At 63.4% G+C, this 56,263-nt stretch carries 52 protein-coding genes, 1 tRNA gene, 1 other RNA gene and 1 pseudogene (1 of these 55 cut by a window edge); 22 read left to right on the top strand and 33 right to left on the bottom strand.

The features are described 5' to 3' along the window. Positions 1 to 92 precede the first annotated feature (92 nt). The 13 genes from CIT25_RS25675 to CIT25_RS25735 form a co-directional block, all read right to left on the bottom strand. Positions 93 to 488 (bottom strand): RidA family protein, encoded by a 396-nt coding sequence (locus CIT25_RS25675; protein WP_095487728.1) that lies wholly within the window; start codon positions 486 to 488, stop codon positions 93 to 95. Positions 489 to 571: 83 nt separating this feature from the next. Next, on the bottom strand, positions 572 to 1,720 hold the full coding sequence (locus CIT25_RS25680) for an acyl-CoA dehydrogenase family protein (protein WP_095487730.1): 1,149 nt from the start codon (positions 1,718 to 1,720) through the stop codon (positions 572 to 574). Positions 1,721 to 1,957: 237 nt separating this feature from the next. Further along, positions 1,958 to 2,770, bottom strand: coding sequence for an enoyl-CoA hydratase family protein (locus CIT25_RS25685; protein ID WP_095487732.1), 813 nt, complete (start codon positions 2,768 to 2,770; stop codon positions 1,958 to 1,960). Beyond that, positions 2,767 to 3,237, bottom strand: a complete 471-nt coding sequence (locus CIT25_RS25690) for a MarR family winged helix-turn-helix transcriptional regulator (protein WP_095487734.1) — start codon at positions 3,235 to 3,237, stop codon at positions 2,767 to 2,769. Before CIT25_RS25690 ends, CIT25_RS25685 begins: the two co-directional genes overlap by 4 nt. Then, positions 3,231 to 4,001, bottom strand: coding sequence for an SDR family NAD(P)-dependent oxidoreductase (locus CIT25_RS25695; RefSeq protein ID WP_095487735.1), 771 nt, complete (start codon positions 3,999 to 4,001; stop codon positions 3,231 to 3,233). The genes CIT25_RS25690 and CIT25_RS25695 overlap by 7 nt, the downstream gene beginning before the upstream one ends. Next, positions 3,998 to 6,292, bottom strand: a complete 2,295-nt coding sequence (locus CIT25_RS25700) for a bifunctional salicylyl-CoA 5-hydroxylase/oxidoreductase (RefSeq protein WP_095487736.1) — start codon at positions 6,290 to 6,292, stop codon at positions 3,998 to 4,000. The genes CIT25_RS25695 and CIT25_RS25700 overlap by 4 nt, the downstream gene beginning before the upstream one ends. Before the next feature lie 145 nt (positions 6,293 to 6,437). Beyond that, complete coding sequence (locus CIT25_RS25705) at positions 6,438 to 7,037, bottom strand: VOC family protein (RefSeq protein ID WP_095487738.1); 600 nt, start codon at positions 7,035 to 7,037, stop codon at positions 6,438 to 6,440. Positions 7,038 to 7,131: 94 nt separating this feature from the next. Then, a complete protein-coding gene (locus CIT25_RS25710; protein ID WP_095487740.1) occupies positions 7,132 to 7,962 on the bottom strand; it encodes an ATP-binding cassette domain-containing protein in 831 nt (276 codons plus the stop codon). After that, a complete protein-coding gene (locus tag CIT25_RS25715; protein ID WP_095487742.1) occupies positions 7,955 to 8,836 on the bottom strand; it encodes an ABC transporter ATP-binding protein in 882 nt (293 codons plus the stop codon). Before CIT25_RS25715 ends, CIT25_RS25710 begins: the two co-directional genes overlap by 8 nt. Next, positions 8,833 to 9,681, bottom strand: coding sequence for an ABC transporter permease (locus tag CIT25_RS25720; RefSeq protein ID WP_095487744.1), 849 nt, complete (start codon positions 9,679 to 9,681; stop codon positions 8,833 to 8,835). The genes CIT25_RS25715 and CIT25_RS25720 overlap by 4 nt, the downstream gene beginning before the upstream one ends. Continuing rightward, a complete protein-coding gene (locus CIT25_RS25725; RefSeq protein ID WP_095487746.1) occupies positions 9,674 to 10,681 on the bottom strand; it encodes an ABC transporter permease in 1,008 nt (335 codons plus the stop codon). The genes CIT25_RS25720 and CIT25_RS25725 overlap by 8 nt, the downstream gene beginning before the upstream one ends. A gap of 69 nt (positions 10,682 to 10,750) precedes the next feature. Then, positions 10,751 to 12,277 carry an ABC transporter substrate-binding protein gene (locus CIT25_RS25730; protein ID WP_095487748.1) on the bottom strand — a complete coding sequence of 509 codons (1,527 nt, stop codon included), beginning with the start codon at positions 12,275 to 12,277 and terminating at the stop codon, positions 10,751 to 10,753. Between the two features lie 109 nt (positions 12,278 to 12,386). Next, the gene (locus CIT25_RS25735) at positions 12,387 to 13,961 is read right to left on the bottom strand and encodes a phytoene desaturase family protein (protein WP_095487750.1); all 1,575 of its coding nucleotides are present in this window, start codon (positions 13,959 to 13,961) and stop codon (positions 12,387 to 12,389) included. Positions 13,962 to 14,083: 122 nt separating this feature from the next. Here CIT25_RS25735 and CIT25_RS25740 point away from each other — a divergent pair, with 122 nt between their 5' ends. From CIT25_RS25740 to CIT25_RS25765, 5 genes are all read left to right on the top strand, one after another. Beyond that, entirely contained in the window at positions 14,084 to 14,875 is a 792-nt protein-coding gene (locus CIT25_RS25740; RefSeq protein ID WP_095487752.1) for a cyclase family protein, read from the top strand. Positions 14,876 to 15,182: 307 nt separating this feature from the next. Then, entirely contained in the window at positions 15,183 to 16,754 is a 1,572-nt protein-coding gene (locus tag CIT25_RS25750; RefSeq protein ID WP_095487754.1) for a phytoene desaturase family protein, read from the top strand. After that, entirely contained in the window at positions 16,754 to 17,233 is a 480-nt protein-coding gene (locus CIT25_RS25755; protein ID WP_095487756.1) for a MarR family winged helix-turn-helix transcriptional regulator, read from the top strand. The genes CIT25_RS25750 and CIT25_RS25755 overlap by 1 nt, the downstream gene beginning before the upstream one ends. 44 nt (positions 17,234 to 17,277) lie before the next feature. Beyond that, the gene (locus tag CIT25_RS25760) at positions 17,278 to 19,431 is read left to right on the top strand and encodes a thiamine pyrophosphate-dependent enzyme (protein ID WP_095487758.1); all 2,154 of its coding nucleotides are present in this window, start codon (positions 17,278 to 17,280) and stop codon (positions 19,429 to 19,431) included. Beyond that, complete coding sequence (locus tag CIT25_RS25765) at positions 19,424 to 20,989, top strand: indolepyruvate oxidoreductase subunit beta family protein (RefSeq protein WP_095487760.1); 1,566 nt, start codon at positions 19,424 to 19,426, stop codon at positions 20,987 to 20,989. Before CIT25_RS25760 ends, CIT25_RS25765 begins: the two co-directional genes overlap by 8 nt. A gap of 2 nt (positions 20,990 to 20,991) precedes the next feature. Here the strand turns inward: CIT25_RS25765 and CIT25_RS25770 are convergent, their stop codons facing one another. Together CIT25_RS25770 and CIT25_RS25775 are read right to left on the bottom strand one after the other, a co-directional pair. Then, the gene (locus tag CIT25_RS25770; protein ID WP_095487762.1) at positions 20,992 to 21,930 is read right to left on the bottom strand and encodes a carbon-nitrogen hydrolase family protein; all 939 of its coding nucleotides are present in this window, start codon (positions 21,928 to 21,930) and stop codon (positions 20,992 to 20,994) included. 39 nt (positions 21,931 to 21,969) lie between these two features. Beyond that, on the bottom strand, positions 21,970 to 22,701 hold the full coding sequence (locus CIT25_RS25775; protein ID WP_206072993.1) for a class I SAM-dependent methyltransferase: 732 nt from the start codon (positions 22,699 to 22,701) through the stop codon (positions 21,970 to 21,972). A gap of 299 nt (positions 22,702 to 23,000) precedes the next feature. Between CIT25_RS25775 and CIT25_RS25780 the strand changes: the two genes are divergently transcribed. After that, on the top strand, positions 23,001 to 23,900 hold the full coding sequence (locus tag CIT25_RS25780; protein ID WP_206072994.1) for a LysR family transcriptional regulator: 900 nt from the start codon (positions 23,001 to 23,003) through the stop codon (positions 23,898 to 23,900). Between the two features lie 189 nt (positions 23,901 to 24,089). Here the strand turns inward: CIT25_RS25780 and CIT25_RS25790 are convergent, their stop codons facing one another. From CIT25_RS25790 to CIT25_RS25805, 4 genes are all read right to left on the bottom strand, one after another. After that, complete coding sequence (locus tag CIT25_RS25790; protein WP_158302650.1) at positions 24,090 to 24,623, bottom strand: DUF2380 domain-containing protein; 534 nt, start codon at positions 24,621 to 24,623, stop codon at positions 24,090 to 24,092. 126 nt (positions 24,624 to 24,749) lie between these two features. Then, positions 24,750 to 25,076, bottom strand: coding sequence for a hypothetical protein (locus CIT25_RS25795; RefSeq protein ID WP_095487766.1), 327 nt, complete (start codon positions 25,074 to 25,076; stop codon positions 24,750 to 24,752). 65 nt (positions 25,077 to 25,141) lie between these two features. Then, complete coding sequence (locus CIT25_RS25800) at positions 25,142 to 25,567, bottom strand: globin family protein (RefSeq protein WP_095487768.1); 426 nt, start codon at positions 25,565 to 25,567, stop codon at positions 25,142 to 25,144. A gap of 310 nt (positions 25,568 to 25,877) precedes the next feature. Then, positions 25,878 to 25,953, bottom strand: a tRNA-Thr gene (locus CIT25_RS25805). 346 nt (positions 25,954 to 26,299) lie between these two features. Here CIT25_RS25805 and CIT25_RS25810 point away from each other — a divergent pair. Beyond that, entirely contained in the window at positions 26,300 to 27,502 is a 1,203-nt protein-coding gene (locus CIT25_RS25810; protein ID WP_164897524.1) for a hypothetical protein, read from the top strand. A gap of 61 nt (positions 27,503 to 27,563) precedes the next feature. On the opposite strand, the gene CIT25_RS25815 is transcribed toward CIT25_RS25810, so the two are convergent. Together CIT25_RS25815 and CIT25_RS25825 are read right to left on the bottom strand one after the other, a co-directional pair. Further along, positions 27,564 to 29,165 carry a cisplatin damage response ATP-dependent DNA ligase gene (locus CIT25_RS25815; RefSeq protein WP_095487774.1) on the bottom strand — a complete coding sequence of 534 codons (1,602 nt, stop codon included), beginning with the start codon at positions 29,163 to 29,165 and terminating at the stop codon, positions 27,564 to 27,566. A gap of 235 nt (positions 29,166 to 29,400) precedes the next feature. Further along, positions 29,401 to 30,411: a ligase-associated DNA damage response exonuclease gene (locus tag CIT25_RS25825; RefSeq protein WP_095487776.1), complete on the bottom strand. Its 1,011-nt coding sequence runs from the start codon at positions 30,409 to 30,411 to the stop codon at positions 29,401 to 29,403. A gap of 206 nt (positions 30,412 to 30,617) precedes the next feature. Here CIT25_RS25825 and CIT25_RS25830 point away from each other — a divergent pair, with 206 nt between their 5' ends. Further along, positions 30,618 to 30,977 (top strand): hypothetical protein, encoded by a 360-nt coding sequence (locus tag CIT25_RS25830; protein ID WP_095487778.1) that lies wholly within the window; start codon positions 30,618 to 30,620, stop codon positions 30,975 to 30,977. On the opposite strand, the gene CIT25_RS25835 is transcribed toward CIT25_RS25830, so the two are convergent. The 7 genes from CIT25_RS25835 to CIT25_RS25865 all read right to left on the bottom strand — a co-directional run bounded on the left by CIT25_RS25835 (position 30,974) and on the right by CIT25_RS25865 (position 40,394). Beyond that, a complete protein-coding gene (locus tag CIT25_RS25835; RefSeq protein WP_095487780.1) occupies positions 30,974 to 31,915 on the bottom strand; it encodes a 2-hydroxyacid dehydrogenase in 942 nt (313 codons plus the stop codon). The genes CIT25_RS25830 and CIT25_RS25835 overlap by 4 nt on opposite strands. 32 nt (positions 31,916 to 31,947) lie before the next feature. Then, positions 31,948 to 33,579, bottom strand: a complete 1,632-nt coding sequence (locus CIT25_RS25840; RefSeq protein ID WP_095487782.1) for an ABC transporter ATP-binding protein — start codon at positions 33,577 to 33,579, stop codon at positions 31,948 to 31,950. Next, the gene (locus CIT25_RS25845) at positions 33,576 to 34,715 is read right to left on the bottom strand and encodes an ABC transporter permease (protein WP_095487784.1); all 1,140 of its coding nucleotides are present in this window, start codon (positions 34,713 to 34,715) and stop codon (positions 33,576 to 33,578) included. The genes CIT25_RS25840 and CIT25_RS25845 overlap by 4 nt, the downstream gene beginning before the upstream one ends. Continuing rightward, positions 34,715 to 35,809: a microcin C ABC transporter permease YejB gene (locus CIT25_RS25850; protein ID WP_095487786.1), complete on the bottom strand. Its 1,095-nt coding sequence runs from the start codon at positions 35,807 to 35,809 to the stop codon at positions 34,715 to 34,717. Before CIT25_RS25850 ends, CIT25_RS25845 begins: the two co-directional genes overlap by 1 nt. A gap of 30 nt (positions 35,810 to 35,839) precedes the next feature. Further along, positions 35,840 to 37,726 (bottom strand): extracellular solute-binding protein, encoded by a 1,887-nt coding sequence (locus CIT25_RS25855; protein WP_095487788.1) that lies wholly within the window; start codon positions 37,724 to 37,726, stop codon positions 35,840 to 35,842. Then, positions 37,726 to 39,603, bottom strand: a complete 1,878-nt coding sequence (locus CIT25_RS25860) for an extracellular solute-binding protein (RefSeq protein ID WP_095487790.1) — start codon at positions 39,601 to 39,603, stop codon at positions 37,726 to 37,728. The genes CIT25_RS25855 and CIT25_RS25860 overlap by 1 nt, the downstream gene beginning before the upstream one ends. A 158-nt stretch (positions 39,604 to 39,761) precedes the next feature. Continuing rightward, positions 39,762 to 40,394 (bottom strand): c-type cytochrome, encoded by a 633-nt coding sequence (locus CIT25_RS25865; RefSeq protein ID WP_095487792.1) that lies wholly within the window; start codon positions 40,392 to 40,394, stop codon positions 39,762 to 39,764. Positions 40,395 to 40,587: 193 nt separating this feature from the next. Between CIT25_RS25865 and CIT25_RS25870 the strand changes: the two genes are divergently transcribed. The 3 genes from CIT25_RS25870 to CIT25_RS25880 all read left to right on the top strand — a co-directional run bounded on the left by CIT25_RS25870 (position 40,588) and on the right by CIT25_RS25880 (position 43,083). Beyond that, a complete protein-coding gene (locus CIT25_RS25870; protein ID WP_095487794.1) occupies positions 40,588 to 41,316 on the top strand; it encodes a 3-deoxy-manno-octulosonate cytidylyltransferase in 729 nt (242 codons plus the stop codon). A 28-nt stretch (positions 41,317 to 41,344) separates the two neighbouring features. Further along, positions 41,345 to 42,208: a prephenate dehydratase gene (locus tag CIT25_RS25875; RefSeq protein ID WP_095487796.1), complete on the top strand. Its 864-nt coding sequence runs from the start codon at positions 41,345 to 41,347 to the stop codon at positions 42,206 to 42,208. Between the two features lie 77 nt (positions 42,209 to 42,285). After that, positions 42,286 to 43,083, top strand: coding sequence for an alpha/beta hydrolase (locus CIT25_RS25880; RefSeq protein ID WP_095487798.1), 798 nt, complete (start codon positions 42,286 to 42,288; stop codon positions 43,081 to 43,083). Positions 43,084 to 43,146: 63 nt separating this feature from the next. Here CIT25_RS25880 and CIT25_RS25885 read toward each other — a convergent pair whose 3' ends face one another. Beyond that, a complete protein-coding gene (locus CIT25_RS25885; RefSeq protein ID WP_095487800.1) occupies positions 43,147 to 43,620 on the bottom strand; it encodes a VOC family protein in 474 nt (157 codons plus the stop codon). Between the two features lie 445 nt (positions 43,621 to 44,065). Between CIT25_RS25885 and CIT25_RS25890 the strand changes: the two genes are divergently transcribed. Together CIT25_RS25890 and CIT25_RS25895 are read left to right on the top strand one after the other, a co-directional pair. Beyond that, positions 44,066 to 44,563: a VOC family protein gene (locus CIT25_RS25890; protein WP_280953384.1), complete on the top strand. Its 498-nt coding sequence runs from the start codon at positions 44,066 to 44,068 to the stop codon at positions 44,561 to 44,563. Between the two features lie 368 nt (positions 44,564 to 44,931). Beyond that, positions 44,932 to 45,615, top strand: coding sequence for a hypothetical protein (locus CIT25_RS25895; protein ID WP_206072995.1), 684 nt, complete (start codon positions 44,932 to 44,934; stop codon positions 45,613 to 45,615). A 97-nt stretch (positions 45,616 to 45,712) separates the two neighbouring features. Here the strand turns inward: CIT25_RS25895 and CIT25_RS25900 are convergent, their stop codons facing one another. Continuing rightward, positions 45,713 to 46,006 carry a Dabb family protein gene (locus CIT25_RS25900; protein WP_095487804.1) on the bottom strand — a complete coding sequence of 98 codons (294 nt, stop codon included), beginning with the start codon at positions 46,004 to 46,006 and terminating at the stop codon, positions 45,713 to 45,715. A gap of 8 nt (positions 46,007 to 46,014) precedes the next feature. Further along, positions 46,015 to 46,149, bottom strand: a pseudogene (locus CIT25_RS38550) (NADH pyrophosphatase zinc ribbon domain-containing protein); the annotation flags it as partial. A 165-nt stretch (positions 46,150 to 46,314) separates the two neighbouring features. On the opposite strand from CIT25_RS38550, the gene CIT25_RS25910 reads away from it, so the two are divergent. Then, positions 46,315 to 46,953: a hypothetical protein gene (locus tag CIT25_RS25910; protein ID WP_126103775.1), complete on the top strand. Its 639-nt coding sequence runs from the start codon at positions 46,315 to 46,317 to the stop codon at positions 46,951 to 46,953. Positions 46,954 to 47,130: 177 nt separating this feature from the next. On the opposite strand, the gene nudC is transcribed toward CIT25_RS25910, so the two are convergent. Further along, positions 47,131 to 48,072 carry an NAD(+) diphosphatase gene (gene nudC / locus CIT25_RS25915; protein WP_095487810.1) on the bottom strand — a complete coding sequence of 314 codons (942 nt, stop codon included), beginning with the start codon at positions 48,070 to 48,072 and terminating at the stop codon, positions 47,131 to 47,133. Between the two features lie 37 nt (positions 48,073 to 48,109). Then, complete coding sequence (locus CIT25_RS25920) at positions 48,110 to 48,529, bottom strand: HIT family protein (RefSeq protein ID WP_095487812.1); 420 nt, start codon at positions 48,527 to 48,529, stop codon at positions 48,110 to 48,112. A 252-nt stretch (positions 48,530 to 48,781) separates the two neighbouring features. Here CIT25_RS25920 and ffs point away from each other — a divergent pair. The 8 genes from ffs to CIT25_RS25965 form a co-directional block, all read left to right on the top strand. Continuing rightward, an RNA gene (gene ffs / locus CIT25_RS25925) (signal recognition particle sRNA small type) lies at positions 48,782 to 48,878 on the top strand. Between the two features lie 105 nt (positions 48,879 to 48,983). Continuing rightward, the gene (locus tag CIT25_RS25930; protein WP_095487814.1) at positions 48,984 to 50,831 is read left to right on the top strand and encodes a DNA polymerase III subunit gamma/tau; all 1,848 of its coding nucleotides are present in this window, start codon (positions 48,984 to 48,986) and stop codon (positions 50,829 to 50,831) included. A gap of 26 nt (positions 50,832 to 50,857) precedes the next feature. Then, positions 50,858 to 51,181, top strand: coding sequence for a YbaB/EbfC family nucleoid-associated protein (locus tag CIT25_RS25935; protein ID WP_023802083.1), 324 nt, complete (start codon positions 50,858 to 50,860; stop codon positions 51,179 to 51,181). A gap of 27 nt (positions 51,182 to 51,208) precedes the next feature. Next, a complete protein-coding gene (locus CIT25_RS25940; protein WP_095487816.1) occupies positions 51,209 to 51,613 on the top strand; it encodes a hypothetical protein in 405 nt (134 codons plus the stop codon). A gap of 152 nt (positions 51,614 to 51,765) precedes the next feature. Further along, the gene (locus CIT25_RS25945; RefSeq protein WP_164759195.1) at positions 51,766 to 52,650 is read left to right on the top strand and encodes a cell wall hydrolase; all 885 of its coding nucleotides are present in this window, start codon (positions 51,766 to 51,768) and stop codon (positions 52,648 to 52,650) included. Positions 52,651 to 52,938: 288 nt separating this feature from the next. Beyond that, complete coding sequence (recR, locus tag CIT25_RS25955) at positions 52,939 to 53,544, top strand: recombination mediator RecR (RefSeq protein ID WP_095487818.1); 606 nt, start codon at positions 52,939 to 52,941, stop codon at positions 53,542 to 53,544. A gap of 177 nt (positions 53,545 to 53,721) precedes the next feature. Further along, positions 53,722 to 54,993, top strand: a complete 1,272-nt coding sequence (locus CIT25_RS25960) for a lytic murein transglycosylase (protein ID WP_095488063.1) — start codon at positions 53,722 to 53,724, stop codon at positions 54,991 to 54,993. A gap of 320 nt (positions 54,994 to 55,313) precedes the next feature. Further along, positions 55,314 to 56,263 carry the 5' portion of an ABC transporter substrate-binding protein gene (locus tag CIT25_RS25965; RefSeq protein ID WP_095487819.1) on the top strand. It continues 694 nt past the right edge of the window, so 950 of the gene's 1,644 nt are visible here — the first part of the coding sequence; its start codon is at positions 55,314 to 55,316; the stop codon falls past the right edge of the window.

A 56,263-nucleotide genomic window follows, 5' to 3' on the forward strand; every position in this document is an offset into this window, starting at 1 on the left:
AACGCCTCATTCCTTCCAACACCCCTCAACCGTCTCGGCGCTGCGCGCCGATCCACCTTCTCCCACAAGGGGAGAAGGGAAGCACGCCGGCGTCAGTCCGGGATCACCGCTGTCGCCTGGATTTCCACCTTGGCGCGATCCTCGACCAGCGCCATGACTTGCATGGCGGCCATGGCCGGAAAATGCCGGCCGATGACCTCGCGATAGGCCTCACCGATCCCTTTGAGGTTGGCCAGATACTCGGCCTTATCGGTAAAGTACCAGGTCATCGAGGTGATATGCTCAGGCATGGCGCCAGCCTCGGCGAGCACGGCGACGATGTTGGCAAGCGTCTGGCGCACCTGGCCGACAAAATCATCGGTTTCGAATTGGCCTTGCCCGGTCCAGCCGACCTGGCCGCCGATGAAGATCATCTGCCCGCGCGCGGCGACGCCATTGGCGTACCCAACAGGTTTCGCCCAGCCTTCCGGCTGCAGGATGGTGTGCATATCAAGCCTCCCGATACTCAAATCCGGTCGCAATGTTCAAAATCGAACCAGTCTAATTCGCAATTATCCGTCCCAGTTCGGCCTCAGGCCGCTCCCATCACTTGCCTGGCTATGACCACCTTCTGCACGTCGGACGCGCCCTCATAGATGCGCAGCGCGCGGATCTCGCGATACAGGCTTTCGATGATGTGGCCCTTGCGGACGCCATCGCCGCCATGCAGCTGCACGGCCTTGTCGATCACCTCTTGCGCCTTGTCGGTGGCGAACAGCTTGGCCATCGCCGCTTCGCGGGTGACACGGGCGGCGCCCATGTCCTTGGTCCAGGCGGCGCGGTAGACCAGCAAGGCGGCGGCATCGACATCCAGCGCCATGTCGGCGATGTGACCCTGCACCATTTGCAGCTCGACCATCGCAGCGCCGAACAGTTTGCGCTCGGCCACTCTTTTGATGCTTTCGTCCAGCGCGCGCCGGGCAAAGCCGAGTGCCGCCGCGCCGACCGTCGAGCGGAACACGTCGAGCACCGACATGGCGATGCGGAAACCGTCGCCTGGCTTGCCGATCAATGCCGAGGCCGGAACGCGGACATTGTCGAAGGACAATCGTGCCAGCGGATGCGGCGCGATCACCTCCAGCCGTTCGGCGATGGTTAGGCCCTTGATGTCTGCAGGCACGATGAACGCCGAAAGGCCCTTGGCGCCGGGCGCCTCGCCGGTGCGGGCAAAAACGACGTAGAGATCGGCAATGCCACCATTGGAGATCCAGGTCTTTTCACCCGACAGCACATAGTCGTCGCCGTCGTGCGTGGCCGTCATCTCCATATTGGCGACATCAGATCCGGAGCGCGGTTCCGATAGCGCAAAGGCGGAAATTGTTTTGCCAGCACGTGTCTTCGCCAGCCAGCGCTGCTGCTCGGGCGTGCCGAACAGGCTGAGCGCGCCGGTGCCGAGCCCTTGCATGGCGAAGGCAAAGTCGGCCAGCCCGTCATGCCGGGCCAGCGTCTCGCGTGTGATGCACAGCGCGCGAACGTCGAGCGGTCCGGGATTGTCCGTGTCGAGCGCCGTCGGCTCCAGCCAGCCGTCGTTGCCGAGCTTCGCCACCAGCTCGCGGCAGGCGGCGTCGACATCGTCATGCGCGACCGGCAGGTTTTTTCCGCACCAGGCATCCAGCCGCTCGGCCAGCTCGCGGTGTCGGTTCTCGAAGAACGGCCAATTGAGGAAGGACCGGTCAGGCATTTCTGCCTCCACTGTGCTTCGGGCCTTGCACTCCACGGCGCCCCCCTCTGTCCTGCCGGACATCTCCCCCACGAGGGGGGAGATTGGACGTCACCACTGCTTTCGCCAATCGCCGGCATTGCAGGAGAAGCGCTGCAGGTGGAGCTGCCAATCTCCCCCCAAGTGGGGGAGATGGCCGGCAGGCCAGAGGGGGGCGCTGTCCCGCCAACGTGTCCATTTTGATTAAAGAAAACATCCTCAATTGCCCTCGAACACCGGCTTCTGCTTGCCAACAAAAGCCTCGTACGCCCGCTTGAAATCGCCGGTCTGCATGCAGATCGCCTGCGCCTGCGCTTCCGTTTCGATCGCCTGGTCGAGACCCATCGACCACTCCTGGTTCAACTGCGTCTTGGTAATGCCGTGGGCGAAGGTCGGGCCGGAGGCGATGCGCGCGGCCATGTCGAGTGCTTCGGCCTCAAGCGCTGCGGCATCGACCAGCCGATTGAAGAAACCCCAGCGCTCGCCTTCCTCAGCACTCATCGTGCGGCCGGTGTAGAGCAGCTCGGCGGCGCGGCCCTGGCCGATGATGCGCGGCAGGATCGCGCAGGCGCCCATGTCGCAGCCGGCAAGACCGACGCGGGTGAACAGGAACGCCGTCTTGGCTTCCGGCGTGGCGATGCGGATATCGGACGCCATGGCGATGATGGCGCCGGCGCCCACCGCCACGCCGTCGACCGCCGCAATGATCGGTTTGCCGCAATTCAGCATCGCCTTGACGAAATCGCCGGTCATTCGGGTGAAGGCGAGCAACTCCTTCATGTCCATCTTGACCAGCGGGCCGATGATGTCGTGAACATCGCCGCCGGAGCAGAAATTGCCGCCATTGGGCAGGAACACCACCGCATCGACATCGTCGGCATAGACGAGGTCGCGAAAGATATCGCGCAGCTCGGCATAGCTTTCGAAGGTCAGCGGGTTCTTGCGCTCCGGCCGGTCGAGCCGGATCTTTGCGATCTTGCCTTCGACCTGCCAGAGGAAATGCTTCGGCTTGCGGCCGGCCATTTTTGTCATTCCCGTCCCTCCCAATTGCTGCGGAAGGAATTCAGCATGCCGGTTAGCCGGCGCGCCTCGTCCTCGCTCACATTGCCCAGCAGCTCGCCGATCCAGCTCTCATGTGCGGCGGCGATCACGGCGAAAGCCTTCGATCCTTCCTCCGTCAGCCGCACCATCGAGGTGCGGCGGTCGCCATTGCGTCGGGCGCGGGCGACCAGCCCTTCCGAAACCAGACGGTCGACGATGCCAGTCACATTGCCGTTGGACACCAGCAGGAAGCGCGACAGGTCGCTCATCAGCATGCCTTCCGGCACGCGGTAGAGTGCGGCCATCACGTCGAAGCGCGGCAGCGTCGTGTTGAACTCCTGCCGCAGGCGCTCGCGCAGCTCGGCCTCGATGCTGCGTGAGGCGCGCAGCAGCCGCACCCACAGGCGCAGGCGGTCCTTGCCGGGTCCGGACGGCGCGGGCAGGGGACCGGCTACCATGTCTCGCCTCCCGAGATCGAGATCGTCTGGCCGGTGATCGATTGGGCCGCATCGCCGCACAGCCACAGCACCGCGGCTGCAACCTCTTCCGGCTGGATGAAGCGGCCTTGCGGGTTTGTCGAGGCAAGGCTCGTCCTTGCTTCTTCGGCCGAGCGGCCGGTCTTTTCGACGATGCGCTGGATGGATTCCTCGAGCATCTCGGTTTCGATGAAGCCCGGGCAGACGGCGTTGACCGTCACGCCGGATTTGACGGTCTCGACCGCCAGCGCCCGCATCAGGCCGACGACACCATGCTTGGCGGCAACGTAAGCGGCGACATACGGATAGCCCTTTAGCCCGGCCGTCGACGCGACGAATATGACACGGCCTGATTTCCGCGCGGCCATGCCGGCCAGCGCCGGTTTCACCGTCAGGAACGCGCCGGTCAGGTTGACATCGAGCGTGCGCTGCCAGTCCGCGAGCGAGGTCCGCTGTGCCGGGGCGCTGCCGGACATGCCGGCATTGGCGACGACGATATCGATCGGCCCGCGCGCCGCCTCGGCCTGACTGTAGAGCGACGCCATTGCCGCCTCATTGGTGACATCGGCAGCGATGCCGAAGATGCGATCGCTTTGCCTGGCGACCTCGGCAAGTGCCGCCTCGCGGCGGCCGCAGATGGTCACGTCGATGCCGGCGCCGGCCAGCGCCAGCGCGATGGCTCGGCCGACGCCGGACCCGCCGCCGGTGACCAGCGCGTGCCGCGTTGTCATCGTCGCGGCGCTCATACTTTCAGCCCCGCGGCCGCGTCGCGTTCGGCCAGCCGGTAGATCTGGTCGCGGCCCGGCAGATAGGGATCCGGCCATTTGACGCCGCGGTCGCCGAGCGTGACGGCCGCATGCAACGTCCAGTAGGGGTCGGCGAGATGCGGCCTTGCCATCGCGACGAGATCGGCGCGGCCGGCCATCAGGATCGAATTGACGTGGTCCGGCTCGTAGATGTTGCCGACCGCCATGGTCGCCATGCCGACCTCATTGCGGATGCGGTCGGAGAACGGCGTCTGGAACATGCGGCCATACACCGGTCTTGCATCGGCCGAGGTCTGGCCGGCCGACACGTCGCAGATGTCGACGCCGGCCTCATGCAGCAGCCGTGCGATCTCGACTGCATCGGCCGGCGTCACGCCTTCGATGCCGACCCAGTCATTGGCCGAGATGCGCATTGAAACAGGTTTTTCGGCGGGCCACGCGGCCCGCACCGCATGGAAGACTTGGAGCGGATAGCGCATGCGGTTTTCGAGCGAGCCGCCATAGGCGTCCGTGCGCCGGTTGGTCAGCGGCGTGATGAAGGAGGACAGGAGATAGCCGTGCGCAGCATGGATTTCGAGCATATCGAAGCCGCAGCGCGCCGCCATTTCTGCCGAGGCGACGAACTGGTCTCGCACCAGATCCATGTCGGCGCGGTCCATCGCTTTCGGCAGCTGATTCTCAGGCGACCACGCCACCGCCGATGCCGCCATCACAGGCCAGTTGCCTGATGTCAGTGGCACGTCGGTTCCTTGCCAGCCGAGCCGGGTCGAGCCCTTGGCGCCGGAATGGCCGATCTGCGCGCAGATTTTGGCCTCGGTCTCGGTATGGACGAAATCGACCAGCCGTTTCCAGGCGACCTCATGATCGGGTGCGTAGAACCCGGGGCAGCCAGGCGTGATGCGGCCTTCCGGGCTGACGCAGGTCATCTCGATATAGACGAGGCCGGCGCCGCCCTTCGCCCGTTCGGCATAATGGGCGAAGTGCCAGTCGGTCGGGCAGCCGTCGACGGCCTTGTACTGCGCCATCGGCGAGACGACGATGCGGTTGTGCAGCGTCATGTCGCGCAGCCGGAACGGCGCGAACATCGGCGCGCGACGAAGACTGTTGCCGCCGGCGCCCGCCTGGCGCTGGAACCATTCCTCGGCGCCGGCCAGCCATTCGGCATCGCGCAGCCGCAAATTCTCGTGGCTGATGCGCTGCGAGCGGGTCAGCAGCGAATAGTTGAACTGGACCGGGTCGAGGCCGAGATAGCGCTCGACCTCCTCGAACCATTCGAGCGAATTGCGTGCCGCCGACTGCAGCTTCAGCACTTCGGTGCGGCGGGCATCTTCATATTTGCGGAACGCCGCTTCGAGGTCGGGCTCGGAATCGACGTAGTCGGCCAGCGCCGCAGCACTTTCCAGCGCCAGCTTGGTGCCGGAGCCGATCGAGAAATGCGCTGATGCCGCCGCGTCGCCCATCAGCGCCAGATTCTTGTAGGACCAGCGTTCGCACAGCACGCGCGGGAAATTGATCCAGGCCGAACCTCTGATGTGGTTGGCATTGGTCATCAGCGCGTGGCCGCCGAGATGCCTGGCGAATATCCGTTCGCAGACGGCGATCGATTCTTGCTGTGACATCGCGCCAAAGCCGAAGCGCTCCCAGGTCTGCTCGTTGCATTCGACGATGAAGGTCGCGGTTTCACTGTCGAACTGGTAGGCATGCGCCCATACCCAGCCATGCTCCGTCTTCTCGAAGACGAAGGTGAAGGCGTCGTCGAACTTCTGCTGCGTGCCGAGCCAGACGAACTTGCATTTGCGGGTGTCGATATCTGGCTTGAACACGTCGACGAAAGCGCCCCGTGCCTTCGAATTCAGGCCGTCGGCGGCGACAACCAGATCGTGGCTCTCCATATACGGCTTAGGGTCGGCGATATCGGTCTCGAAGACCAGCTTCACGCCGAGCTCGCGCGCTCGCCGCTGCAGCAGGGTAAGCAGCCGCTTGCGGCCGATGCCGCAGAAGCCGTGGCCGGTTGAGACCGTGCGCACGCCGTCATGGATGACGGCAATGTCGTCCCAATAGGCGAAATGTTTTTTGATCCAGACGGCGCTGACCGGATCGTTCCTGGTCAGATTGTCGAGCGTTTCGGCCGACAGCACGACGCCCCAGCCGAATGTGTCGTCGGCGCGGTTGCGCTCGAATACCGTCACCTCGTGCGCGGCGTCCCTGAGCTTCATCGAAATGGCAAAGTAGAGGCCGGCTGGTCCGCCGCCGAGAACCGCAACCTTCATGTGTGCGATCTCCTCTTCGCTTTTCTGCGCCTAGTATCGCGCTTGAGGCAAATTATTTCAAGCTTGAAGTTTCATAATTGAAACGACTCGCCTCGGATGCCTATGGCGTGCCTGCGGGCAGACCCGCGAGCACGCGCTCGCCGGGTCATTTTTCCGGCGTCTTCGGGCTCCACAGCACCGTCTCCGCGTCCTTTTCATAGGCCATGCCGTTGGGATAGCTGATCGCTTCCAGCTGCAGGCCCCAGGGCGCCTGGAAATAGAGGATACTCTGGCCGGCAGCCGGACCTTCGGTAACCGGCAGCGGGCCCATCCGCGTCTTGACGCCCTTTTCATCGAGATAGGCTTTTGCGGCGGCGATGTCGTCGACGTAGAAGGCGATATGAAAGCCGCCAATGTCGCTGTTGCGGGCCTGCAGGTCTCTCTGATCCGGCGCGGTGTATTTGAACAGCTCGATATTCGATCCGTAGCCGCAACGGACCAGAGTGATCTCCTCGATCACCGCCTTGGGATCGACGCCCAGCAGATCCTGCATGAACGTGCCTTTGTCGTCGGCGAACGGGCCGAAGGACATCGCCTTCTTGCAGCCGACGATCTCGGTGAAGAAGTCGACGGCCTGCTTCATGTCGGGCACCGTAACCCCGGTGTGATCGTGCCCCCGCATGCCGGGAATGGAGCCGGCGGAAGCGGTGCCGATGCTGGCCAGGACGGCGGTGGCAAGCGTAGCGTTTCGGATTGCATTCCTCATGTCAGTCATCCTTCTCGCGGGACGTGGGTGACTTGCCGGGCGCACGCCCGAGGCCCGCTCTTCGGCGTGCGAATGATTTGCTGCGAATGATGCTTCATGCCGGCACCTTAGCGGCGGGCAGCAGCCAGCCTTCATCGATCTCGGGCAGTGGGATGGCTGATATCAGGTCGCGTGTGTAGGCCTGCTGCGGCTTCTCGAACAAAGCGTCCGTCGCGCTGGCTTCGACGATCGCGCCTTCGCGCATGACGATCACTTGCCGGCACAGCCGCCGGATCACCGACAGATCGTGGCTGATGAAGGCGACCGTCAGGCCCATTTCGGCGGCCAGCTTTTCCAGCAACGTCAGGATCTGTGCCTGGGTCGACACGTCGAGGCCGGAGACGATCTCGTCGGCCAGCACGAATTTCGGCGACAGCGCGAGCGCCCGGGCAATGCCGACGCGCTGGCGCTGGCCGCCCGACAGTTCGTGACGGTAGCGGCTGGCGAAGCTTTGCGGCAGGCCGACGCGCTGCAATGCCTCCGCGACACGCCCCTTGAGATTGTCGCCAAACCCGTTTTGCCTGAGGGGGGCGGCGATGATGCTGGCAATGGTGCGGCGCGGGTTGAGCGACGACATCGGATCCTGGAAGATCATCTGCAGATTGCGGCGCAGCGGCCTGAGCTCGGCCTCCGGCAGATGCGTGATGTCGCGGCCGTCGAAGGTGATGCTGCCGGCGCTCGGCTCCAGCAGGCGCACCAAGGCGCGGCCGAGCGTCGATTTGCCCGATCCGGATTCGCCGACGATGCCGGTCACCGATCCTCTGGGCAGGTCGAAATCCAGGCCTTTCAGGATCTCCACCATCGGCGCCCGGCCGATCAGCGGCTTACGGGTCATATCAGGCAGCGCGACCTTCAGGCCGCGGACGGAAAACAGCGGCTCAGCCATGCGGGCGCCTCCAGGCCTGGTCGGCAGCGGCGATCTCCGCGGCCAGCCCGGCCAATACCGCGTCGTCCACCGGTTTCAGCGAGGCGAACGGGTCGGTGTAGCGCGGTGTCGCCGCCATCAGCGCTCGCGTGTAGGGGTGCTGCGGAGCCGCGAACAGCGCCGCCGTCTCGGCCTCCTCCACGACCTTGCCGGCATAGAGCACCGAGACTTTCTGGCTGATCTTGGCGACGACGCCGAGATCATGGGTGACGAACAGGATCGCCGTGCCGTGCTCGCGCTGCAATTGCGCGATCAGGCGCAGGATCTGTTTCTGCACGGTCACGTCGAGCGCCGTGGTCGGCTCGTCGGCGACGATCAGCCGGGGCTCGGCGGCGAAGGCGGCGGCAATCAGCACGCGCTGGCGCATGCCGCCGGAAAGCTCGTGCGGATAGCATTTGAGGACACGGTCCGGGTCGCGGATCTGCACCTCGTCGAGCAATTGGCGGATGCGGGCGTCGGCTCCCTGCCCGCTCCAGCCGAGGATGCGCACCAGCCGGTCGGTCATCTGCGGACCGATGCGGCGCGACGGGTTTAGCGCGGTCAGCGGATCCTGCGGGATCAGCGCGGTGCGGGCACCGATCAATGTGCGCCTTGCCTTCGGCTGAAGCCGGCCGAGGTCCTCGCCCTCGAGCAGCATATCGCCTTCGACGATGCGCACGCTGGGCGGCAGCACGCCGAGCACCGCCTTGCCGATCATCGTCTTGCCGGCGCCGCTCTCGCCGACCAGCGCGCGAACCTCGCCGGGTTGGACCGAGAGCGAGACCGAGCGCAGCACGCGGGCGCCATTCGGCAGCACGGCGCTGAGATTGGCGATGTTGAGGCAGCTCGCGTTCATCGCAGCACCGGATCGAAGCGTGCCTTCAGGCCTTCGCCGAACTGGCTGAACGACAGCACCGTCAGGATCAGCGTGACCAGCGGGAACACCAGCACCCACCACGCCTGATGGATCGACAGGCGGCCCTCGGCGATGATGCCGCCCCAGGTCGGGTCGTCGGTCGAGATCGACAGATTGACGAAGGACAGGATCGCCTCGACGATGACGGCGATGCCCATTTCCAGTGACAGGAGCGCGACGATCGACGGCACCACATTGGGCAGCACTTCGCGCAGCATGATGCCGATGCGGCCGTAGCCGGCGATGCGGGCGTTCTCGACATAATCCATGCGCGCCTGGCCCATGGTCTCGGCGCGGATCACCCGGCAGAAGCGCGTCCAGTCGATGACCGCGATGGCGATGATGACCGAGCTCAGGCCGGTGCCGAGCACGGCGACCAGCAGGATGGCGAACAGCACCGGCGGAAACGCCATCCAGACGTCGACGATGCGCGAGATGATGCGGTCGGCCCAGCCGCCGAAATAGCCGGCGACAAGCCCGAGCGTCGAGCCGACCAGACAGGCGGCCAAGGCTGCCGCGAAGGCGACGATGAAGGCGATGCGGGCGCCGAAGATCAGCCGCGACAGGAGATCGCGGCCGAGGCTGTCGGTGCCGAGCCAGAAGCCGGGCTCCGCGCCGCTCATCCAGAACGGCGGCAGGCGCTCGAACATCAGGTCCTGCGCCAGCGGGTCCTGCGGCGCGACCAGCGGCGCGAAGATCGCCGCCAGCAGCGCGAGCAGCAGCCAGCCGCCGGCCAGCCACAGCCTTGCGCCCGAGCCATGTCTGGAGATGCGGCCGTCATCCATGGCGCAGCCTCGGATTGAGCAGTGCGTACATCATGTCGACAGTGAGGTTGATCAGCACGAACAGCAGGGCGAAGACCAGCACGATGCCTTGGATCAGTGGCAGGTCGCGGTTGATTACGGCGTCGATCGCCATATTACCGAGACCCTCATAGGAAAACAGCCGTTCGACGATGACCGTGCCGCCGATCAGAAAAGTGAACTGCACGCCGACCAGGGTGAGCGTCGGCAGCGCGGCGTTCTTCAGCGCCTCGCGCAGGATGACCTGCGTTTCGGAAAAACCCTTGACGCGCGCCAGCACGACGTAGTCGAGATCGAGCACTTCCTTCAGCGACTGTTTCAATAGCTGCGAGATGATCGCGGCCAGCGGCAACGCCAGGGCCACGGCCGGCATCAGCATGTGCCCGAGCAGGTCCTTGGTCAGGTCGAAGCGCAGCCGCGCAATGCTTTCGAACAGATAGAACTGGGTGACGAAGGGAAGGTCGAGCTGCGGCGAAACCCGGCCGGAAATGTCGAAGATAGGCACCAGCACCCCGAACAAAAGGATCAGCACCAGGCCCCACAAAAAATCGGGAATGGAAAGGGCTGCACCGCTGGCGATGTCGATGCCGGCCTCGACTGCGGTGCCGCGTTCCCGCGCGCCAAGGATCGCCGTCGTGCCGCCGATCGCCAGCGCCATCAAAAGAGCGACGATAGCGAGCTCCAGTGTCGCCGGCAGCCGGTTGAAGACCAGCCCCAGCACGTCTTGCCTAAGCGAGATCGAGGTGCCGAAATCGCCTCTGACAACGCCGGACAGCCAGATGAAGAACTGCTCGACGATGGTCTTGTCGAGCCCATAGAGCGCACGCAACCGGGCGATGTCGGTATCGGTGGCGCCGGGCGGCAGCATCATCGCGATCGGGTCGCCGGGCGCGACGCGAATGACGACGAAAACCACGACGGCGACGCCGAACAGCGTGATCGCCATCGTCAGAAGACGGATCAGGAATCTTTGCAGCAGCATGGTCGCCCGTATGCCTGCGGAAAGGGCGCGCCATCGACGGCGATGGCGCGCTTGGACGCTATGCCGATCTCACGCCGGGGTCATCAGCGCCGGCAGCAGCGCGCCGGATATATGCTGCACGACATTGACGCCCTTGGCATGCACGATCGGCTGCGCATACTGGATCAGCGGCAGCACATAGGCCTGCTCGGCGATGTACTTGTCGACAGCCTTCCAGCCGCCGATGCGCTTGGCCTCGTCTTTCTCTCCCCATAGCGGGTTGATCATGTCGATCAGATCCTGGCTGTCCCACACCGAATGCGGGCTCGGGCCATAGGTGGCAAAGCCGGTCGACGTCGTCGGATCGCCGATCGCGTTGCCCCAATTGTAGAAGGCCGCCGGCGTCAGCTTGTCGGCGGCGCGCAGCTCGTAGTGCTTGGCGATCTCGTAGACCTCGATCGTCGCCTCGATGCCGACCTTGCGCCACATGCCGACGATCGCCTGGATCATCTCGTAGTCCTTGGGCTTGAAGCCCTTGGTCGTCTGTATCGTGAACTTGACCGGCTTTTCCGGCGAATAGCCGGAGGCGGCCAGCAATTCCTTGGCTTTTTCCGGATTGTGCTCGACCTTGATCGACGCATCGTAGGCGGCGTATTCCGGTGTTTCCAGCGTGTCGATCGGCTGGCCGTAGCCGCGCAGCAGGCGGTCAACCAGCAGCTTCTTGTCGACCGCCATGACGGCGGCCTGGCGGACGTTCTTGTCCAGCATCACGTCGATGTCGTTGAAGAAGATCATGCCGATGTCGGAAACATTCTTGCACGAGCCGGCAAGCCCGTCCTTGGCGATCAGGCGGTCATATTCCTCATAGGGGATTTCGAGCGTCACCTGCGAGGAACCGGACTCGATTTCGGCAACGCGGCTCGCCGCATCGGTGACGAACTTGATCGTCACATTCTCAAAGGCCGGCTTGCCGCCCCAATAGTTCGGATTGGCCTTCAGCCGCAGGAAGGCGTTGCGCTCGAATTTGTCGACCATGTACGGGCCGGTGCCGATCGGAGCCTTCTCGAAGCCTTCGGCGCCGACCTTCTCGTAATAGGCCTTCGGCATGATGTAGCCGGTCAGGAACGACATCCATTTGAAATACACCGGGTCGAACTGCACGACGTCTCCGGTGATCTTGTTGCCGTCGATCTTGAAGTTGTTGACGTTCTTCCAGACGAATTGGATCGGGTTGCCGGTCTTCTCGTTGCCCGCCCGTTGCAGCGACCAGACCACGTCCTCGGCCGTGAACGGCGAGCCGTCATGCCAGGTGACGCCGTCGCGCACCGTCATCATGATCTTGGTGCGGTCGTCGTTCCAGCCCCATTCGGTAAGCAGGCCCGGCGCGAAGGACAGGTCCGGCTTCTGCGGAATGAACTGGTCGAACACCGACTGGTAGAGGCCCTGGATCGTCGGGTTGACCGCCGAAGGCCCGGTGGTCGGGTCCCAGGACGGCAGGTTGACATTGTAGGCGATGGTCAGTTCACCGGCTGCGTTTGCTATCTGCGGCAGGCCGATGACGGTGGCGCCAAGTGCTGCTGCGCCATATCCGAGCAATTCTCGTCTGTTGATTGTCATGGTCGTTCCCCTGTTGGTTTTCTGTGCGCGTCGTCGTTGTCGTTCAGTGGGTTCAGGCTCCTTGGGCAACCGCGCATTGCCTCTCCTTCACCCGCAAGTGTTTTGGATTCTACCTCCCGCCAAGCTGTTGAGCGAGCATATAGCCCGAGGCTGCACCGGTGCCGGCCCCCGGCCATGTCGCAGCCCCTGTGAGATGCAAATTCCCGACCGGCGTGTTCCACCCGGCATAACCGCGCGCCGGGCGAAACAGGAAATTCTGCGCCAGATGGTGGCTGCCGCAGATCTGGTCGCCGCCGACGAGGTTGGGGTTCTCGCGTTCGAGGTCGAGCGGCGAGAAAACGGCGCGGCCGCGGATCTTCCGGCGAAGGCCGGGCGCATAGATCTCGATGATGTCGAGAACGCGCTCGGCATAGCGCTCCTTGACGTTGTCCCAGTGGGCCGGCGCGATTTTGCCCGCCGCATCGCCTGACATTTCGGCGGGCAGCATGCGCACCTGCACCCACAGCACATGCTTGCCTTCCGGCGCCCGCGACGGATCGACCGCAGTCGGCTGGCCGACGACCAGAACCGGCTCGTCCGGCAGCATGCCGGACATTGCCTGCTGATAGGTGCGCGACATGGCGTCGAGCGAGGGCGACAGATGCACATACGCGAACTGCCGAAGCTCGGCGCCGGCGCGCCAGTCCGGCAGATCGTCTAGCGCCAGATGGATCATCATCGTGCCCGGCGCATGACGGAATTTTTTCATCGCCGCGTCGAAACTGGCGTCGCCGGAACCATCAGGCAGCAGTCTGCCGGGCAACGCCCCTGGTGCAACCCCGGCGACGACCGCCTTGGTGGCAGTGTGGGTCTCGCCGGAGGCAAGCCGCACGCCGGTCGCCTTGCCGGCGGAAACCGTGATTTCGGCCACCTCAGCCCCGGTGACAATCTGGCCGCCGGCAGCGGTGACCATGCCCGACAGGGCGCGGATGATGGTGTCGGCGCCGCCCTTGCCGAGCACCATGCCGAAGCACTGGCTGGCCATCGATTCCAGATATGGGAACACCGCGCCGCCGGCGATGTCGGGGGCGAAGTCGAGATGCATGCCCCAGGCGGCGAGCGTCGCTCTGACATGCGGGGTCTCGAAATTCTCCTCGAGCCACGCGCGCGGCGACGACAGCAGCAGGCGACCGGTGTCGAGCGTGCCGGCAAAGCCCTTCCTGCGCCACAGGTTCCATGCAGTGCCGGCCAGCGCCCGCCCGCTCATCGGCGCTCCTAGCAGCCGGAACAGATGCTCGGCCTCCGCCGGGAAGGCGTCAACCAGCCGGCGCCAGGTGGCGGCGTCGGCTTGCGAAAATCCGGCGAGGCGCGACGCGGTCTTCTCCAGGTCGTGGCTGACACCGAACCAGCGTCCGTCGGGAAAGGCGCTGGCAAAGCAGTCGGCGACCGGCGCAAATTCCAGCCCGTGTTTTTTCAATTCATTTGCATATTTCTTGTGAAAGGCCGAGCCGGCGAACAGGCTCAGATTCATCGCGCCGAAATCGTGCCGGAAGCCGGGAAGCGTGAATTCGCGGGTCTGGACGGCGCCGCCGATTGTTGCGCTGCGCTCGAAAATCGCGGTTTTCCAACCTTTCAACGCCAGATGCGCGGCGCATGCCAGACTGTTGTGGCCCGCCCCGACGAAAATGGCGTCAAACTCGCTCACACCCCACCCAACCCATTTCCTTTATGCTTAAAGATAATTGCAGATGCATATGTTTTCGTCTAGTAGGATATTAAGGGCCGCAACGAGCCTTCAGAGCCATCCAAGAAGAGGGAACAGAGACCATGGACACGCAAAAACTCCTCGGCGAGGTCGCCGGCCAGCTTCTTTCAGGCGCCATCCAGGTGGTCGACTTGACGGCCCCGCTTGGGCCGAACACGCCGCTGATCAAGCTGCCGCCGGAACTCGCCGTCGATACGCCGAAGGTCGAGATCCACGCCATCTCCGCCTATGACAAGAACGGACCATGGTGGGCGTGGAACTGGCTCAAGCTCGGCGAACATTCGGGCACGCATTTCGACGCGCCGCAGCACTGGATCACCGGCAAGGATTATCCGGACGGCGCCACCGACACCATTCCGGCGCAGAACTTCGTCGGGCCGGTCAATGTCATAGACTGCTCGAAGCAAGCCGCTGCCGATCACGATTTCCTGCTCACCGTCGACCACATCAAGGCCTGGGAAGCCGAGCACGGCACGATCAATGCCGGCGAATGGGTGGTGATGCGCACCGACTGGTACAAGCGCAACGGCTCGGAAGCCGAATTCCTCAACGCCGACGAGACCGGACCGCACACGCCCGGACCGACGGCCGAGGCCATCCAGTTTCTGATCAGCAAGGACATCAAGGGCTGGGGCAGCGAGACGATCGGCACGGATGCTGGCAAAGCAGGGGGAATGGAGCCGCCATTCCCGGCGCACAGCCTGATGCACAAGGCCAACCGCTACGGCCTCGCCAGCCTCTGCAACCTCGACCGGCTGCCGCCGAAAGGCGCGATCCTGATCGCGGCACCGCTCAAGATCGAGCACGGCACCGGCAGCCCGATCCGCGCGCTGGCGCTGGTGCCAAGGCATTAGGACGAGGTGGCGGTCTTCGGGAGAAGATCATGGTCGCAGGTAACGCTGTAGTGACGATTTGGGAGCGGCAGCCTTGTAACGCTGCGGCTCTACGGCGCCCCCCTCTGTCCTGCCGGACATCTCCCCCTCCAGGGGGGAGATCGGCAGTTCCGACGCCCAGCTCATTCCTACAGCCTTGGAGATTTTCGAAGGCCGCAGTGACGGCCGATCTCCCCCCAAGAGGGGGAGATGTCCGGCAGGACAGAGGGGGGCGCCGTAGAGCGCCAATCTCCCCAATTGAACTCCTGCCGGCGGGGAGCAATCGTCGATGAACGCGCCCGATCACATCATCGTCGGCAGCGGCATCAACGCGCTGGTCTGCGCGGCGATGCTTGGCGGCAAGGGGGCGAAAGTGCTGGTGCTCGAGCGCAACGACCGCATCGGCGGTTGCATGCGCACCGAGGAGATCACCGCGCCTGGTTTCATCCATGACGTGATGGCGACGACCTTCGTCCTGTTCATCACCTCGCCGGCCTATGCGGCGCTGGGCAAGGATCTGGCGCGGCACGGCCTGGAATTCTGCAACACCGGCACGCCGACCGGCGTGCTGCGCCCGGACGGCAGCCATGCCATCCTGCGCACCGACCGCCCCGCCAATGTCGCGGGGATGAATACGATGACGGCAGGTGACGGCGACCGGCACGGCAGCGATGTCGGTGAGATCGAGCGCAATGCCGGCCTGCTGTTCGGCCTGCTTGGCGGCAGCCTGTGGTCGTACCCCACGGCAAAGCTGCTGGCGGGCGAAGCCTGGCGCCGCGGCCCGCGTGAGCTTGCCGCCTTTCTTGGCGCAGCGCTGGTGCCGGCGCGCGGCTGGCTGGAGAGCACCTACCAATCCGAAACCACCCGCGCGCTGTGGGCGCCCTGGGTGCTGCATGCCGGTCTCGGGCCAGAAGACGCGTTTTCCGGCCAGATCGCCAGGGTAATCGCCTTCGCGCTCGAAGCGGCCGGGGCGCCGATCGTCAAGGGCGGCGCGAAGAACCTGCTGTCCGCGTTCGAAGCGCTGATCAAGGAGCGCGGCGGCGTGATCCGGACTGAAGGGGACGTCGCCTCGATCGTCCAGAGCGGAGGCCGAGCCACCGGCGTGCGGCTGGCTTCGGGCGAAACGGTCACCGCGAAGAAGAGCGTCATCTGTTCGGTCACGCCGACCCAGCTCTACGAGCGGCTGCTCGGCGACGCAGCGCCGAAAGCCGACGTCGAAGCGACGCAAAAATACCGCTACGGCAAGGGCAATTTCCAGATCCACTATGCCTTGGACAAACCACCCGCATGGCGCGGCGACGGCTTGGACAAGGTCGCGCTGCTGCATCTGACCCCCGGGCTCGACGGTGTATCGAAAGCCTGCAACGAGGCCACGCGCGGCATGCTGCCGGAGGTTCCGACCATCTGCGTCGGCCAACCGCATGCGCTCGATCCTTCGCGCTGTCCGGACGGAAAGGCGATCCTGTGGCTGCAACTGCCCGAGGCCCCACGCCATATCAAGGGCGATGCCGCCGGCAAGCTGCCGACGCCGGCCGACGGCCGCTGGACCGAGGCATTGCGCGAAGCCTACGCGGACCGTGCCGAAGCGATCCTCGCCAGCCATATCGCCGGGCTCAAGGACAGCGTCATTGCACGCCGCGCCTATTCGCCGGCCGATCTGGAAGCGATGAACATCAATCTGGTCGGCGGCGATCCCTATGGTGGCTCCTCGACCATCGACCAGTCGTTCCTGTGGCGGCCGTTCAAGACGAGCCGTAATCACGCCACCGGGATCAAGGGCCTCTACCATATCGGCGCCTCCACCCATCCCGGCGCCGGGCTTGGCGGCGGCTCCGGCTTCCTGCTGGCGGGGAGGCTGTGATGGAACAGAAGGTTGAAAAGCGCCAGCGCATCTCGACTTTGGGCCAGATCGGCCTGCAGCAATTCGCGCCCTATCTGATGAACCGCATCATGGGTCGCTACAACGCCACCTTGCGCGACGATTTCCGCAAGCAGGGCCTGACCATTCCGCAGGTCCGGACGCTGGCCGTGCTGTCGGTCGCCGACGGCGTCACCGTCAACGATCTCTCGGTCTATACGGTCATCGAGCAGTCGACGTTGAGCCGGACACTCGACACGCTGGAAGGACAAGGGTTTGTGCGGCGGGAGCAGGGGGTAACCGACAGCCGCATCCGCCATGTGTTCCTGACCGACGAGGGTCGCGCCGAGTTCACCCGCGCCTGGCCGGCCATGCATGACGCGTTCGAGGCGATGTTCGACGACGTCGACGATGCCGAATATTCGGCGCTGATCGCGACGCTGCAGAAGATGCTGAAGAACATTCGCAAGCACGACATTTGATCTTACGCGCTGCCGGATGCCGGCGGTAACGGAAGGAGCCAAAAATGGCCGAACGGTCTTTTGCCAAGGAAGTCGAAAAGCTCAGGCTCGGCGCTGGCGAGGAGTTTTCCGGCGAGGGCATTCTCGCCATCACCAAGGCGCTGCTGCAATGCGGGGTCGGTTATGTCGGCGGCTATCAGGGCGCGCCGATCAGCCATCTGATGGACGTGCTGGCCGACGCGCAGGATATTCTGGGTGAGCTCGGCGTGCATTTCGAGGCGAGCGCCTCAGAAGCGACCGCCACCGCCATGCTGGCGGCATCGGTGCATTATCCGATCCGTGGCGCGGCGACTTTCAAGTCGACGGTCGGCACCAATGTTGCGTCGGATGCGCTCGCCAATCTCGCCTCGGGCGGAGTCACCGGCGGCGCGCTGATCATCGTCGGCGAGGACTATGGCGAGGGCTCCTCGATCATGCAGGAACGCAGCCACGCCTTCGCCATGAAGAGCCAGGTCTGGCTGCTCGATCCGCGGCCCAACCTGCCGTCGATCGTCAAGGCGGTGGAGGACGGCTTCGAGTTGTCGGAGATTTCCAACACGCCTGTCATGCTGCAGGTCCGCATCCGCTGCTGTCATGTCCATGGCCATTTCATCGCCAAGGACAACAAGCGCCCGGCGATGACGGTGGCCGATGCGCTCGACGCGCCGCGCCGCGACACCGGCCGCATCGTGCTGCCGCCCGCTTCCTTCCTGCACGAGAAGGAGAAGGTGCAAAAACGCTGGCCGGCGGCGGTGGATTTCATCCGCGAGAACAAGATCAACGAGTTCTTCGGTCCCGAGCACGGCTCGGTCGGCATCGTCATGCAGGGCGGCATGTACAATTCGGTCATCCGGGCGCTGCAGCGCCTCGGCCTTGCCGATACTTATGGCGAGACAGACGTGCCGCTCTACGTGCTGAATGCCGTCTATCCCTTGGTCGATGACGAGTTCCTGTCCTTCTGCGAGGGCAAGGACGCCGTGCTCGTCGTCGAGGAAGGCCAGCCCAATTATATCGAGCAGGCCTTTGCCGCGATGCTGCACAAAGCCGGGCGCGGCACAAAGCTCGTCGGCAAGGAACATCTGCCGATGGCCGGCGAATATACCGGCCAGGTCATGCTCGACGGCATCGGATCGTTCCTGCGCGCCACCATTCCCCATTTGCTGCCGGGCGAGGTCCGCGCGCCGAACAAGATCGGCGACGGGCTCGATACCGCCGACCTGGTCAATGTCGTCCCGGGCCGTCCGCCCGGCTTCTGCGTCGGCTGTCCGGAGCGGCCGATCTTTGCCGCCACCAAGCTGGTCGAGCAGGAGTTGGGCAAGCACCACATCGCCTCTGACATCGGCTGCCATCTGTTTTCGATCATGCCGCCTTTCGAGCTTGGCGCCACCACAATGGGCTACGGGCTGGGGCCGGCCTCGGCTTCGGCGTTCAATTCGCCCGACGCCAAGCGCCGCTCGATCTCCTTCGTCGGCGACGGCGGCTTCTGGCACAACGGCCTGACCTCGTCGATCGGCAATGCGGTGTTCAACAAGAATGACGGCGTCATCGTCATCGTCGACAATTTCTATTCGGCGGCGACGGGAGGGCAGGATATTCTTTCATCCCGAGCCGGTAACAAGACGAAATCGACCAAGCACCCGATCACCGAGGCGGTGAAAGGCATGGGCGTCAAATGGCTGCGCCACATCGACCGCACCTATGACGTGACCAAGATGCAGGACACATTGCGCGAGGCGCTGACGACGGACGAGAAGGGCCCGAAAGTCATCGTCGCCTCGTCCGAATGCATGCTCAACCGGCAGCGCCGCGAGAAGCCGCTGGTCGACAAGGCGATCAAGGGCGGGACAAGGATCGTCAAGCCGAAATTCGGCGTCGACGAGGACATCTGCACCGGCGACCACGCCTGCATGCGGCTGTCCGGCTGCCCGTCGCTGTCGGTGAAGTCGCTGGACGACCCGCTGCGCGACGATCCGGTGGCGCATATCGACCAGAGCTGCGTCGGCTGCGGCAATTGCGGCGAGGTCGCCGATGCGGCGGTGCTGTGCCCGTCCTTCTACCGCGCCGACGTGGTGCACAATCCGAGCCGCTGGGACCGTTTCCTGGAAGCCGCTCGTCGCGCCACCATCAGCCTCTTGCAGCGGCGCCGTGAAAGCCGGCGCCTGACATTCGCCGATGCTTGACGCCGTCCCGCGCTCGAAAGCCGGCGCTCCCGAAGACGAGCGCGTCATCAAGCTTGCCGTGCTGGCGGTCGGCGGGCAGGGCGGCGGCGTGCTCGCCGACTGGATCACCGACGTCGCCGAGCGCAATGGCTATGTCGCGCAATCGACCTCTGTCGCCGGCGTCGCCCAGCGCACCGGCGCCACCATCTACTATGTCGAGATGTGCCGCGACACCGGCCGATTGCCGGTCTTCGCGCTGTCGCCTTCGCAGGGCGATGTCGACATCTTGATCGCGGCCGAACTGATGGAAGCCGGCCGTGCCATCATCCGCGGCTTCGTCACGCCCGAGCGCACGACGCTGATCGCCTCGTCGCATCGCATCGCCGCGGTGTCGGAAAAGATCGAGCCCGGCGACGGCCGGGCCTCGTCGCCAAAGGTGCATGCGACAGCGGAAGCCGCGGCCAAGCGCTTCATCGCCTTCGACATGGAGAAGATCGCCGCCGACAACGGCTCGATGATCTCGGCCAGCCTGCTCGGCGCATTGGCGGGGTCCGATGCCTTGCCGTTCACCCGCGAAAGCTATGAGCAGGCGGTCAGTGCCGGCGGCCGCGGCGTGAAGGCCAGTCTCGCCGCCTTCGGCGCCTCTTTTGATCGCGCCCGCGGGATCGCGAATGCGCCGGCTCCGGGCGAAAAAGCCGCGGAGCCGAAAGCTGCCGAAACCGGCTCGGCGGCAAAGGTGAGCGGCCCGGAAAGCCTGTTGAAGGGCTGGCAGGCGCTAGCCGCCCGGGTCGCTGCGCTGCCGGCCCCCGTGCGCGACATGGCGCTTCGCGGCCTCAGGAAAGTGGTCGACTATCAGGACATCGCCTATGGCGGCGAGTATCTCGACCGACTAGACCGGGCGGTCGTCTTGGACAATGCCGGCCACGACTACGCGCTGTCGATCGCTGCGGCAAAGCATCTGGCTAATGCCATGTGCTACGACGACATGATCCGCGTCGCCGACCTGAAGACGCGCTCGACGCGCGACAAGCGGGTGCGCCGCGAGGTCGGCGTCAAGCATGGCTCGATCCTGCAGGTGACCGAATATTTCCATCCGCGCATCGAGGAATTCTGCGGCACGCTGCCGGCCGGCCTCGGCAGCTACATCGAGGCGCGGCCCAAGCTTGCCGCCTTCCTCGACCGCCGTATCAACCATGGACGGCGCATCCGCACCGACAGCTTTGCCGGTTTCGCCGCGCTGTGGTTCATTGGCGGCCTGCGCCGCTGGCGCCGCCGCCTGCTGCGCCACAAGGTCGAGACCGCGCATCTCGAGCGCTGGTACGCGCTGGCGCTCGGCCATGTCAGGGAAGACTATGCGCTTGCCACGGAAATCCTCAACTGTCGCCGCCTGATCAAGGGCTACAGCGACACTCATGTCCGCGCGCAATCCAAGTTCGATCGCGTGCTGTCGGCGCTCGACCTGCTCAAGGGCCGCGCGGATGCCGCCGACTGGATCCGGCGCCTGCGCGAAGCGGCGCTCAAGGATGAGAAGGGCGAGATGCTCGACGGCGCGCTGAAGACGGTGGCGACGCTGCGGTAGAGCTAATAGCTGAATTCCGCCGGCCTTTGCGATTTTGCGTTGACCTGCAAGGTGAAAATATCCGGCCGGCTGTAGTGCCCGGCGACGTCGAGACTGCGGCGAGCGGCAATTGCCGCCTTGAGATCGATGTCGGCATGCAGAATGCCTGTTTCCTTGCGCAAAGGGCCGGCAACGATTTTTCCCCCTGGCGCGATGACCACGGAGTCGCCCTGATTGATCCACTCGTCCGCGTCCGGATAGAGGCGGTCACGGTCGGGAAAGTCGCGCGGCAAGTCTTTTACGCGCAAGACATTGCCGGCGCCGATGACCCAGCAGCCGCCCTCGCGGGCGATATGCTGCAATGTGCCGATCCAGCCGTCGCCACTGTCGTAGGTTGGGGCGACGTGGATATCGATGCCTTGAGCGTAGAGCGCGTACCGGGCAAGCGGCATGTAGTTCTCCCAGCAAACCAGCGAGCCAACCCGTCCTGAAGGCGTGTCGACGACCTTGAGCCCACTGGCGTCACCAAATCCCCAGACCATCCGCTCGGGGTTGGTGGGCATGAGCTTGCGGTGCCTGTTTAGAAGCGAACCGTCCGGGCCAATCACGATGACGCTGTTGTAGATAGTGGCGCGGCTCCACTGGCTGTCGCGTTCGTTGATGCCGCACAGGATGGTCACTTTGAGCGTCCTGGCGGCGTCGAACAGCGGACGCAGTTGATCCGACGAGAGGTCGACGGCATTGTCGACCAGGCGCCCGTGCAATTGGCCTGCCAGGCCGCCGTCGGCCCCCGGCTTCAGGCGCCAGATCCAGGCGGGGTATCCGGGGATGAACGCCTCGGAGAAGACCACAAGCTCGGCGCCGCCATTCGCGGCCTCGGCAACCAGCCGCACTGCCTTGGCGATCGTCCCTTCGCGATCCAGAAAAGCCGGCGGTTCCTGGACAATGGCAATTCTCGTCATGAGGTTCCTCCTCGCTTCGGCACAGAGGCCGGCGTGTCCCTATCTTGTGGCGGCCGCGACTAGCATTTCGCATGGTCCCGCGAATTGTCCGTCCCGCTCGAACTGGCCAAGCGCCTCTTCGATTTCCGCCCACGCGTCGTCCTGTTCCCGGGCGGACAGGCCGGCGAGCATCTGATGCAGCGCGCCAAACGATTCCTGCTCGAACTGCAGACATTCCAGGGCCGAGTGCAGCCGCACCGGCGCATCGATCCTTTCGATCCGGACGTTACGGAATCCGGCATCGATCAGACGTTTTGCTAGAACCGTGGGATCGCCCAGGCTGAATGGGCCTGGCTGGCCGGGCAGCGGTGCGGGCAGCGCGGCGCGGCGGCGAATGATGCCGACAGGGATCGAAAAGAACGGGTTCTTGTCTGCCGTGGAATAGACGATTGCACCGACCCTTCCCCCCGGTTTGAGGTGGTCGCGCATTCCGCCCAGCGCCTTATTCTGATCCGGAAAGTAGATCAGGCCGACGCGCGAAATGACGGCGTCGAAGGGGGCAGCGGATATGGCGCCCAGCATTTCGCCGTCGGCGACGATGGTGTCGATGTTGCCATGGCCCGCCAGTTTCGCGTTGCTGGCGGCGAAATCGAGAATCCCGGCCGAAATGTCGGTGGCGAGCACATAACCCTCGGGGCCAACGCGCCGCGCCGCGGTCAATGTCTGTTCCCCGGCACCGGCGGCGACATCGAGGACGCGACTGCCGCGCTTTACATCGGTCATGTCCAGCATCAGTTCCGTCGCCGGTCCAAGCCACCGGGACAGGAGCGGACCCCAGCGGTTCCATGCCTCGGCCGCGCTGTCCCATTGCTTGCGGGTCGTTTCCTTGAATTTGACGGGATCGAAAGTCGGTTGCTGCTGATCCATGGTCGCCTCCTGGCGCATAACCTCGGAAACCGGACGGCATCCGGAAGACAGTATTGTCTTGCAGGAAACGATATTGGGCGCGTAGTTTCGGCTCAATTCTCGAAATCTAGACGCCCATTTTGCAAAATTGCACAGATCGGGGCTCCATGATGCAATGGGATGATTTGCGGATTTTCCTGGCGGTCGCGCGCGACGGCTCGATCAGCGGCGCCGCCAAACGCATGAACGTTCAGCATTCCACCGTGTCGCGCCGGATCAGGGTGCTGGAGACGCAGCTTGGCACGCGCCTGATCGAGCGCAAGAAGTCCGGATACGAACTGACCGCGGCCGGCGAGGAATTGAAAATGGCGGCCGGTAAGATGGAGATGGAGGTCCTCGAAGTCGAGGGCGCCCTCGGCGGTCAGGAAAATCGGATTGCCGGCGAGTTGAGGGTGTCGGCGATCAACAATATGGCATCATCCGTGCTGATGCCCATATTTGCCAGTTTCAACGAAAGCTATCCGGACATCGAGCTGCATGTGCAGGTTTCCAACAAGTATGTCAGCCTCGCCGAGCGGCACGCGGATATCGCCATTCGCCTGACCAACACGCCACTTGACACTCTGGTCGGTACCCGGCTCGCCAACGTTGCATCAGCCGTCTACGGGGAAAGAAACTACCTCAAGGCTTTGCGCGCCGGCAGCGCCAAACCAAGGTGGCTGGGGGTGGAATGCTGCGCTTTCCATCAATCCTGGACCAACGAGGCCTGCCCGGATCATCGTCACAGCTTTTTTGTCGACGACACGTTGCTTACGCTCGCAGCCATGAAACACGGACTTGGGCTGGCCTACCTGCCATGCTTCATGGGCGACGGGGACGACCGGTTGGAGCGCTTCCGCGCGCCTGACCCGATACACGATCTGGGGCTATGGCTGCTCTATCATCCAGACTTGCGGCGCACCAAACGGGTGAGGGTCTTTCGCGAACATATGATTGCGCGGATCGGCGACCAGAGTGCCCTGTTCGAAGGGCGACGACCGAGGCACGGCGACGACACGCTGCTTAACCGAGAAGCGTTGGGATAAGTTTGGCCGGAGTCACAATGGCTTGGATCGGCGGCCTTTCGATGGCCGATTTGTTCGGGAAAGTTTTTGGTGCCGCTTGCATGGACTCGAACACGCGACCCCGCATTACGAATGCGGTGTTCTACCAACTGAGCTAGAGCGGCCCGAGAAGCCAAGGCACTCCAAGATGCGCTGGTGATAGAGACGCACCTACGGAATGCAGTGCTTCTCGATATCACGCGCCGTGAACTCTGCTGCTCGTCGCCACGCTTCGTCGGTATCTCCCCGGTAAGTCAGGTATCGATCGCAGACAGGCTTGTTGTTGTTCAAATCCAGCACTGCGAACTTCACCCAGCCAACCAGCGTGCTCATCTTGTGCATCTGACCGATCAGGAGATAGTTCGCGTTGGCTGTTCTTGCCTGCTTCGAGAGATCGACAAGGCCGGGGTCCCTGATGGTGCACTGCTCTGCCTGACAGGGTAATGCGACGAGGTCGATCTTCTCCGAAAGACCATCCCGCAATGCAACGCCAAACGCCTTCAGTCGCGTTTCGTGTTCAGCGGTCTGGTCCCTGACTTCGCCTGACGTATCCCTGAACTCGAAATCCGCGACGGCGAGGGTCGGGGGCTCGGCGGCATCGGCAAAGGCGGCCGACGCAAGTGCACCGGCGCCTAGCAGGATCAGGAGGAATCGTCCGCACTCAAAAAGCCGAAATCGAACTTCTGCACGTTGCACCTTGAGCATCTCGTTCTCCGAGGTTGGGACGATAGCCATCCCAATGACGGTGCCGACTGTCTCTTCGCGTTGTTGTAGGCGCGGAAAGCAGGCGCAAGACTACCCGGTTGCGTCGCAACGTCAACTTTCCGCCCGTTACTGGGTGGACTCGACCTTCGCGACGACGAGCTTGCCTTTGGCGCGCGAGATTTCGAGTGTCTGGCCGGGTTTTGCCAACTCGCCCGGGACCGAGATCACCATCGCCTGGCCTTCGGTGAGGGTCGCGACGAAGCGCACGGGCAGGTTTTCTTCGCCCGCCGCCATCGTGGTGACCACCCGATAGCCGTCATCGGCCTCGGTGTAGTAGACGACGCCGTGAAAGTTGCCGAGATCGACGGTCCCACCCTGACGGGCCGTGAGTTCGCCGGCAGAAGCGGAACTTGCCACAACGCAAAGCGCTGCAAGAGCTGTGTATCTGAACATAGTTTTTCTCTCCATTTAGCATTGTTGTTTGGGTGGATGGTCGCCTTCGGCTGCATCCCAATAAATCACGCTGCGAGCTGATCCTCGCGGGCAGCCGCGATCATCACACTTGCGAGCAACCCGTAGGCTGCCTCCCAAGCGTCGCGCACGGCCGGCGTAAAAGCCGTGCCGAGGCCGGCCGCCAGCGTCTCGATGAGCGCTTGCCCGACGATCGGGTAATGATGTTCCTTGACGCCGTAGGTCACGTGACGCCTGGCGAGCACGCGCACCGTCGGGAGAATGGTGTCGGCACGGTCCAATCCGTGCACGACGAAGCCCAGGCTCGCCATCAGCTTGGCGCCTTGCTTGGCCATGTCTGTCACCGGAAACAGCGTGCGAAGATCCGCGTCGATCGCGAACAGGCGTTCATAGAACAGCGCGGCGGCGGCCACGCGTATCGCGACGACCTCGCGAAAACTGTCCTGGACAAGTCTGATCTGGTCGGGTGTCATCGGCGACGTTCCTGCGTTGCTGGCCTGGTGAGGCTCGGAACATCCTGCCAAAACGTTTCGCGTGCATGTCGCCCGCGCGTAGATGTGTTTCAGTTGTGTCTCAATTGGTTTTCATTTGCGCTCATTTGTCTTCAGATCCCGACGGATCGTGCGCTGGGTCGCTCGCATCCTGATGATGGTGCATTTGAAATTGAGGAAGACGGAGGCGAGCCTGTAGATGAGGCAAGGGGCGAAAAGGCGCCGCTGAAGACAGCGTGCTACCACGCAGTTTCTGCCATAACCTCAGAACCCGCGAAGCCTTGAGAAATAGTGGTGCCGCTTAGGTGACTCGAACACCTGACCCCATCATTACGAATGATGTGCTCTACCAACTGAGCTAAAGCGGCCCCGGGAAGCCAGGGCCTCCAAGATGCGCTGGGTGATAAACGCAACCCGTCACAAATTCAAGATGGGACTTTGGCATTTCGCGTTGGGGCTCATCCCAGGCCTGTCAGGGGCCGCCGCGCCGATCCGCCATGCGGTCGCGTCATGCCGCACCGGCAGGTCGCGCGACCGCCACGTTGGCGCCGTGGCGGGAAAATCGGTGAAAAATGTTGATTCCTTTACCGAAAATCGCCGAAATCGGCCTTGGATGCGTCGCCAAGGCAGAATGCGGCCGCTGGCCCGTTGATTGATTGGTCGCCTACGGCTAACGATCATGACAATGTGACCGTACGTGCAGAGGGATCCCGCTTGGACGCGATCGAAAAAGCGATCCGGAACGCCTTCGAAAAAGGCAATGCCGACGACCGGGCGTTTCGCGAGCGGGTCTACCGATCGGCCTTCGCCGCACTGGACCGCGCCCTGCAGGCCAACCCGAGCGTGACGGTGGAAGTCGCCATCAAGCGCCGCAAGGCGGTGCAGGCCAAGATCACGCAAATCGAATCCGAGTTCCTGCCGGCGGTTCCCGATGTCGCCCTACCGACCGATGATGACGCCGCAGCACCGGCGGCGGAGCAGCCGGCCGACAGCGAAGTCGAGGCCGATGCCGAAGCTGAAGCCGATGCCGAACCGGATGTCGAAGCCGATGCTGGCCCCGCGCCGTCGCCTGACGTCGTTGTCGACGGTCCGGTAGGGTCTCGTGCATCCGATATGCCCCGGTCGCGCATCTTGCCGGTCGTTCCCGATATCATGCCCGAGGCGGTTTCTGCCGATGTGCCGGAGATCGACATGTCGTCCCCTGCATCGACCGGAGACGACGACGCAGAGGTGATGCCCGACCGCGACGAGAGGCGGGTGAGAGGCCCCCGCCTGCCTCTCACCGCGATCTTCCTCGGCGTCACGTTGCTCGCGGCCGCCGGCATCGGCCTCTATTTCGCTGCGCAGACCGGCGTCTTCAAGTCGGCGGCCCAACTCGACACGGCCCCTCCGCAAGCGCCTCCGACAGTGGAGGACGATGATTTCACGCCGCCAAGCGACACGGCCTCGCCGCTGACCCCCGGTGAGGCGGATGAGGATCGCGACTGGATCAATGTGTTTTCGCCGAGCGACCCGGCGCTTGTCAGTGCGCCTTCGGATGCCAAGGCCGAAGTCATGCAGGACGACAGCGGCTCCTTCCTGCGCATCCGGTCGGGCGCCTCCGGCTCTGCCATCAGCTTTGACGTCGGGCAAGGCGTGCTGGAAAAACTCGCCGGCAAGCACGCCGTGTTCGACATCATCGCCCGCTCCGAGGAGGGCAAGGAGACGCAGATCTCCGTCGATTGCAATTTCGGCGAACTCGGCGACTGCGGCCGCAAGCGCTACGCGGTCGGCCATGAGAACAACGAATATCTGTTCGACGTGCGCTTTCCCGACAAGCGTCCGGGCGCTGCCGGCACCATCGCCATCAATTCCGACTTCGACAAGCAGGGCAAGTCGGTCGACATCTACGAGATCCGCGTCTCGATCGTTCCTTGAGCTTCAACGCATCCAAAAGTGTTAGAGCGTACTTTGTGCGTCCAATTGGACGCACGTCGCTCTAACGGTCGAGCAGGGCCTGCAGCGTCTCGATGCGGTCGGCTTCGGCCGCCGGCTTGTCCCAGCGAAGCCGTGAAATGCGCGGAAAGCGCATGGCGACGCCAGATTTGTGCCGTGTCGAGCGGTTGAGTCCTTCGAACGCCACCTCCAGCACGAGGCCTTGTCTGCGGTCGGCTCGCACCGAGCGGACCGGGCCGAAACGCTCGATCGTGTTGTCGCGGACATATTTGTCGATCTGCCTCAGTTCTTCGTCGGTGAAACCGAAATAGGCCTTGCCCACCGGCACCAGTTCCTCCGACCCTTCCGGCCCGGACCAGACGCCGAACGTGTAATCGGAATAAAAGCTCGAACGTTTGCCGTGGCCGCGCTGGGCATACATCAGCACGGCGTCGACCGTGTGCGGATCGCGCTTCCATTTGAACCATGGGCCTTTCGGCCGACCGGCGACATAGGGCGAATCCCAGCGTTTCAACATTACGCCTTCGATGACCGGATGCAGCGGCTTGCGGCGCAATTGCTCCAGCGCCTGCCAGTCGGTGAACTCGACCAGCGGCGAAAGATCGAAGCGGCTCGGATCGAGGCTCCTGACGAAGGCTTCGAGGCGGCTGCGCCGCTCGTGGAAGGAGAGCGGCCGCAAGTCCTCGTCGCCGATCTGAAGCACGTCGTAGCAGCGCATGAAGGCCGGGTATTGCTGCTGGATCTTCAGCGTCACGCTCTTACGGTTCAGCCGCTGCTGCAGGTCTGAGAAAGTGCCGGTCGCCTGCAAGGGATCGCCGACCAGAAGCTCGCCGTCGAGGGTGGCGGAAAAGTCCATTGCGTCGGCGAGATCCGGAAAGGCACCGGAGACGTCGTCGCCGGTGCGCGAATAGAGCCGGCGCACACCGCCTTCGCAAACCGCCTGGACGCGGATGCCGTCCCATTTCCATTCGGCGGCGTAGTCGGTCGGATCGAGCTTTTCGAGATCGCCGTCGCCGACCGGCGTCGACAGCATCACCGGCCGGAACAGCGCCAGCGCCGTTTTCTTGGGTTTCTCGGCCTTGCCTTCCAGCCAGGCGAACAGCTCGGCATATGGTGGCGTCAGCCCATGCCACAGCTCCTCGATCTCGGCGATGTCGACCTTGCCGAGATCGGCCAGCGCCTGCTTGGCCAGCCGCGCCGAGACGCCGATGCGCAGGCCGCCGGTCACCAGCTTTATGATGGCGAAGCGCGCCGAGATGCTGGCGCTGTCGAGCAATCCGGCCAGCACCTTCGGTCCATCGGAACGGCTCGCCGCCTGCAGCTTTGCGACGACCTCGGCGAGCGTCGGCTCATGGTTCGCGATGTCTGCGGGCGATTGCGGCCAGACCAGCGACACCGTCTCCGCCAAGTCGCCGACATAGTCGTAGGAATAGCCGAACAGCACCGGGTCCATGCGCTCCATGACCAGCGTGCGCAGCATCGCCGGCTTGACCGCTGCGATGGTGAGATCGCCGGTGATGGCGGCTAGCGCCAGGCCGCGATCCGGATCCTCGACGCTGCGAAAGTAGTCGGTCAGCAGCGTCAGCTTGCCATTGCGCGACGGCGTCAGGACGAGGCGATCGAGGAGTTCGGCGAAGCGGTTCATGGCGGTGAGAACCATGGGCAAGCGTCGCGTTCTGTCGCGCCCCCCTCTGGCCTGCCGGCCATCTCCCCCACTTGGGGGGAGATTGGATGGCGTCGCCAGTTTCGCCAACCATCAACGTTGCAGAACGAGCGCCGGCGAAGAAGCTGCCGATCTCCCCCCTTGAGGGGGAGATGTCCGGCAGGACAGAGGGGGGCGCCGTAGAGCTCTGCGCAGGTGACTACCGAACCTCCCGCCATCAATCGCCCTCGTCCTCATAGCCGACGAGATGCAGCGGCCGCGCGGCAATGCCTTCGAGCTCGCACCAGCGCACCAGGGCCTCCTCGCGGCCATGCGTCACCCAGATTTCCTCGGCGCCGGTCTCCTTGATCGTCGCGGTCAGTTCGTCCCAGTCGGAATGGTCGGAAATGATCAGCGGCAGCTCGACGCCGCCCTGTTTGGCGCGCTGGCGGATGCGCATCCAGCCGGACGCAAAGCACGAGATCGGATCGGGAAAGCGCCGCGCCCAGCGGTCGGCGAAGGCCGAAGGCGGGCCGACGATGACGGCCCCAATGAAATCGCCCTTGCCACCGCTTTCGACGGTCGCCGGCTCCAGTGTCCCGAGGTCGATGCCCTGGCCCTGGTAGTAGTCGCTGAGCTTGGCCAGCGCGCCGTGGATGTAGATCGGCCTGTCGTAACCGGCATCGCGCAGCAAGCGCATGACCCGCTGCGCCTTGCCGAGCGCATAGGCGCCGACCAGATGCGCGCGTTCGGGAAACTGCGCCGTCGATTTCAGCAGGCGGGCGATCTCTTCGGTATCGTGCGGATGGCGGAACACCGGCAGGCCGAAGGTCGCCTCGGTTATGAATACGTCGCATTTGACCGGTTCAAACGGCTCGCAGGTCGCGTCCCTCTGGCGCTTGTAGTCGCCCGACGCGACGATGCATGTGCCCTGATGCACGACCTCGATCTGCGCCGAGCCGAGCACATGGCCGGCCGGATGGAAGGTTACGGTGACGTCGTTCAGCGCAATCGTCTCGCCAAGTGCGGCCGCTTGCGTCGTCCCGGCAAAGCCTTCGCCGTAGCGAAGCCCCATAATGTCCAGCGTCTGTTGTGTGGCCAGCACCGAGCGGTGGCCGGAACGGGCATGGTCGGAATGGCCGTGCGTGATCAGCGCCCGGTCGACCGGCCGCACCGGATCGATGAAAAAATCGCCGGGTGGGCAATAGAGGCCCTCAGGCCGGGGATGAAGCAGGTCGCTGGCGCGCATGGCTTAGAGATAGTTGCTAATTTCGGCGCGGGAAGCCTGTTGCAAGTGACTGCTGACTCGGCCTACAGGCAACGGCCGGCGGGACCTCCGTTTTTGGACCTCGTCCGGCGCCCTTTTTCGTTCACCTGCGCCACGTGTGGCGCAGGCTGCGAAAAAGCCCGATTCGCATGCCCGAAAGGGCGGGACATCGATACGGAGGACATTCCATGCGCTGGAACTTGGTGGTCTTGGCATCTTGCCTGGCGATGGCCGGCTGCGCCGGCGCCTCGATGGCCGAACGACAGGATGAGAATGTCCAGTCCTCGCTGCAATATGATAGCGTGCCTTGCGATCAATTGCTGGCGCAACGAAACGAGCTGGCGCAGCGATATCGCCTTTCGCAGGATGCCAAGCCGTCCTTCTCCGATCCGGGGGTGGGCCTCGGCCCATTCACGCCGGACGTCCGTTCCAAGACCCAGCGTGACGTCGAACAGGCAAGCGGCCGGATCGACGCCATGAACCGGTCGATCGCCCGCCGCGAATGTGGCAAACCAGCCAAGCAGACCAAGCTTGGCTTGCCTAGCTAATACCCCGCGTCGCGATCCACCAGGTTCTTGAGCTTCTCGCCGCGCTCGAAGGCGGCCATCTGGCGCAGCATGATCGGCGCCAGATGGACGGGGTCGGAGGTCGCCGCCGCATGCGGCGTCACGAACACTTTCGGGTGGCTCCACAGCGGACTGGTCTTCGGCAGCGGCTCGACCTCGAACACGTCGAGGCTCGCTTCCTTCAGCGTGCCGTCCTCCAGCGCGCGCGCGATATCGGCATCCTTCTGCAGGCGGCCGCGCCCGGCGTTGATCAACACCGAGCCGCCGAGGCCGTTGCGTTTCCTCAGCTCCTTCAGCACGCCGTAATTGACGATACCTTGCGTGTGCGGCGTGAGCGGCAAAAGCACCACCAGAATGTCGGTGGCGTTGAGGAAGGGGATCAATCCGGCCTCGCCCGCATAGGTCGAAACGCCCTTCATCGGCCGCTCGCTGCGCGACCAGCCATTGACTGCAAAGCCGAGCGACAAAAGCACCGACGCCGCCGCGCGGCCAAGCGTGCCGAGCCCCATGATGCCGACAGAGATGTCGCCGGCCGGGCGCTGCGGCGGCTCGTGCCAGATCTTCCTTTTCTGCTGCGTTCGGTAGAGCATGCCCTGGCGGTGATGATCGAGCACCCGCCAGACGACATATTCGGTCATGTACTGGGTCAGGTTGTCGGCGACGACCTTCACGATCGGCACGTCGGGCACAGTGGGATCGGCCAAGATGTGGTCGACGCCGGCGCCGATCGAAAAGATGGCGCGCAGATTGGGCAGAGACGACAGAAGGTTCGGCCGCTGCTTCCAAACCACCGCATAGGTGATCGAGGGATCGCTGGCGCCGTCCGGCTCGAGCACCACCTCGCGTTCCGCCGACAAGAGTTCGCGCCAGCGTTGCGGATGAAAGCCGGTGACGGCAAGCAGGATACGGCCTTTTTCCATTTCGGATTCTTTTTCCTATTTACGCGACCCTGTCACTCGCTGACGATGCCGACCGGCGCCGTCTCGATCCTGAACGCGGCCGAGATCAGCGCCTTGGTATAGTCGGTCTGCGGCCGTTCGAAAATCTGTTCGGAGGGGCCGGCCTCGACGATCCTGCCATTGCGCATGACGATGACGTCGTTGGCAAGCGCGCGGATGACCTTCAGATCGTGGCTGATGAACAGATAGGCGAGGTCGTGCTTCGCCTGCAGGCTGCGCAGAAGGTCGACCACCTGTGCTTGCACGCTCATATCGAGCGCCGAGGTCGGCTCGTCCAGCATGACGAAGCGCGGGTTGAGCACCATGGCGCGGGCGATGGCGATGCGCTGGCGCTGGCCGCCGGAAAACTCATGCGGATAGCGATTGCGCGTGGCGGGATCGAGCCCGACTTCTCCGAGCACATCGACGATGCGCTTATCACGTTCATCGGGCGACAGTTTCGGCTCGTGGATCTTCAGCCCTTCCTCGATGATCTCGGAGACCGACATGCGCGGGCTCAAGGACCCGAACGGATCCTGGAAGACGATCTGCAACTCGCGCCGCAGCGGCCGCATGGCGTTGAAAGTCAGCTCGTTGATGTCGCGCCCGTTGAACCGAATGGTCCCGGTCGAAGAGATCATCCTGGCCAGCGCCAGGCCGAGCGTCGTCTTGCCCGAGCCGGATTCGCCGACGACGCCGAGCGTCTGGCCGGCGCGCACGGTGACGTCGATGCCGTCGACCGCCTTCACATTGTCGACGGTGCGCCGAAAAAAGCCTTTCTTGATCGGAAACCAGACTTTTATGTCCTGGCCCGTCATCACAGGCTTGGCGGCAGCGTTGGCCGCCGGCGGCTTGCCCTTCGGTTCGGCGGCAAGCAGATGCCGCGTGTAGCTATGCTGCGGATTGGCGAAGATATCTTTCGTCGGTCCGGTCTCGACGATCTTGCCTTTTGTCATCACGCAGACCCGGTCGGCGATCTTTCTGACGATGCCGAGATCGTGGGTGATGAACAGCATCGACATGCCCTTGCGGCTTTTCAGCTCCGCAAGCAGTTCGAGGATCTGCGCCTGCACGGTGACGTCGAGCGCGGTTGTCGGCTCGTCGGCGATCAGCAGCTCCGGCTCGTTGGCCAGCGCCATGGCGATCATGACACGCTGGCGCTGGCCGCCGGAAAGCTGGTGCGGATAGGCGTCGAGCCGCTTCTCCGGCTCGCGGATGCCGACCTCGTTGAGCAGCTCCAGGGTGCGCGCCTTGGCTTGCCGGTCGCCAAGACCTTGGTGCAGCGTCAGCACCTCGACGATCTGTTGCTCGATTGTGTGCAGCGGGTTGAGCGAGGTCATCGGCTCCTGGAAGATCATGGTGATCTTGTTGCCGCGCACGCGGCGCAATGCCTTCTCGTCGGTGGCGAGCAGGTCGGCGCCCTGGAACAGGATCTTTCCCGACGGATGGCTGGCGGCCGGATAGGGCAGCAGCTTCAGCACCGACAGGGCCGTGACTGATTTGCCGGACCCGGATTCACCGACCAGCGCCACCGTCTCGCCCTTGGCGATGTCGAAGGAGATGTGGTCGACAGCCATCGACTGGCGGCTTTCTTGCACGAAGGCGACGCTGAGATCGCGGACGGAGAGGAGAGGGGCTTCGCTCATCTGAACGTCTTGCGCGGATCGAAGGCGTCGCGGGTCGCCTCGCCGACGAAGACCAGCAGCGACAGCATCAGCGAGATGACGACGAAGCCGGAAATGCCCAGCCATGGGGCGTTGAGGTTGCGCTGCGCCTGCTTCAGCAGCTCGCCCAGCGAGGCCGAGCCGGGCGGCAGGCCGAAGCCAAGGTAGTCGAGCGAGGTCAGCGTCGAGATCGAGCCGCTGAGCAGGAAGGGCAGGAAGGTCAGCGTCGCCACCATGGCATTGGGCAACAGATGCCGGAACATGATGGTGCCGTTGGGCACGCCGAGCGCGCGGGCCGCATTGACATATTCGAAGTTGCGGGCGCGCAGGAACTCGGCCCGCACGACACCGACCAGCGCCACCCACGAGAACAGCAGCATCAGCCCGAGCAGGATGAAGAAGCCGGGCGGCAGAATGGCGGCGACGATCAGCAAGAGATAGAGCACCGGGATCGCCGACCAGATTTCTATGAAGCGCTGAAATAGAAGGTCGGTCCAGCCGCCGAAATAACCCTGCAATGCGCCGGCCGTCACGCCGATCAGCGCTGATCCGGCGGTGAGGATAAGGCCGAACAACACCGAGACCCTGAACCCGTAGATGACTCGCGCCAGCACATCGCGTGCCTGATCGTCGGTGCCCAGCCAGTTCCAGTTGCCGACGACGCAATTGGGGTCGGCGGCACCTTGCGGATACTGGTTGCAACGTGTCTTGGCATCATAGAGCCAGGACGGCTTGGTGGGCGCTGCCTCGGGAATGGCGTTGTTGACGGTCCGGTAGGAGTAGCGGACCGGCGGCCAGATCATCCAGCCATGGGCATTGATCTCGTCCTGGATGACCGGGTCGCGATAGTCGGTGACCGCATAAAAGCCGCCGAACTTCTCCTCGGGATAAGCGACCACGACCGGAAACAGGATCTCTCCCTTGTAGGCAACGAGAACCGGTTTGTCGTTGGCGATCCATTCGGAAAACAGCGACAGCACGAAAAGCACGAGGAAGATCCATAACGACCAATAGCCGCGCCGGTTGGCCCTGAAATTCTGCAGGCGCCGCTGGTTGAGCGGCGACAGCCAGGGTCGGGCAATCCGGTCCGGCGTCGTTTCGACTGCGGCCCCGGCCATCAGACGTCTCTCCGCTCGAAGTCGATGCGCGGGTCGACCCAAGTGTAGATCAGGTCGGACAAGAGCCCGACAATCAGGCCGAGAAGCGAGAAGATGTAGAGATTGGCGAAGACCACCGGGTAGTCGCGCTCGACCACCGACCTGAAACCGAGCAGGCCGAGCCCATCGAGCGAAAAGATGTTCTCGATCAGCAGCGAGCCGGTGAAGAAGGCCGAGATGAAGGCGCCCGGAAAGCCGGCGACGACGATCAGCATGGCGTTGCGGAACACGTGTCCGTAGAGCACCTGCCGTTCCGACAGGCCCTTGGCGCGCGCGGTCACCACATATTGCTTTCGGATTTCCTCGAGGAACGAATTCTTGGTCAGAAGCGTCGTGGTGGCGAAGGCCGACAGCACCAGCGCCGTCAGCGGCAAGGTCATGTGCCAGAAATAGTCGACGATCCGCGCCGGCCAGGACAGCTGGTCCCAATTGTCGGAGGTGATGCCGCGCAGCGGAAACCAGTCGTAGAACGATCCGCCGGCAAACAGCACCATCAGCAAGATGCCGAACAGGAAGCCCGGAATGGCGTAGCCGACAATGACGACGCCGCTGGTCCATATGTCGAATGTCGAGCCGTCCTTGACTGCCTTGCGGATGCCGAGCGGGATCGAGATCAGGTACGACAGAAGCGTGATCCACAGCCCGATCGAGATCGACACCGGCATCTTCTCCAGGATCAGATCGATCACTGAAATGTCGCGGAAATAGCTGTCGCCGAAATCAAACCGGATGTAGTTCCACAGCATCATGCCGAAGCGCTCGAGCGGTGGCTTGTCGAAGCCGAACTGCTTTTCCAGCTTGGCGATGAATTCGGGGTCGAGCCCTTGCGCGCCGCGATATTTCGAACCGACGTCGCCGGCCACGTCGACATTGCTGCCGCCCGCGTCGCCACCGCCGCCGCCAAGGCGGTCGCTGCCGCCCTGGTTGGTCAGCCTGGCAATGACCTGCTCGACCGGCCCGCCCGGCGCGAACTGGATGACGGCGAAGGAGATAGCCATGATGCCGAACAGGGTCGGGATCATCAGCAGGATGCGGCGCAGGATATAGGCGCCCATCAGGCTCTCTGTCTTGCTTGAGCGAAAATCTCAGGCTTTGCCAATCGTTGCCGCCTTATCCTTGTCGAACCACCACAGCGCCTCGACCGGAAAGCCGAAATCGGGCTTCTGCTCGGGAAAGCCGAACATGTCCCAATAGGCGACTCGGTGATTCGCGAGATGATATGTTGGAATCCAGTCTAGCCGCGCGCGCAAGACCCGATCGAGTGCTTTGAGCGCTGTGACCAGCTCGATCCGGCTCTGCGCCTTGCCGGCTGCCTCGATCAGCGCGTCGACGGCTTTGCTTTCTGTACCGGGATAGTTGCGCATCCCCGGCATTTTCGCCATCCGGGAGTCATAGAGGATTTCCAGGCCGTCGGCAGTCGGCGTCGCCCCGATCGACCATCTGAACAGGTTGAAATCGAAATCGAAATTGCTCTGCCGCGCTTCGTATTGCGTCGAATCGACCTGCCGGATCGAAGCGTCGATCCCGATCGCCTTCATATTCTCGGCCCACGGGGAGAAAAGGCGGACGATGCCATCGTCCTCGGCCAGCATTTCCACCCGCAGTCGCTCGCCCTTATCATTGACGACGAAATTGCCCGCTCGCTTCCAGCCGGCTTCGGCAAGCAGTCTCGAAGCCTCACGCAGCAGCTTACGGTCGTGACCCGAACCGTCGGAGACAGGCTGCATCACCGGTTCGCTGAAGGTTTCCGGCGGCAACTCGGCTCGGAACGGCTCCAGCAGGGCCAATTCCCCGGGCGTGGGCAGGCCCTCGGCCTTGTAATCCGACTGTTCGAAGTTCGAGTGCGAACGCTCGTAGGCGCCGTAAAACAGAACCCGCTTGGTCCATTCGAAATCGAAGCAACTGGCGATCGCCCGTCTCACGCGCACATCACGGAATTGCGGACGACGCTGGTTCAGCGCGACAGCCTGCATGTCCGGCGTTTTCTCGCCGGGAAATTCACGTTTGATGACCCTGCCGTCCTTCAGCGACGGAAAGTCGTAGCCGGTCGCCCATACCCGTGCGGTAAATTCCTCGCGAAAATGCGTGTCGCCCTTTTTCAAGGCTTCAAACGCTGCCTGGCGATTGATGTAAAAATCGATACGGATGCGGTCGAAGTTGTAGACGCCGCGGTTCACGGCCAGATCGCGGCCCCAATAGTCGGCGACACGTTCATATTCGATGGTCTGTCCGGCCGCTACGCGCCCCACCTTGTATGGTCCGGAACTGAGCGGCGGTTTCAGCGTTGAGGCATCGAATTCGTTGACCGTATAAAAGGCTTTGGACACGACCGGCATTGCGACGATCGCAAGGATATTCTGCGCCGACTGTTTGCCGTTGAAGGTGAGGTTGACGGTAACCGGATCGACCGCGACGGCTTCAGTCATATGCCGCAACGCTTGGGAAAGGTTCGGATGGCCTTTGTCTTTGTAAAGTTTCAATGCGAAGGCGACGTCCCCAGCGGTCAGTGGCGAGCCGTCGTGGAAGCGCGCTTGCGGTCGCAGGCTGAAGCGGAAGCCATTGCGGTCCGGCGATAAGGTAACGGATTCGGCAAGCAGGCCATAGACCGCATCAGGCTCATCGAGTGCGCTTGCCATCAGCGAATCGAAACAGAGTTCGGTGCGCGGCGGCGAATCCCCCCTCAACACCAGGGAATTCAACGTGTTGAACGTCAGAAAGCTCTGGTTGAAGGTGGAGTTCGGCGGTGCGAAATTCATCTGGCCGCCCTTGGGGGCGTCCGGATTGACATAGTCGAAATGCGTGAAGTCCGCGGGATATTTAAGGTCGCCGAAGGCCGACAGGCCGTGCAGCTTTACGCCGGTCGGGATGGCGGCGAAGGCCCGGCCTGGCAGCAGCGCTGCCGCCGTGGCCGCGGCGCCCAGAGCCAGAAAGTCGCGGCGGGCCAGAGAGTCGCGCCGGGGGAGCGCCGCCATCAATTGCCACTCTTGTATTTTGCCGCCAGCGCCTTTTCCTTGTCCGCGTCGATCCACCAGGAATTCTGATCGACGCCGCTATAGGCCGGTTGCTTTTCCGGGATGCCGAACTTGTTCCAATAGGCCATCCAGACCACCGACCGATGGTGTTGCGGCACGACATAGTAATTCCACAGCAGCACCCGGTCGAGCGCATGGGTGGCAGCAACCAGATCGTCGCGATCGGTGGCGAAGATGACGCGGTCGACCAGCGCATCGACGACCGGGTTCTTGATGCCGGCATAGTTGCGGGATCCAGGCGTGTCGGCGGCCTTCGAGCTCCAGAAGTCACGCTGCTCGTTGCCTGGCGAATCCGACTGTCCCAGCTGCGATATGGTGACATCGAAATCGAAGTTGTTGACGCGGTTGACGTACTGGGTCTGGTCGATCAGCCGCAGCGTGGCGTCGACACCGATCTTGCGCAGATTGGCGATGTAGGGACTGGAAAGGACCTGGTCGGTGTCGTTCCAGCCGAGGATTTCGAACTTGAACGGCTCGCCCGTCTTGGCATTCACCATTTTGCCGCCCTTGATCACCCAACCGGCCTTGGCGAACAGATCGACCGCAGTCTTCAGATACTTACGCTCCGCCTGTGGCGAATCGTAGACCGGCAGCTTGAATTCCTGGGTGAAGATTTCGGGCGGCAGCTTGTCGCGATATTGCTCAAGGATCTCCAGTTCCTTGCCCTGCGGCAGTCCGCTCGATGCCAGTTCGGTGCCTTGGAAATAGCTTGATGTACGGGTATTGGAACCGAAGAACAGCGTGCGGTTCATCGACTCGAAGTCGAGCGGGTAAGTCAGCGCGGCGCGCACCAGGCGATCCCTGAACAACGGACGTCTCGTGTTGAGCATGAACGCCTGCATCGGTTCGGGTGAGGCGGTCTTGAATTCCTTCTTGATGACGTCGCCAGCCTGGACTGCCGGGAAATTATAGGCCGTGTTCCAGCGCCTCGAACTGTTTTCCGGCTTAATGTCATCCAGCCCGCCTTTGGTGAAGGCCTGCCACGCCGCATTATCGTCGAGAAAGTAGCTGAAACGCTGGGTGTCGAAGTTCTCCCGGCCGATCTTCACCGGCAGCTTGGCTGCCCAATAGTCGGGCACGCGCTGCCAGATGATTTCCGAGCCCGGCTTGAAGCTGGCGATCTTGTAGGCGGCGGACCCCAGCGGCGGCTCCAGCGTCGGCCTGGTGACGTCGCGCTTCTTTCCATTGGCGTCGGTACCTTCCCACCAGTGCTTCGGCAGCACGACGAGATCGCCGATGATTTTCGGCAACTCCCGATTGCCCTTCTGGCTGAAATGGAATTCGACTTCGCGATCCGAGATCGCGACGGCATCGGTGACATTCTCGAAATAGCGACTGTACATCGGGCTGTTGGCCTTCAGCACCTGAAACGACCAGATGACGTCGTCGGTGGTGATCGGCTGGCCGTCGTGCCACCTGGCCCGTGGATCCAGGCGGTAGGTCGCCGAGGAATAGTCGTCCGGATGTTTGTAGGCGTCGGCGATCAGCGGATGGCTGACGCTGCCCTCGTCGGTCGCCTGCTCCATCAGCGTGTCATAAAGCAGCCCGCCGCCGAACTGTGTGAAGCCGGCTGCCGGCGAACCCTGGACGATATAGGGATTGAAGCTGTCGAACGTGCCGAGCACCACCAAATTCAGCGTGCCGCCCTTCGGCGCATCGGGATTGACGTAGTCGTAGCGCTGGAAGTTGTTGCCATATTTGGATTCGCCGATCAGCGACGAGGTGGTGCGCCATTCGTCCGCGAAGGCTGCCTGCAGGCCGCCGGCAAAAGCCGCCATAACCAGCACCGATCTGAGAAACGTTCGGCCAACCGTCATGCCTTCTCCTCTTTGCGATAGCTATCAGCAGACAATCTAGATCATTTGACGCCTATGAAAACCGAGACAGGCCGGCTTTGTCGCCGCAGATGCGCTTTTCCCATTAAAAAAGCCGGGCTGAGCCCGGCTTTCCCAAAGATATGTCCATGACAATTGCGTTATTGCGCCGGTGCTGGTGCTGCACCCTCTGCAGGCTTTGCCGGCGCTGCACCCTCGGCGGGCGCGGCCGCTGAAGCGCCAGGCGTCGGCAGTGGCTTCGGATTGTCCGACAGCGTGCGCAGATAGGCGATGACGTTGGCGCGGTCCTCATCCTTCGGCAGGCCGGCAAAACCCATAGCCGTGCCCTTCACGTCCTTCTTGGGCGACAGGAGGAAGTGGTCGAGGTTCTCGTAGGTCCACTTCTCCGCGCCGGCCTTCGAATATTCCTTCATGCCAGCCGAATAGGCAAAGCCCTCGTGAGAGGCCACTGGACGATCGACGACGTCCCACAGATCGGGGCCGACCTTGTTAGGCCCTCCCTTTTCGCCGGAGTGGCAGGCCTGGCACTTCTTGAACACGGCGGCACCCGCCTCGACATTGGCGTTGGCCAGGAGGTCGGCGATCGGCTTGGCTTCTGCCGCCGGGGCTGCCGGGCCGCCCTCGGCAGGCTCCTCGGTCGCCTCGATGGCGAAGCCGGGTTTTTCCGATGCGGGGGAGGCGAACAGCGCATCGGACACGATGCCGACGGAGAACACGACGAACACGGTTCCGAGCAGCCCGCCGATCAGCTTGTTGATTTCGAAAGAGTCCATACGCCCCAGGCTCCCTTTTCCGGCGGACCAATCCGTCCACTCCGTCCGTCGGTAATCGTGAACCACCCCGCGAGGCGGTCAAATCGGGCGGAAACTAGGTCTTTTGCTCTGGCGTTGCAACACCTATAAGGGCGCTTCCAGTGAGACCTTTTGCCACTTTTCCCATCCTCTTTTTCGAACGCTTCGTCACCCGATGTCCACGCTCATCCTCATCCCGGCCCGCATGGCCTCGACCCGCCTGCCGGGCAAGCCGCTGGCCGACATCGCCGGCGCTCCGATGATCGTCCACGTCGCCCGCCGCGCCGCCGAGGCCGGGCTTGGCCGGGTGGTGGTCGCCACCGATACGCAAAGCGTGGCGGAAGCGGTGCGTGCGCACGGGTTCGAGGCGGTGATGACGCGGGCGGATCACGAATCGGGCTCCGACCGCATCTTCGAGGCGCTGGCCACGCTGGATCCAGGGCGCAAGGTCGAAACGATCGTCAATGTGCAAGGCGACCTGCCGACCATCGATCCCGAGATCATCAATGCCGCGCTGAGGCCTTTCGAGGATGCGACGGTCGACATCGCCACGCTCGGCATCGAGATCGTCCGCGACGAGGAAAAGACCAATCCGAATGTCGTCAAGATCGTTGGCTCGCCGCTGTCGGAGACACGGCTGCGGGCGCTCTATTTCACCCGCGCCACGGCACCTTGGGGCGAGGGGCCGCTCTATCATCACATCGGCCTCTATGCCTATCGCCGCTCAGCGCTCGAACGCTTCGTCGCGCTGAAGCCGTCGCCGCTGGAACGGCGCGAGAAGCTCGAGCAGTTGCGGGCGCTGGAGGCCGGCATGCGCATCGACGCCGAGATCGTGCAGTCCGCGCCGTTCGGCGTCGACACGCCGGACGACCTCGAACGCGCCAGAACCATCCTTTCAACCTGAGACATTTGGTCAACCCGAGACATTTGGCATGCCTGAAAAAACCAACAGAATATCCTTCCAGGGCGAGCCGGGCGCCAATTCAGACACCGCCTGCCGCAACATGTTCCCTGATATGGAGCGGTTGCCGTGCCCGACCTTCGAGGATGCCTTCAACGCGGTCGAGACCGGCAAGGCCGACCTCGCCATGATCCCGATCGAGAACACGATCGCCGGCCGCGTTGCCGACATCCACCATCTCCTGCCGGAATCGAAGCTGCACATCGTCGGCGAATATTTCCTGCCGATCCATTTCCAGCTGATGGTCTTGCCGGGCGTCAGGCGCGACGAGATCAAGACCGTGCACAGCCATATCCATGCGCTCGGCCAGTGCCGCAAATACATCCGCAAGAACGGCTGGAAGCCGGTGGTCGCCGGCGACACGGCGGGTTCGGCCAAGCTGGTCGGCGAGGTGAAGGATCGCACTATGGCGGCGCTTGCCCCGGCGCTGGCCGCGACGCTCTATGGGCTCGACATCATCGAGGAGAATGTCGAGGACACCGACAGCAACGTCACCCGCTTCGTCGTGCTGACGAAGAACAGGCAATGGGCGGAACGCCCATCCGACGCCGCCAAGATGATGACGACGTTCATCTTCCGCGTCCGCAACGTGCCGGCCGCGCTCTACAAGGCGATGGGCGGCTTTGCCACCAACGGCATCAACATGACCAAGCTGGAGAGCTACCAGCTCGGCGCCTTCACGGCGACGCTGTTCTATGCCGATATCGAGGGCCATCCCGACGATCCGCTGGTGAAGCTGGCGCTCGACGAGTTGCGCTTCTTCTCGCGCGAAATGCGGATCCTGGGTGTCTATCCCGCCAGCGAATCGCGCGAGCAATGGAAGGTGGCGGATTAGCTAGCATTCATCGAGAGCTCTGCGGCGTCCTGACCTGGCGCCTTGCCAGATGACGAGTGCCGGGCGACATTCCTCGCATGTGGCTCCTGAAACTGGCGCTCGCAGCCGCTGGATTGTATGCGGCGGTTGTCGCCGTCGCGTATGTGCTTCAGTCCTGGCTGATCTTTCCGGCCGGCTTTGCGGCTTTCGGACCCGATCTGCCGGCCGGGGCCCGCCATGTCGAGTTGGCGACGCAGGATGGCGAGCGCTTCGTTCTGGTGCGCCTGCCGGCAAGACAGGCCGAGCCACGCCCGCTCCTGCTGGGGTTCGCCGGCAATGCCTGGAATGCCGACGCGCTTGCCCTCATGCTGCACCAGCTATTCCCCGAACATGAGGTCGCGGCGCTGCACTACCGCGGATATGCGCCGAGCAGCGGAAGCCCGTCAGCCTCCGCCCTGTTCGAGGACGCCCGACGCGCCCATGACCACCTGGCCACCGACGCCAAAGCCGGCATCGTCGCCATCGGCCTTAGCCTCGGCGCTGCGGTTGCGGTCGATCTGGCGACCGTCCGGCCCTTGCGCGGCATTGTCATGGTGACGCCCTTCGACTCGCTGAAGGAACTCGCCGCCCACCACTATCCCTGGCTGCCGGTGCGCCTCTTGCTGCGGCACCGCATGGAGGCGGCAGAAACTCTGCGCGACCTCGATGTGCCCACGGCCGTCATCGTCGCCGAGAACGACACCATCGTTCCAGCGGCACGCTCGGCACCTCTGCGCGAGGCCGCCCGTGATTTGCGCAGCCACATCGCCATAGCGGCTGGCCACAACGACCTCTATGGCCATCCCGACTTCGCCGGCGCGCTACGCGCCTCCGTTGCGGCGGTCACGCACGATTGACGAGCACTGGGTGGCGAGCGGGCAAGCTCTGGCAGCGATTTGGCCGCAAATCGCGATGGGCCGTCAACCGCGCCGCGCCGCCTCGATCGCGGCGACGTCGATTTTCCTCATGGTCATCATGGCATCAAACGCGCGCTTTGCTTCGTCGCCGCCAGCCGCCAGCGCTTCAGTCAGGACGCGCGGCGTGATTTGCCAGGAAACGCCCCACTTGTCCTTGCACCAGCCGCACGCGCTCTCCTGGCCGCCATTGCCGACGATGGCATTCCAGTAGGGGTCGGTCTCCTCCTGATCGTCGGTGGCGATCTGGAACGAGAAGGCTTCGTTGTGCTTGAAAGCGGGACCACCGTTGAGGCCGAGACAAGGAATGCCCGCAACTGTGAAGTCGACCGTCAACACGTCGCCCTCCTTGCCGGCTGGGTAGTCACTGGGTGCATGGTGCACGGCACTCACCACGCTGTCAGGAAAGGTCGCGGAGTAGAAGCGGGCGGCAGCCTCGGCGTCCTTATCGTACCAGAGGCAGATCGTATTCTTCGCCATTGCGGGTTCCTTTCGCCTTGAAGCCAAGATTTCGGCCTTCCCCATCCGCTCCCTTCCGAAATAGGTAGCCAATCGCTTTTCTCCACCCCGGAAGCGTCCGGCCCGCCCCGGCGATCGCAAAGGGCAGCTTACCCTAGCGTCGCGGTCCGCTTTGGGCGGACAGACATTCTCGTTGTTTCCCAAAGCGGACGTTCGCGCGATGACTGGTGTTGGCCCTTTTGCACACCATCACGAGCCGACCGGCCATGTACATGACGGCGGGTCGCGGAAGGTGTTTCAATTGAAAGCAGACTCCTGCCCTCCTGAAATCAGAATGTAACGCCCTCCGCGAATTTTTGGCCCCCGCCGTCGTTCGCATCGGATCGACCGAGCGGACGGAATTTGAGTCAACACGGAGTTTGTCACCCTGACTACGAAGAAAACAGGCAGGCCGACCGCGCCACGGATCGTTGGTCTTCGCCACGTCGGCATGGTCGCCGAAAACCCGGCTGCGCTTGCGCGATTTTATGAGGATGTCCTCGGCCTTCAGGTGGTCGGCGGCAGTGGCGAAGAAAACCCGTTCGGCGCCACCGCCTTCCTGAGCAGCGATCCGGCCGAAGAGTCCCATCAGATCGCTATCTTCACCAATCCTGCCTTGCGCCACATCGCATTCAAGGTCGGCACATTGGCCGATCTGCGCGCCGCCTACACGCGCATCGTCGACATGGGGCTGCCGATTAAGATGGCCTTCAATCACGGTGTATCGCTTGCGTTCTATTTCGAAGACCCTGAGGGAAATCTTGTCGAAGTCTACTGGCCGACCGGCATGGCCTTCGACCAGCCCTACGGGGATCCGCTCGATTTGACGCTGCCGGAAGAGGCATTGCGGCAGAGGGTCGAGCAACTGGTGCGGCAGGCGAGTGAACAGGTTCCGGTATCTCTGCCGTCTGCATCCGCGTCATAGCGCGGAGCGGTCGCTCCTTCACCCCTCCTACCATTCAATTCTCACTCCTGACGAGGAAATGACGACACCTCTACCGCGGACGCGTACTGCTGGCTTGCGCAGATCGGATTGATCGATAAGGCGGCTCTGCCGATCCTCGGCGCGACGCAATCGCGCGCGCTGATGCCGTCCGCCACAGGGAATTATCAACTCAACAAGTTGATGTATTTCAAATGAAACAGTCAAGACATACGGCGAAAACATTGTGGTGGTAGCCAAGCTGCCTCGGGACGTGGAAGCGAGTAAATATTTCCATCGCAGACTCACTTTCTACGTCAGCCAAAGCCGAGATATTTCGTGGAAGCCCAGGAATACAGGAGAGCATCCAGATGAGCTCAAGATCAGCAACCTTTGTCGCGTCTGCAATCGCGATCATAACTACCACCGCCGCCGCTCCGACCGCTCCGCTGACACCGGCGGAGGCAGCGCGGATCGACGCATCGTCGTTCCCCGCGCCCGGCGAGCCGAGCCTTGCCGAAATCCGCCATGCAACGGAGCGATTCCGCAACGTCAACGTCGCGCTCGCGGAGGGCTACATCCGCGATCCTGCCAACATGTGCGAGACCGCCGAAATGACGGGACAGCCGCAGAAATTAGGGGCTATGGGCCTCCACTACTTTCGCCCCGATATGCTCGGCATCACCGCTCCGCCCAATCCGCGCGTCGACGGCACCGGCACGCACACGGACTTCGGCAAGCCCGCGGTCCTCGTCTACGAGCCGCAGGCCGACGGATCGCTCGAGCTGATCGCGGTGGAGAATCTCGTCTTCGCGAAAGCGTGGAAGGAAGCCGGCCACGACGCCCCGCCTTCCTTCTACGGCGTTCCCTGGGACACCATGATCGACGACCCGACGACGCCCGCGGATGAGGCGCATAATTTCGAGCCGCATCACGACCGGCACGTCTGGCTCTATCGAGAAAACCCGAACGGCATCTTCGCCCAGTTCAACCCGCGGGTGACCTGTGAGCACCACAACTCCGGTGCGTCCCACCAGCATGCGTCAGGCCAGTGATAAGCGGCGACCTGGCTTACCTGCTCGCGCCGAGCGGCAGGTGAGCCAGGCGTCGTCTGTTCGAACTTGCTCGTTCAGAGCGATTGGATTTTTGGTCCTAGGTCAGCGGCTCGTAGTCGATCTCGAGAAACGCCTCGACCTCCGGGATCCAGCGATCGCGGACGAAGGCGACGTGGTCAGGATGGTCGTTGTAACGGGAATAGGCGGCCTCGTCGGCGAACTCCATCGAGAAGCCGAAGCGATAATCGTTCTTCGGACTGACTTGCCGCAACTGCTCGAATTTCTCGACACCCGATATCGCCGCGAGCACTTTCGCATCAGTGAGGAATTTCACCTCCTCGGCCGAGTTCTCCCTGTGCTTCAGCCTGAACACCACAGTGTGACGGATCAATTTCTGCTCCCCATAGCGTTTACGCGCTGTCGGCCCAGGCGCGGATCAGGTGATGGACAAATGATCACCACCGGGTCGGTGCGCGGAAAATGCTCGGTGCCGCAGGCCGGGCAGTGTCGCTTGTAGCCGCCCGCCCGCATTTCGACTAGGCGAAAAAGCCATCGAAATTCAAACGGCGCAGTTCGATAGCCTTCTTTCCAAAGCCATGGATGCAGACGCAAGCAACGGAATTCACCCATCCGTATGCCATCCGTAAGTGCGCTTCTCGCATGGTCGTGCGGGCACAATTCACTGCTCGGAGGTTCACCATGCATGACGTTTCATCTTCCCATCTCTCAGGCAGCATTTCGCGAGACATGTTTGTTTCTTTCGTCCGCGACCTGCTGGGCAGCTATCCGAATCCAGACGAACCGCAGCCGCGAGGTCCCTGGGATCCAATCATCTTTGCCGCCTTGCAGCGAATGGCATGGTTCGGTCCACATCCGGAGCCCTGGCACTCACTGTTTCACGTCATCGCCCAGCGGCATCCTGAACTGTGGGATATCCTTGGCGGCCCCCTGGTTCGGGCGGCGCTCAATCCGCAGCCGCTACCGCCCCGCATCGCCTTCGCCGCCGCTCTGGCCGACGGGTTGATAGAGCGCGCAGCGTCTGCTCAGGAAATCGCGGACTGGCTGCCGCAGCAGGGGGAACAGCGCGGCATCATCATCGTCAGCGGCCGTCTTCTGCAGTATGTCGACGATCTTTGCGGCAACGGCCTCAGGCTCAAATTCCCTAAGCCCGTTCCACCGCCGCCGTGGTGGCAGGAGCAGTTGAGTGGCGCCGACCTGGCGGTAATGGGCGTCCGGTTCGAGAGCGCGGCAGCGCAGGTTGTCAACGAGGCGCTCGGAGGCGCATTCCGTCAGGCCGGCGTCAAACTTATTCAGACCGGGCTATCGAAGTTCCAATAGCGGCAGACGGGCGATCGCTATGGCCGACCTGCAGCATTCTTGCCCGGATTGAAGTGTTGTGGTGGGGCGGATTTGGGTCAGGGTCGAGGGTTCGGTGCAGTTGCAATATCGCTGCAACCGCGCCGAAGCCCGAAGGCTCTGACCCAAATGGCCCAGTCATTTTGGTCCCACAAACCTTTACGCGCTGTCGGCCCAGGCGCGGATGAGGTTATAGGCGATCGCCCCCTTCGGCGGCGTGACCAGGCCGCCCGGATGCTCGCGGGCCAGCATCGAGAGCACCTCGTCGCGAAAGAACCAGCGGCAGTCTTCCAGCTCGTTGAGGTCGGCCTGGATGTCGTCGTTGAGCGGCTCGCCGAAGCAGCCGATCATCAGCGAATAGGGAAACGGCCAGGGCTGGCTGGCGTGGTAGACGACGCGGCCAAGCCTGATGCCGGCCTCCTCCAGCGTTTCACGGCGCACAGCCGCCTCGATCGTCTCGCCCGGCTCGATGAAGCCGGCAAGCGCCGAATACATCCCCGGCGCGAAATGCCGGCCGCGGCCAAGCAGGCATTTTTCGCGCGTCGCCGTCAGCATGATCGCCACCGGATCGGTGCGCGGAAAATGCTCGGTGGCGCAGGCCGGGCAAAGCCGCTTGTAGCCTCCGGCCCGCATTTCGGCTTCATTGCCGCATTTGCTGCAGAAGCGGTGGCTGGCATGCCAGGCGAGCAGCGCCGCCCCTTGCGCCATGGCGCCGGCCGCCGCTTCGTCGATCAGCCCCTGCATGTAGACCGAGCGATAGTCGATGGCCTTGATCGTCTCCGGCAATTGTTCGGGATCGATGCCTGCCGGAACGGCGAGTACCGGGCCGCTGTCGGAAAAACCGAGCAGGACGCCATGGTCGAGCGACGCCTGGAGCGGCTGGCTCTCCTCGGCGCCGAACCAGGGGTCGAAGCCGTCGCCAACGAGCTTCAGATAAAGGCGCCCGCCATGCATCAGCAAAAGCCTGGCTGAGGGATCGGCGAGTGCCTTTTCGACGGAATCGTCGGCGCGGTTTTCGGATTGCCGGTCGATCATATTGCCGGCGAAGCCGACGAACTGGCTCGGCTCGCGCAAGGGCGCGTCAAACAGGCGGAAGCTCATGGGAGACTCTGGATTCCAGGATGGACACGGGACAGGCTTATAGCGCCGCCTTTATCTGTTGCGCAAACCGGCGCAGGTCCGGGCGCTGATAAGGCTCGCGCAGGCCGTGGCCCCACACCGGGCCCGGCCAGCCGGGATCACCTTCCGAGCGCGCGATGACATGGACATGCAACTGGCGCACGATGTTGCCGAGTGCGCCGGTGTTGATCTTGGTGCAGCCAGTCACCCTCTTCAGAGCCTGCGCCACCATATTGGTCTCGAAGGTCAGCATCGCCTGGTCGAGCGGCGTCAAATCGTGGATTTCCTCCACACCCGGTCGCTGCGGCACCAGAAGCAGCCACGGCCAGCGGCGATCGTTCATCACCCGCAACTCGCACAGCCCGAGCCACATCAACTGTTCGCTGTCCGTCTCCAGACGAGCATCCAGCGTGAATCCGGCCTTGAGGCCCGGCAACATCGGCGTTTCCTTCGCTTTTGTAGTGTTTTTTAAACGTCATGAACGCTAAAGCGGCTGCCGGGGGGCCGCAAGAGGGCGGCAAGCGAATCATTGCTCCGTGACGGCAGTTATGCTATTGATTTGGGCATGGTGCTGATTTGCGCCGATGACCCGCCTTCCGAGGCGGGTTTTTTGTTTCAGCTTTCGGCGTCACCCCTGCTGATTGATCCTGCGCACTTGCATTTCATCGCCGAATTGCCGATATGGAGAACGGGAGGTTGGTGGTGGACGGTCCACTCGCCAACCGGGTCAGGTCCGGAAGGAAGCAGCCCTAACGAGCCCGGAACGGGTCATTGTTCCAGCCTCCCGCCTCTTCGCCTTTCTCCCGCGACATTGACGGCGCCAAGCCCTGCGGGCGAAACTATGCGCAGGAATCGGCCGCCTGCAGCGGCGGCCCTTGGAGCTTTACGGGCGAATGAGCGAAGCCGGAAATTCGGGAACGGAAAAGGCCGCCGCCTATCGCGTTCTGGCGCGCAAATACCGTCCTGCGAACTTCTCCGAGCTGATCGGCCAGGAGCCGATGGTCCGCACCCTCACCAACGCCTTCGCCACCGGCCGCATCGCCCAGGCCTGGATGCTGACCGGCGTGCGCGGTGTCGGCAAGACGACGACGGCGCGCATACTCGCGCGGGCGCTCAACTACAAAACATCGACCGTCGACCAGCCTTCGGTCGATCTTGCCGTTCCGGGTGAGCACTGCCAGGCGATCATGGAAGGCCGCCATGTCGACGTCATCGAGATGGACGCCGCCTCGCACACCGGCATCGACGACATCAGAGACATCATCGAGCGCGTGCGCTACGCGCCGGTGTCGGCGCGCTACAAGGTCTACATCATCGACGAAGTGCACATGCTCTCGACCCAGGCCTTCAACGGCCTGCTGAAGACGCTGGAAGAGCCGCCGCCGCACGTCAAATTCATCTTCGCCACCACCGAAATCAGAAAAGTTCCGATCACCGTTTTGTCGCGCTGCCAGCGCTTCGACCTCAGGCGTATCGATGCCGGCGCGCTGGTCGCGCATCTCTCCTCGATTGCCGGCAAAGAAGGCATTGCGGTCGATGACGACGCGCTGGCGATGATCGCCCGTGCGGCCGAAGGCTCGGCACGCGATTCGCTGTCCATCCTCGACCAGGCGATCGCCCATGGCAGCGGTACTGTCAGTGCAGAGGCGGTGCGCGCCATGCTCGGGCTGGCCGACCGCGCCCGGATCGTCGACCTGTTCGAACATGTGATGAAGGGCGACGTGGCGGCCGCGCTGGCCGAGTTCCGCAACCAATACGACACCGGCGCCGATCCGGCCGCGGTGCTGACCGATCTTGCCGAGTTCAACCACCTCGTCACTCGGCTGCGCTTCGTGCCGACAGCCCTCGACGACGCCTCGCTGTCCGAGGACGAGCGCCGGCGCGGCGCCGACTTCGCCAAGGCACTGTCGGTCAGGGTGCTGTCGCGGACCTGGCAGATGCTGTTGAAAGGCATTCCCGAGGTGCAGTCTTCCAATCGGCCGGTCAGCGCCGCCGAAATGGTGCTGATCCGGCTGGCGCATGCCGCCGACCTGCCGACGCTGGACGAGGCGTTGAAATCGCTGGAGGCCGGAGCATCGGTGCCGAATGGCGCGCCACACTCAAATGGCGCGCCTGCAAGCTCTGGTCCGGCAAATACTGGCCCGGCAAGTCCCGGCCCAGCAAGTGCCGGTAATGGCGGCGGCGCCAGCGCCGTGGCGCAGACGCGGATGCCGACGGCCAATGGCGGCGCGCAGATCATGCGGCTGGTCGAGGCCGAGCCGATGCCGGCGGCCTTCATTCCGGCGCCGGAGCCGGTTGCGGATGCGCCGGCGGTGCCGGTGAAATCGCTGGCCGACATCGTCGCGCTTGCCGACGCCCAGCGCGACATGGCCTTCAAGGTGCTGGTGAAGCGCTGCGTGCGCCTGGTGCGCATCGAGCCGGGCCGCATCGACGTCAGCCTGACCGATGACGCGCCGAAGATGCTGCTCAATGAGCTGACCGCCAAATTGCGCGCCTGGACCGGCCGCAGCTGGCTGGTGTCGCTGTCGAAGGAAGAGGGCGGCCAGACACTGGCCGAGATGGAATCGACCAAACGCGAAAACGCCCTCCTCGATGCCAAGAGCGACCCGACCGTCGCCGCCATCCTGGCGCGGTTTCCCGGCGCCAAGATCATCGACGTGCGCATTCCCGACGCACCGGAAGCCGATGCGGTAGAGGCCGAAGTTCCGGTCGAGCCGGCGGCGGACGACGACGAAACCTGATACAGATCAATCTAGAGGACCACGCGATGAAAGATCTTCTCGGCCTGATGGGCAAAGCGAAGGAAATGCAGGCCAAGTTCCAGGCCATGCAGGACGAGATCGCCACGCTGGAAGCCACCGGGCAGGCCGGCGGCGGCTTGGTCAGCGTGACGCTGACCGGCAAATTCGAGATGAAGTCGCTGAAAATCGACCCGTCTCTGTTCAAGGAGGACGAGGTCGAGATTCTGGAGGATCTGCTTCTCGCCGCCCACAATGACGCCAGGGCCAAGGTCGAGCAGATGATGCAGGAAAAGACCCAGGCACTGACCGCGGGACTGCCGATACCCCCGGGAATGAAGCTGCCGTTCTAGATCTGAGCTTTAGCGTTCAGCGGCGCCATGACCAAAGAGCCATCAGCCAGGTTGATAGAGCAGCGCCTCCGAAACAGGATCTATGAGATCCTGGAGATCCTGGCCGACTGCGACGCGGGCGTGAATCTCGTTGGAATCAATGGCTATTTCAATCTTTTCGACGATTTCCTCCATCGTCCGTCCATCGAATCCGGCATGTCCGTCCTGTCGAAGGATGAACGTGCCATCGTGCTGGAAATCGCCCATCTTCTAGAAGAAGCCTGCGTGGCTATGCCCGATTTCACCAAGGCTGAGTTCGTCGAAAGCGGCTGGCCGCGGCAGATTGCGCCGAAAGCGACGGTCGCACGGATGCTGTTCCTGCAACGCGGGCTGTTTTCGGAGGAGTTCGATGAGGCCGAACCCGGGCAACGGTTCGTGCCGTCAGCCAGTTAAATCTGCCCTCTATCGGGTGTGTCTGTTCTGCCACTTTCCGCTTAATAACGCTTTAGCCATCTTTTTGCCTGAAAGTGTCTCATTCTTGCCGCAGCCTGGGCGGGCTGGCAGCAGAAACGAGGGGATACCTGTTGATCTCTACCCGATGGAAGATGCCGTTGTTGCTCGGCGTCGTCACGTCTCCGCTGTTTTTGGCCGCCTGCAGTCAGACCACCTCGCATGGCCTGTCCGTGGCCAGTCTGACCGATGCCGTCAGGTCCCGGCCCTCCAGTCACACAGCGAAGGACAAGGAGTGCCTCCAGCGCGCGATGTTCTTCGAATCCAACCGGTCGAGCCGTGACGGCATGATTGCCGTTGGCACCGTGGTCATGAACCGGCTGCGCTCCGGCAAGCACGGCAACACCATCTGTCAGGTGGTCGGCGAGCGCGGGCAGTTTGCGCCGGGCGTGATGACACGGCGGATGAATTCGAAGGCGATGCCCGATGTCGAGGAGGCCGCCGAGGCGGTGCTCAAGGGCGAGCGCAAGGCCAAGCTGAAGAACACGATGTTCTTTCACACCGCCGGCCTGCGCTTCCCCTACAAGAACATGCACTACACGATGGTTGCCGGCGGCAACGCCTTCTATGAAAAGCGCGGCCGGAACTGGAAGCCGCTGCCGGACGAGCCCACGGTCGCGGTGGCACAAGCCACGCCGCGGGCGCCGGCGGCCACCGCTCCGGTGACGCTCGTCGCCTCCGCGGCGCCGGTTCCCAAAGCAACACCCGCCAAGGCAACCTATGTGACCGCGATCGCATCGCAGCCGGTAAAGCCGACTCTGGAGAAGGTGACGCCACAGAAGGCGACCCTTGTTGCGATGCAAGAACCGATGCAGGAGCCGGACGCGGCCCGTTTCGGCGGCACGGCCGACACCCGGCCTGTCACCTCGTTCCCGGCCGCGTCGGCCGAGCCGACAATGGCGTTTGAATCGACCCCCGAGAACACCGACGCCATCGGTGCGATGATCGCCGGCCAGACCCGGCCGCTGGAAGAAAACTGAGGCGGTCGACGTCGGCGCCGCCCCTCATCTGGCTGCCATCTTCTCCCCGTATTAGTGACGGGGAGAAGGACGCTCTCGTCGATGATTTCGCCAATCGTCAGCCTTGCAGGAAGGGTGCCGAGGTCGCGGTCTGCCCTTTCTCCCCGTCACTATACGGGGAGAAATGCCCGGCAGGGCAATGAGGGGCGGCGCAAGCCGACGCGATTGTCCCGCAGCAGCGTCGTTGCGTTGAACATCACCCGCCGCTGCGGTGTTTCAAAACCCATTGAAAAATCCTAAACCGATGCGATGTCGAAGCGAATCGCCGGTCCCGAGATCGAACGCCTGATCCAGCTCCTGGCCAAGGTGCCGGGGCTCGGTCCCCGTTCGGCCAGGCGAGCCGCACTCCACCTCATCAAGAAGAAGGAGCAGCTGCTGGCGCCGCTCGCCGCCGCCATGAGCGAGGCGGTCGACAAGGTGCGCATCTGCTCGACCTGCGGCAATGTCGACACGTCCGACCCCTGCATGATCTGCACCGATCCGCGCCGTGACCCCGGCACGCTCATCGTCGTTGAGGACGTGGCCGATCTGTGGGCGCTGGAGCGGGCGGCCGCCATGAATGTCCGCTACCATGTGCTCGGCGGCTCGTTGTCGCCGCTCGACGGCATCGGCCCCGAGCAGCTCAACATTCGCTCGCTGGTCGACCGCGTCGCCGGCGGCGAGGTCAAGGAGGTGATCCTCGCCGTCAACGCCACGGTCGAGGGCCAGACCACCGCGCACTATCTCACCGACCAATTGTCCGGCTTCGACATCAAGGTAACGCGGCTGGCGCATGGCGTGCCGGTCGGCGGCGAGCTCGACTATCTCGACGAAGGCACGCTGGCCGCGGCGCTGCGCTCGCGTACAGCGTTTTGAGGCGATTGGGGGAGGGGTATTCTTGAGATGATTGCATTCTTTCGCGCCCCTCTCTGTCCTGCCGGACATCTCCCCCACACGGGGGGAGATCGGACGTCACGCCGGCTTTCGCTAACCTTCAACGCTGGAGAAAAGCTGCCATCGCCAAAGCTGCCAATCTCCCCCCAAGTGGGGGAGATGTCCGGCAGGACAGAGGGGGGCGCGACAGAACGTCGACTTTGCGGATTGGCGTTCTTTCTTGCTACGCTCGTTGCCCTCCTCCTCGCCACCCCCGCCTCCGCAGCAAAAATCGACGACCAGTTTCACGCCTGGCTGCAAGGCGACCTCTGGCCCGAAGCCAATGCCAAAGGCATCTCCAGAAAAACCTTCGACGCCGCCTTCGACGGCGTCAAGCCGAACCTCAAACTGCCCGACCTGGTGATGCCGGGCAAAAAAGCGACGACACCGCAGAAGCAGCATCAGGCGGAGTTCGGTTCGCCCGGCGCCTATTTCGCCGAAAAGACGGTTCGCGCCGTCACATCAGGCGGTCGGTCGCGCGCGGCGGCCAATGCCAGGACGATCGCCGCGATCGAGAAACGCTACGGCGTGCCGGACGAGGTGCTGCTGGCGATCTGGGGCCGCGAGACCGGCTTCGGCGCGGCGAAAATGCCTTACGATGCTTTCGAAGTGCTGGGCACCAAGGCGTTCATGGCGACCAGGAAGGACTTCTTTCGCACCGAGTTGCTCGCAGCGCTCGAGATCGTCGAGCGTGGGCTGGCCCCTGTCAGCGCGATGAAGTCGTCCTGGGCAGGCGCGCTCGGCCAGCCGCAGTTCATGCCGAGTTCGTTCCTGAACCATGCCGTCGATTTCGATGGCGATGGTCGGGCCGACATCTGGAACTCGGTGCCGGACACGCTGGCCTCGATCGCCAACTATCTCGTCCACTATGGTTGGGTGAAGGGCCGCGGCTGGGGTTTCGAGGTGACTGTGCCTGAAACGGTTTCCTGCTCGCTCGAAGGTCCGGACCAGGGCAAGAGGATTTCCGAATGGGCTGATATGGGCATCAAGCGGGTCGCGGCAAAGCCGTTTCCGGCGCGCGAGTTGAAGGCCGAAGGCTTTCTTTTGATGCCGGCCGGCCGTAGCGGCCCGGCCTTCATCGTCACGCCCAATTTCTACGTGCTGAAGCAATACAACACCAGCGATCTCTACGCCCTGTTCATCGGCCACGGCGCTGATCGCATCGCCCATGGCGACAGCAATTTTTCCGGCAGCTGGGGCGCGGTCGGCGGGCTCCACAGGTCGGACATCGCCACCTTGCAGCGCGCACTGGAGGCCGAGGGCTACGATGTCGGCAGCGCCGACGGCCTGCCCGGTTTCAAGACGCGCCGCTCGATCGGCAAGTGGCAGGCCGGGAACGGTCGCGCCGCCACCTGTTTTCCCGACGCCGACTTGGTCACCGCGTTGAAATAGCTGCACTCCGGGTGTCGCGCCACGGCCGTGGTGGCTGCCCGATCTGGTCCAACCAACAGCTTTGCAAATGCTCGTTGCCGTGCTTGAAAGCGCCGGATATGGTGAGGCGGAACTGGGCAAAAATTGCCGCGACAACCGGTCCAGGGGCCATCGTTCGGTTAGAGCGCCGCGCGTCCGTTGGACGCGCAAAGGACGCTCTAAGACTTTGGACTACACATCGTGCTTTCCGAAAATCGATTCCGATTTTCGGGCCGATGTGGCAAAGAACGCTGCAACCCTGAGCCGGGAACTCAGGTCAACAAAACAGGGAACAGTTAAAAATGATGATGGAAAAGTTTGCTCTACGCTCCCGCTTCTTGCTCGCGGGCGCAGCCATGTCCGCGCTGCTTCTGGCCGGCGCGCCTGCCTTTGCCGTGACGCCCGCCGACACGCTGGTCGAGGGTTTCGCGATCGACGACATCATCTCCATGGATCCGGGCGAAGCGTTTGAGCTGTCGACCGCCGAGGTCACCGGCAACACCTACGATCTGCTCGTCCGCCTCGACTTGAGCGATACGTCCAAGGTCAAGGGCGATCTCGCCGAAAGCTGGACGGTCTCCGACGACGGCCTGGTCTATACTTTCAAGCTCAAGCCCGGCCTGAAATTTGCCTCGGGCAATCCGATCACGGCGGCGGACGTCGCCTATTCGTTCGAGCGCGCCATCAAGCTCGACAAGAGCCCGGCCTTCATCATCGGACAGTTCGGCATCAATGGCGACAACGTTGCCGATAAAGCCAAGGCTGTCGATGACACGACGTTCCAGTTCACTGTCGACAAAGCCTATGCGCCGAGCTTCGTCTTGAACTGCCTGTCGGCGACCGTCGCCTCGGTCGTCGATGCCAAGCTCGTCAAGGAGCATGTCGCCGCGGTCACGCCGAGCGCCGACTACAAATACGACAATGACTTCGGCAACGCGTGGCTGAAGACCGGCTATGCCGGCTCGGGCGCCTTCAAGCTGCGCGAATGGCGGGCCAATGAGGTCGTCGTCATGGAGCGCAACGACAATTATCACGGCGAAAAGGCCAAGCTTGCCCGCGTCATCTACCGCAACATGAAGGAAAGCTCGGGCCAGCGCCTGGCGCTCGAGGCCGGCGACATCGACGTTGCCCGCAATCTGGAGCCGAACGACCTCGACGCCATCGCCAAGAATGCCGATCTCACCACCACCAGCGCGCCGAAGGGCACGGTCTATTACATCAGCCTCAATCAGAAGAACCCGAATCTCGCCAA

It is taken from the genome of Mesorhizobium mediterraneum, from assembly GCF_002284565.1.
Classification (GTDB): Bacteria; Pseudomonadota; Alphaproteobacteria; order Rhizobiales; family Rhizobiaceae; genus Mesorhizobium; species Mesorhizobium mediterraneum.

Bases quoted from the DNA above. Each gene is read 5' to 3' on its own strand.
- CIT25_RS25945 (WP_164759195.1), top strand. From the start codon at position 51,766: ATGCCGTTGTTGCTCGGCGTCGTCACGTCTCCGCTGTTTTTGGCCGCC.
- CIT25_RS25800 (WP_095487768.1), bottom strand. From the start codon at position 25,567: ATGACACCCGACCAGATCAGACTTGTCCAGGACAGTTTTCGCGAGGTC.
- CIT25_RS25690 (WP_095487734.1), bottom strand. From the start codon at position 3,237: ATGGTAGCCGGTCCCCTGCCCGCGCCGTCCGGACCCGGCAAGGACCGC.
- CIT25_RS25790 (WP_158302650.1), bottom strand. From the start codon at position 24,623: ATGCTCAAGGTGCAACGTGCAGAAGTTCGATTTCGGCTTTTTGAGTGC.
- CIT25_RS25855 (WP_095487788.1), bottom strand. From the start codon at position 37,726: ATGGCGGCGCTCCCCCGGCGCGACTCTCTGGCCCGCCGCGACTTTCTG.
- CIT25_RS25860 (WP_095487790.1), bottom strand. From the start codon at position 39,603: ATGACGGTTGGCCGAACGTTTCTCAGATCGGTGCTGGTTATGGCGGCT.
- CIT25_RS25675 (WP_095487728.1), bottom strand. From the start codon at position 488: ATGCACACCATCCTGCAGCCGGAAGGCTGGGCGAAACCTGTTGGGTAC.
- CIT25_RS25715 (WP_095487742.1), bottom strand. From the start codon at position 8,836: ATGAACGCGAGCTGCCTCAACATCGCCAATCTCAGCGCCGTGCTGCCG.
- CIT25_RS25845 (WP_095487784.1), bottom strand. From the start codon at position 34,715: ATGGCCGGGGCCGCAGTCGAAACGACGCCGGACCGGATTGCCCGACCC.
- nudC (WP_095487810.1), bottom strand. From the start codon at position 48,072: ATGAGCTTCCGCCTGTTTGACGCGCCCTTGCGCGAGCCGAGCCAGTTC.
- CIT25_RS25870 (WP_095487794.1), top strand. From the start codon at position 40,588: ATGTCCACGCTCATCCTCATCCCGGCCCGCATGGCCTCGACCCGCCTG.
- CIT25_RS25685 (WP_095487732.1), bottom strand. From the start codon at position 2,770: ATGACAAAAATGGCCGGCCGCAAGCCGAAGCATTTCCTCTGGCAGGTC.
- CIT25_RS25760 (WP_095487758.1), top strand. From the start codon at position 17,278: ATGGCCGAACGGTCTTTTGCCAAGGAAGTCGAAAAGCTCAGGCTCGGC.
- CIT25_RS25835 (WP_095487780.1), bottom strand. From the start codon at position 31,915: ATGGAAAAAGGCCGTATCCTGCTTGCCGTCACCGGCTTTCATCCGCAA.
- CIT25_RS25700 (WP_095487736.1), bottom strand. From the start codon at position 6,292: ATGAAGGTTGCGGTTCTCGGCGGCGGACCAGCCGGCCTCTACTTTGCC.
- CIT25_RS25875 (WP_095487796.1), top strand. From the start codon at position 41,345: ATGCCTGAAAAAACCAACAGAATATCCTTCCAGGGCGAGCCGGGCGCC.
- CIT25_RS25960 (WP_095488063.1), top strand. From the start codon at position 53,722: ATGTCCGGCAGGACAGAGGGGGGCGCGACAGAACGTCGACTTTGCGGA.
- CIT25_RS25705 (WP_095487738.1), bottom strand. From the start codon at position 7,037: ATGAGGAATGCAATCCGAAACGCTACGCTTGCCACCGCCGTCCTGGCC.
- CIT25_RS25895 (WP_206072995.1), top strand. From the start codon at position 44,932: ATGAGCTCAAGATCAGCAACCTTTGTCGCGTCTGCAATCGCGATCATA.
- CIT25_RS25755 (WP_095487756.1), top strand. From the start codon at position 16,754: ATGGAACAGAAGGTTGAAAAGCGCCAGCGCATCTCGACTTTGGGCCAG.
- CIT25_RS25720 (WP_095487744.1), bottom strand. From the start codon at position 9,681: ATGGATGACGGCCGCATCTCCAGACATGGCTCGGGCGCAAGGCTGTGG.
- CIT25_RS25940 (WP_095487816.1), top strand. From the start codon at position 51,209: ATGACCAAAGAGCCATCAGCCAGGTTGATAGAGCAGCGCCTCCGAAAC.
- CIT25_RS25840 (WP_095487782.1), bottom strand. From the start codon at position 33,579: ATGAGCGAAGCCCCTCTCCTCTCCGTCCGCGATCTCAGCGTCGCCTTC.
- CIT25_RS25850 (WP_095487786.1), bottom strand. From the start codon at position 35,809: ATGGGCGCCTATATCCTGCGCCGCATCCTGCTGATGATCCCGACCCTG.
- CIT25_RS25695 (WP_095487735.1), bottom strand. From the start codon at position 4,001: ATGAGCGCCGCGACGATGACAACGCGGCACGCGCTGGTCACCGGCGGC.
- CIT25_RS25935 (WP_023802083.1), top strand. From the start codon at position 50,858: ATGAAAGATCTTCTCGGCCTGATGGGCAAAGCGAAGGAAATGCAGGCC.
- recR (WP_095487818.1), top strand. From the start codon at position 52,939: ATGTCGAAGCGAATCGCCGGTCCCGAGATCGAACGCCTGATCCAGCTC.
- CIT25_RS25825 (WP_095487776.1), bottom strand. From the start codon at position 30,411: ATGCGCGCCAGCGACCTGCTTCATCCCCGGCCTGAGGGCCTCTATTGC.
- CIT25_RS25880 (WP_095487798.1), top strand. From the start codon at position 42,286: ATGTGGCTCCTGAAACTGGCGCTCGCAGCCGCTGGATTGTATGCGGCG.
- CIT25_RS25740 (WP_095487752.1), top strand. From the start codon at position 14,084: ATGGACACGCAAAAACTCCTCGGCGAGGTCGCCGGCCAGCTTCTTTCA.
- CIT25_RS25725 (WP_095487746.1), bottom strand. From the start codon at position 10,681: ATGCTGCTGCAAAGATTCCTGATCCGTCTTCTGACGATGGCGATCACG.
- CIT25_RS25730 (WP_095487748.1), bottom strand. From the start codon at position 12,277: ATGACAATCAACAGACGAGAATTGCTCGGATATGGCGCAGCAGCACTT.
- CIT25_RS25765 (WP_095487760.1), top strand. From the start codon at position 19,424: ATGCTTGACGCCGTCCCGCGCTCGAAAGCCGGCGCTCCCGAAGACGAG.
- CIT25_RS25750 (WP_095487754.1), top strand. From the start codon at position 15,183: ATGAACGCGCCCGATCACATCATCGTCGGCAGCGGCATCAACGCGCTG.
- CIT25_RS25815 (WP_095487774.1), bottom strand. From the start codon at position 29,165: ATGAACCGCTTCGCCGAACTCCTCGATCGCCTCGTCCTGACGCCGTCG.
- CIT25_RS25775 (WP_206072993.1), bottom strand. From the start codon at position 22,701: ATGCTGGACATGACCGATGTAAAGCGCGGCAGTCGCGTCCTCGATGTC.
- CIT25_RS25830 (WP_095487778.1), top strand. From the start codon at position 30,618: ATGCGCTGGAACTTGGTGGTCTTGGCATCTTGCCTGGCGATGGCCGGC.
- CIT25_RS25920 (WP_095487812.1), bottom strand. From the start codon at position 48,529: ATGTTGCCGGGCCTCAAGGCCGGATTCACGCTGGATGCTCGTCTGGAG.
- CIT25_RS25865 (WP_095487792.1), bottom strand. From the start codon at position 40,394: ATGGACTCTTTCGAAATCAACAAGCTGATCGGCGGGCTGCTCGGAACC.
- CIT25_RS25885 (WP_095487800.1), bottom strand. From the start codon at position 43,620: ATGGCGAAGAATACGATCTGCCTCTGGTACGATAAGGACGCCGAGGCT.
- CIT25_RS25770 (WP_095487762.1), bottom strand. From the start codon at position 21,930: ATGACGAGAATTGCCATTGTCCAGGAACCGCCGGCTTTTCTGGATCGC.
- CIT25_RS25680 (WP_095487730.1), bottom strand. From the start codon at position 1,720: ATGCCTGACCGGTCCTTCCTCAATTGGCCGTTCTTCGAGAACCGACAC.
- CIT25_RS25910 (WP_126103775.1), top strand. From the start codon at position 46,315: ATGCATGACGTTTCATCTTCCCATCTCTCAGGCAGCATTTCGCGAGAC.
- CIT25_RS25710 (WP_095487740.1), bottom strand. From the start codon at position 7,962: ATGGCTGAGCCGCTGTTTTCCGTCCGCGGCCTGAAGGTCGCGCTGCCT.
- CIT25_RS25795 (WP_095487766.1), bottom strand. From the start codon at position 25,076: ATGTTCAGATACACAGCTCTTGCAGCGCTTTGCGTTGTGGCAAGTTCC.
- CIT25_RS25930 (WP_095487814.1), top strand. From the start codon at position 48,984: ATGAGCGAAGCCGGAAATTCGGGAACGGAAAAGGCCGCCGCCTATCGC.